Source organism: Listeria sp. ILCC796 (genome assembly GCF_900186175.1).
Classification (GTDB): Bacteria; Bacillota; Bacilli; order Lactobacillales; family Listeriaceae; genus Listeria; species Listeria goaensis.
Genome location: NZ_FYBV01000001.1, coordinates 230,686 through 288,356 on the forward strand (window position 1 = coordinate 230,686; position 57,671 = coordinate 288,356).

The window sequence follows — 57,671 nt, forward strand, 5'->3', positions numbered from 1 at the left end:
ATCAATGCAAACACAAAAATGATTGGCATTCAGCGCTCAAAAGGGTATGCAAATCGCGATTCATTTAAGGTTCAAGAAATTGAAGTAATGATTCAATTTGTCAAAAAAATAAAACCAGATGTCATTGTATTTGTCGATAATTGCTATGGCGAATTTGTTGAGCTAAGAGAACCGACCGATGTTGGCGCAGACCTAATTGCCGGCTCATTAATTAAAAACCCAGGTGGTGGCCTTGCTAAAATTGGCGGCTATATTGCTGGGAAAACCGAACTTGTCGAATTATGTGGCTACCGACTAACAACGCCTGGAATTGGTTTGGAAGCTGGTGCTTCGCTTTATAGCCTGCTTGAAATGTATCAAGGCTTCTTTTTGGCGCCGCACGTCGTGGCACAAGCCATTAAAGGTGCGCGCTTTACAGCAGCCATGTTATCGTTATGCGGTATCGAAACTAGCCCAGCATGGGATGCAAAACGGACTGATTTAATTCAAAGTATTTCTTTTCATGATTCAGAAAAAATGGTGTTGTTTGCGCAAGCGATTCAAGCAGCCTCGCCAGTAAACGCTCATGTGAAACCAATTGGTGCCTATATGCCCGGTTATGCGGATGACGTCATTATGGCAGCCGGAACGTTCATTCAAGGAGCGAGCCTAGAACTTACGGCAGATGGGCCGATACGTCCGCCTTATGAGCTTTACGTGCAGGGTGGACTAACTTATGAGCATGTGAAAGTCGCTGTCATTGGAGCAGTTCAAGCGCTTTTAGAAAAGGGTGCGTTAAATTTACAAAACTAACATATCAATTGTAAAAAAAATAAATTTTTTTGACGCAGTTTTAATTTCTGCGTCTTTTTAATTGTCAAAACGCTTCTGCCACAATACTTTTAACAAGATGTTAGATTATCTGACATAAATTTGACAAATGATTTAACGTACATTATAATGCTACTATCATAAAAAAATAGTGAGGGGGAAAAAGCCGTGAGTGAGAAAGAAATTCGACGATCGATGCCTCTTTTTCCAATTGGTCCCGTGATGAAGTTGACAGATTTAACGGCAAGGCAGATTCGTTATTACGAAGACCAAGGTCTGATTAGTCCAGCTCGAAATCAAGGGAACCACAGGCACTACTCACTTCAAGATATTGACACACTCCTTGAAATTAAAGACTACTTAAATGATGGTTTAAACATTGCTGGTATAAAAAAAATGTACCAAATGCAAGATCAAGAAAAGAAAAATCCACTTACGGATGAAGATGTTCGCAAAATTCTCCGTAAAGAAATGCAGCAAGCTGGGCGCTTCGTTAAAGGTGATGATTTATCCAAAAATCAATATCCGAAATTGTAACAAAATTCGAAATAGGTATTAACTTTTAAGAAGTTTATATAAATTGAGTATTGGGAGGATTTTAAATTATGTCAAATTATACTAAAGAAGATATTTTCCGCTTCGCAGATGAACAAAATGTTAAATTTATTCGCTTACAGTTCACGGATATTCTTGGAATCATTAAAAATGTGGAAATTCCAGTAAGTCAGTTGGCAAAAGCGCTCGACAATAAGATGATGTTTGACGGATCGTCTATCGAAGGTTTTGTTCGCATTGAAGAATCGGATATGTACCTTTTCCCAGATTTAGATACATGGGTTGTGTTCCCGTGGACGGCTGAAAAAGGAAAAGTAGCGCGTATGATTTGCGACATTTATAATCCTGATATGACACCGTTTCTTGGTGATCCGCGCGCGAACTTAAAACGCGTGCTCGCAGAAATGCACGAACTAGGTTTCACCGACTTTAACTTAGGACCTGAACCCGAATTCTTCCTGTTTAAACTCGATGAAAACCGTAAGCCGACACTGGAACTAAATGACTCCGGCGGTTATTTCGATTTAGCCCCTACAGATTTAGGTGAAAACTGTCGCCGTGATATCGTGCTTGAACTTGAAGAAATGGGCTTCGAAATTGAAGCTTCCCACCATGAAGTGGCACCCGGACAACATGAAATTGATTTCAAATACGAAGATGCCATTACGGCATGCGACAATATCCAAACGTTCAAATTGGTTGTTAAAACAATTGCGCGTAAACATGGTCTTCATGCAACGTTTATGCCAAAACCACTTTTCGGTGTTAATGGTTCTGGCATGCACTTTAATATGTCACTGTTCAAAGACGGCGAAAATGCCTTCTACGATGAAAGCGGTGAATTGCAACTAAGCGAAACAGCCTACCAATTCTTGGCGGGGATGTTAAAACATGCGCGTGGCTACACAGCTGTTACGAACCCAACCATCAACTCTTACAAGCGTTTAGTTCCAGGTTACGAGGCACCTTGTTACATTGCGTGGAGTGGTAAAAACCGTAGTCCACTTGTCCGCGTTCCAAGTTCGCGTGGACTTAGTACCCGCCTTGAACTTCGTAGCGTTGACCCATCGGCGAATCCATATCTTGCGATGGCAGTACTTTTAAAAGCTGGTCTTGATGGCGTGAAAAACAAACTCACTCCGCCAGCACCAGTTGACCGTAACATTTATGGAATGGACGAGGAGGAGCGTCACGAGGCAGGTATTTATGATCTTCCAGAAAGCTTAGCGCACGGTTTAATTGAGCTCTCAAAAGATGATGCGGTTCGTGAAGGTCTAGGTGACCACATTTATGAACACTTCATTGAAGCGAAACAAATTGAATGTGACATGTTTAGAACAGCCGTTCATCCGTGGGAACGCGATCAATATTTGGAAATTTATTAAGCAAGCGAAAACCCCCGAAAGCAATCTGCTTTCGGGGGTTTGTTTTAATAGTTGAGCGCTTCTTTTAATGCGTCTAAATTGTCGTTCATGATGGAAATGTAATCGCGTTTCGCTTTCACATCACTTGGCATTAAAGTTTCGAGGTTATGCAATTTAAGCGCCTTTGTATCGGTTTCTTGTTGAATCACTTCTGCAATTTTAGAATTGGTATTTTGTTCGAGCATAATGTATGGAATGTTTTCTTTTTCAATGGTGCTCACAATGCTTTGTAATTTCTTTTGCGATGGCTCATCGCTCGTTGAAACGCCGGCAATTGGGATTTGGTGTAATCCGTAGGCTGTTTCCCAGTACGTATAAGCGGCATGTGCGGTCACGAAATCTTTGTGTTTGGCAGTGGCTGCCATATCCTTGTAAGATTCGTCAAGCGTTTTTAGCTTGGATACAGTTTTTTCATAGTTTTCTTCAAAAGTGGCTTTTTTCTCTGGCATTTCTTTAATTAGTTGATCTTTAACGGTCGCAGCCATTTCTTCCATGTAAACAGGGTAGAGCCAGACGTGAGGGTTGTAGTCGCCGTGTTCTTCGTGCTCTTCTTCGCCTTCATGGTCTTCTTCCTCTTCTTCGTGTTTACCAGCGTCAGGGTCTTTCGGCAAGTCTAATTTTTCAGCTAAAGGAACGAATTTTACATTTTCGTCTTTAAGTGATGATTTTGCTTTATCGACAAAACTTTCAAGGTTTAACCCAACATAAAAGAGTAAGTCGCTATCGGCAATTTTCATCATATCTTTTTGCGTAGGTTCGAAGCTATGCGCATCAGAACCCGCTGGATATACGCTTGTGACTTCCACGTTGTCACCGCCAATTTGTTCCGCTAAGTAAGAAAGGGGATAGACGGTTGTGTACACTTTTACTTTATCGTTATCTTGAGAGGCAGTTCCGCTTCCACAAGCTGCAAGTGTAAGTATGAGAGCTAAAACTGGAGTTATAAGTAATAATTTTTTAAACATTTTTCCACTCCTTTATTTTAAATCAAAATGATTCCGTTTTACACCTCGTAAAAATAAATCGTACTGATTACGATTTGAGGGACGATATTGATAATACATTATTTTTTTGAAAAAAGCAAGTGTTAATTAAAACTGCTAATCAAAATTAGCAGTTTTCGCTTTGTATGAAATGTGCTATATTAATGATGATGATGGTGGGAGCATTCTGTTTCTTTTTTAGGAGGGACTAAATCCACGCCGCCTTTATGGAAAGGATGGCATTTTAAAATGCGTCTAATCGCGAGGTAGCTTCCTTTAAAGGCGCCATGCGTTTCAATGGCTTCCATTCCGTACTGAGAGCAGGTTGGATAAAAGCGGCAAGATGCTGGTGTAAGAGGGGAAATGACTTTGCGATAAAAGCGTATGCCACCAAGTAAAAAGCGTTTTAACATGTTTTCACCTTCTATTAATTTGCTAGTTATAGCTTATCATATTTTTTGAAAAAAGAAAGGGGTACGTAAATGTTTTCTTATTTAGATGCTGTAGGATCAAAAGTCGCGATTTCGTTTGAACAGCGCGAAGAACAGTCAGACGATTGCCTGATTATCCCGTTTTATGAAGGAAAATGGCTTTTTACACACCACAAGAAACGAGGCATTGAATTCCCGGGTGGAAAAGGTGAGCATGGTGAAACGCCAATTGAAGCCGCGGCACGCGAATTGATGGAGGAGACGGGCGCTTATACGGACGATTTTCAGTTTGTCGCCGATTATTTCGTGGAATCAGCGGAAAGAACTTTCTCGAAACGCGTTTTTTTCGCACAAATCAAAGGGTTCCATGTTCAAGCCGACTACATGGAAACAGACGGCCCAGTGCTCATGAAAGGAAACATTCGTGAAATCGTGCAGCAACCGGAATTCAGTTTTTTTATGCGTGATGCGGGTATGCAGGAAATTTTACGAAATTTAGAGGAGAAACTAGCCAAAGAAAAGCCTTTTCTGCTATGATAAATAAGAAATGGAGGGATTCAGATGGGCATGCCACTTGAAGTTAATACGATGGTCGTAACGAAAGGCCGCGAGAAAAGAATTACAGAAAACTTTTTTGAATTAAAAAAAGACGGGTACCGCATTTATCCGATTGATGTACCCATTGAGCTCCGCAAAACGAAAGACGGAGAAGTGAATGGACTTGTTATCCCTAGAAAACTCATTTGGGAAAGCGATGCGACCATCATTACATATGAACTTGTTTCGTTAAATTCGAGTAATTAAAAAGAGACTGGGAATTTTCCCAATCTCTTTTTAATTTAGTATACGGCTGATTCTAGTAGGGTAAATGTTTTTTCTGCGGGATTTAGTTCGGCGATACGGCCGTATGGAAGCGTGATTTTTGGCTCGTTATGGCCGAAGCTTGCGTTTGCGAAAACTGGTATATCTTCAAGATGAAATTCGCGGAGCACTTTAAGCGCGAGTTCGCGGTACTCCTCTTGGTAGGCGCCTTCTTTTGGCTTGCCAAAAACTATGCCATTTACGCGTGATAAAACGCCCATGATACCGTAATTTCGCAGCTGATCTTCAAACCACCACGGGTTCGCCTTCACCTCTGAGGTTTCCAAAAATAAAATGGCATCGTCGAAAGCGGCAAGCTCTGGAAACAAAGCTGTGCCTTTAGCCATTTCAAGAACTTCCATGCAACCGCCGATAAGCGGATCAGACGCGCGGTTTGTTCCTTGAATGATGTCATAGCTGTCATTTGGCATGAATTTGCGCGGTTTCTCACTGTTTTCAGGGAGCCATGGCAGGAATTCACCCGTTATTTCAGGGGCTGTTTCAAACCGAAGAGCTTGACTTGGATGGAAAGCAAGTTGTTCGAACGCGTTTTTGGTGAACGTAGGAAGTGCCACGTTTTCTGCAAAGTCACTCAAAATTGCCGGCCCGTAAAAACTGGATATGCCTGCTTTTAGGCACATTAAATGCGTGATGGTCGAATCGGAATAGCCGATAAAAATTTTAGGATTCTGTTGAATGATTGCAAAATCGATATACGGCAACATACGGATGCTGTCATTACCGCCAATGCAGGCGAAAATCGCTTTGATATCTGGGTTTTGGAAGGCGGCCATCAAGTCTGCGGCGCGCTTTTCAGGGTGGTGGTATATAAAATCAGAGCCGGCGAGCGTATGCGGCATTTCGATGACCTTTAAGCCAAAATGTTCTTGTAATCGTTTTTTGCCGACTTCATAGCGTCCGAGTAGTTCTGGGTCACCGGCAGCGCCAGATGATAAACTAATTGTTGCGACTGTATCTCCCTTTTTAAGCCGAGGGAGCTTTTGTAGGTTTAACATAAATTTCCCCTCCTTACTTTTTTTCTATTTTAGCATATTTCTGGTTGACAGGGGGCTTTGATTTCGGTACAATGATAAACCCTGATGGCTTCATTCAGGTAATAAAACTAGGGGGTATGACATGACACAAGAATACATCGAAATTAAAGGTGCTAGGGAAAATAATTTGAAAAATGTTTCTGTGAGAATTCCGAAACGTCAAATTACTATCTTCACAGGAGTCTCTGGTTCCGGGAAATCATCTATTGTTTTTGGAACCGTTGCCACAGAATCACAACGTCAGTTAAACGAAACGCACAGTGCTTTTGTTCGCGGCTTTTTACCAAAATATCGCGAGCCGGATACGGACGGCATTCGTGGTTTAGGTGCCTCTATTATTATTGATCAAAAACGGATTGGCGGTAACTCGCGCTCAACGCTCGGCACGATTACGGATATCAATCCTCTTTTTCGCGTTCTTTTTTCCAGAATTGGACAGCCAGAAGCTGGACCAGCAAGCTCATTTTCGTTTAATGATCCGTCAGGCATGTGCCCGGATTGTCAAGGCGTCGGTCGAAAAATTACGCTAAACTTAGAAAAGTTTCTTGATTACTCAAAATCATTAAATGAAGGAGCCATCCAATTTCCGAATTTCTCAGTTGGTTCGTGGTATTGGAACATTTATGCTTTATCTGGTTATTTTGACCTCGATAAAAAATTGGAAGATTATTCTGCGGAAGAAATGGAAAAATTACTAAATGGTAAGACAGAAAAGTTTGTACTTGAAACGGCAGGCGGCCCAATTAATTCAACTTATGAGGGTTTAATCCAAAAATTCGATCGCTTATATTTGAAAAAAGAAGGTGAAATGGGTGAGCGGACGAAAAAACAAGTCGATGCTTTTACAACCGAAGTGGCTTGTGATGCTTGTGGGGGCGCTAGACTTTCTAAAAAAGTGCTTGATTGTCGGATTAACGGCTTAAATATTGCGGATTACATGGCGATGCAACTTGATGAAGTGGTGGAGAATATCGCTAAAATTGATAATCCTTACGCGGAAGCGATGAAAGCGAGTATCGACGAGCGCGTGTCACATTTGATTGATATTGGTCTTGATTATGTCACACTTGACCGTGAAACGAGCACGCTTTCTGGCGGAGAATCACAACGCGTGAAAATGGTGCGTCATTTAAATAGTAGTTTAACGGATATGATTTACATTTTTGATGAACCAAGTATTGGGCTTCACCCGCGTGATGTCCACCGCTTAAACGAACTTTTGGAGAAGCTGCGCGATAAAGGGAACACCGTACTTGTCGTTGAGCATGATCCAGACGTCATTCGCATTGCGGATTACATCATTGATATTGGGCCAAAAGCCGGCAAACACGGCGGTGAAGTCACCTTCCACGGTACTTACGAGGAGCTTCTAAAAAGCGATACGCTCACCGGAAACTTCATGGGACACCACGAAAGTTTAAAAAGTGAAGTGCGAACCCCGCGAAGCTTTTTACCTGTGAAAAAAACCAACCTTCATAATGTGCGTGACCTTGACTTAGAAATTCCGACAGGCGTTTTGAACGTCATAACTGGGGTGGCGGGTTCTGGTAAGAGTACGATTATTAATGGGATTTTCAGAAAACAATATCCCGACGCAATTGTGATTGACCAATCCGCTGCTCATGCTAATTCCAGATCAAACCCCGCAACGTATTCGGGGATTATGGATAGCATTCGAAAACTATTCGGAACGGCGAATGATGTCAGTCCATCGCTTTTCAGCTACAATTCAAAAGGCGCCTGCCCAGAATGTAAAGGTCTCGGCTACATTGCGATGGATATGGCTTTCATGGATGCGATTCGCACACCTTGCGAAGCTTGTTCTGGCAAGCGTTTTAAAGAAGAAGTGTTGCAATACAAATTAAATGGACAAACGATTAGTGACTGCCTCGAAATGACGGTCACTGATGCGTTGCAGTTTTTTGAACTGAAAAAAATCACAAAGCAACTTCAGGCGATGGAGGACGTTGGAATTGGCTACTTGACACTTGGCCAAGCTTTAAGCACACTATCAGGTGGTGAGTGCCAGCGCTTGAAACTCGCGACAGAACTTCATAAAAAAGGCAGCGTCTATATTATGGACGAGCCAACGACAGGGCTTCACATGTCGGATACGAAGCATATTGTCGAAATCATGAACCGACTGGTCGATGCTGGCAACACAGTAATTGTTATCGAGCACAATCTCGATATTATTCGCCAAGCCGACTGGATTATCGATGTCGGCCCAGAAGGCGGAAGCAAAGGCGGAAGAATTCTTTTTGGAGGAAAACCAGCCGATTTGAAAGCCGTCCCAGATTCGATTACAGCAAAATTCATTTAACCCAAAATAGCGCGAAGCTAAAACTTCGCGCTATTTTTCTGTCGACCGGAGATAATGTGAAAAACCAAGGGGACGACAGATTTTTGTGAAACTTTAGGGGAGAAGGGAAACGTGTAAATATGACTGATTTCGAGATGTGAAAATCACACCCAAAAACCAAATAATGAAAAGGTCGATAGAAATGCCCATTTGAGCTATTATAGGAGTAGGGCTGAAATAGGTGCCTGTTTTAATCTCTGTATTGTGAAATGTAAATCCCGTTTTCAGCAATTAATCAAGTATGCACTATAAAAGGTAATAAGTTACTTACTTTTAGTCTACACGCCACCCCCTCAAGCTCTGCTGCATCATAAAATTCAATTCCGTTCCTAAAATTGGTATAATCTAAATAGAGCGGGGATTCACTTGCTGCTTAACTTCCAACACGAAAGGACGAAGACTATGACAAAATATGAATGGCGCAAAGCTGAAAAGGGGCTTTATTTACCCAAAAATAAACCAATGAAACTCGATGTGCCGGCGATGAACTATATTACGATTACGGGAAAAGGGGATCCGAACGAAGGAGCTTTTAGCGAGCGTGTTGGGGCACTTTATGCGGCAGCTTATACGATTCGGATGCTTCCTAAAAAAGGCGTGACGCCGGACGGATATTTTGAATACACAGTTTATCCGCTTGAAGGGGAATGGACGACGAGCCAGCGCGATAATGGTCCGCTTGACAAGAGCTTATTTGAGTATCGTATTATGATTCGCCAACCTGATTTTGTAACAGCTGCGCTATTTGAAGAATTGAAGCCGCGATTCGCTGAAAAAATTCCTGCGAAGCTTTTGGCCGAGCTGCGCTTTGAAACGATTGAGGAAGGGCCAAGCGTGCAGATGCTCCACAAAGGGCCTTACGACACAGAACCCGCTTCTTTTGAACAAATGGAGGAATTCTGTTTGGAAAATGATTGGGTGCGGCTGTCAAAGGACCATAAGGAAATTTATTTGTCAGATCCACGAAAAACAGCGCCTGAAAAAATGAAAACGGTGCTTCGTTTTAAAATTAAAAGTTAAACTGCAGTTTTTCGCTGCGGTTTTTTTTGAAATTAGACAAATGTGCTTGGAAAAGGTATTCTTAAAGGGTGAAAACATTCTGTGAGGAGAATTTTTATGGAACCTTTAGTAAGCGTTATCGTTCCAGTTTATAATGTGGAAAACTATTTGGAGCGGTGTGCGGAAAGTATTTTTAAGCAAACGTACGCGCATTTAGAAATTATTTTTGTTGACGATGGCTCAACGGATAGTTCAGGTGCGATGCTAGAAACGTTTTCTGACCCTAGAATTCGCGTAATTAAACAAGAAAATGGTGGTCAGGCGGCGGCGCGCAATGCGGGGCTTGATCAGATGACAGGCGACTACGTCATCATGGTGGATAGCGACGACTATATAGCGCCGAATTTAGTCGAAAAATGTTTGAAAACGGTCACGCAAACAGAGGCGGACCTCGTGATGTTTACTTCTTATAATGTGAATCAAAGCGGCGACATGCAGTACATACCGCGAAATAGCGGGCATCTTTTGACAGATGCAGGAAGTGTCCCGTGGAATAAATTTTATACGGCTTCTTTATGGGAAAAGCTCCGTTTTCCGACCGGCTATTGGTATGAGGATCTCGGCGTGGTGCCAGCTGTCGTTTTGCGCGCTGAAAAGCCAGTGAAACTTGACAATGCGCTTTATTTTTACATAACGGACCGAGCGGATTCGCAGTCGAATTTGCAAAATGATACGAAATTTTTAGATGTCATTCCAATGCTTGAAAATGTCACAAACGAATTGAAAGCACTTGATATTTTCGAGGCATCCAAGGCGGAAGTGGAAACACTTTATATGGAACATTTAGTGTACCGGACTGTACTTCGGAAAATCATTTATTTGGAGGGGACAAAAAAGCGTAAAGAAGTGCTTAAAATTGTACGAGAAACGATGAACTCGCATTTTCCAAAGTGGGAGAAAAATGGGTACCGCTCTGGTAGCGGCTTGACCGCGAAGTTGAAATATTTGGCTGTTCGCCTGTATTTGCAAGGTTTTGTGCATTTAGGTGATTTAGTTTGGAAAGTACCGTTTGAAAAAAGAAGACAGCAAACGGGTTTTTAAAAGGAGAGAAAAATGAAGGTAAGTGTGATTATTCCGGCGTATAATGTCGGGGAGTATATTGAGGCGTGTTTGGATTCGGTGATGAATCAGTCTTATGAAAAGTTAGAAGTTATTGTAATTAATGATGGTTCGACGGATGACACGGGGGAAAAGTTGGCGCTCTTACAAGAGAAATATCCGACGATGCAAGTGATTACAAAAGAAAATGGCGGTTTATCTGCAGCGCGAAATGATGGCGTAAGGCTTGCGACTGGCGATTTTATTGCCTTTGTCGACAGCGATGATGTGATTGACCGCGACATGTATAAAAAAATGATGGCATCTGTAGAAATTTCCTGTGCGGATATCGTCACGATTGGCGTGGCACGTCTTGCGGGGGAAGATGTTTACCGCTCAGCATTGCATGAGCGTTTTATGCAAACGGATAAGTTTGATACGACGATTTTTGAAACACCAGAACTTTTATACGATACAACGAGCTGGAATAAAATTTATCGTGCTTCTTTTTGGAACGAGGCAAAACTGGAATTTCCAGTCGGTAAAACGTATGAAGATATTCCCGTTGTCATTCCCGCTTACTTAAAAGCCGAGCATGTCAACATCTTGAAAAATGTAGGCTATTACTGGCGTCACAGAGTTTCTGGCGATAAATCTATCACCCAGCAAAAAAATAACTTGCGTATGACACGCGACCGCTTAGATGCGCTACATGTTTGCGACGAGGCTTTTTCCACGATTCAAGACAACACACTGCGCTACAAAAAAGAGCAGAAATATCTTGAAATCGATCTTTTCTCAATGATTGAATGGCTTTTCTTAGTTAAAAAGGAGGATTACCGCACCGTTCAAAAATGGGTGTCCGACTACATGAAAGAAAGTCTCCAAACGAACGCAATTGAAACGCTCCCAAAAACTAAGCAAAAAATGTTCCGCCAACTTTTAAAAAACGCGCACCTGCGCTTCCGAATTGCAAGCCTGGAATGGTTCATGCTAAAGGCTATCAAACGTTTTACAGGAAAAAGCTCATAAAACTAATCTTTTGTTTCATATAAGTTTATCGCTAAAAAGGATGCTGTATGCGTCCTTTTTTTGTTGACAAAAAAACGTTTTGTAACTATAATGGTTACAAAGAGGTGAGGAAATGGCCATTTCAACACGTTTTAGTGTCGCTGTGCATATTTTGACACTCGTTTATTTAAATCGCGACAAACAAATTACGTCAGATTTTATTGCAGAAAGCGTTGGTACGAACCCAGTAGTCATTAGAAGAATTATGAGCCGCTTAAAAAAAGCCGGTTTACTACATTCAAAACCTGGTATTGGCGGCACCTATTTAGCGCGAGAACCGGATGATATGACTCTTTATGAAATTTATGAGGCAGCTTTAGGCTCGCAAACGATTTTTGACATCCATCAAAACCCTAATCCAAATTGTTTTGTCGGGGCAAATATTCAAGATACGTTAAATGAAACCTTTCAAACAGCTCAACAAAAAATGGAAAATGAGTTGAAACAAGTTACCTTAGCCAATATCATTGCCGAAATGACAACAAAGGCAAGCCAAAACTAAAGGCTTGCCCTAAAAATAAAACAAATTGTAACTAAGTCAGTTACGAAATAGGAGGAATACAAATGAAAGTAGCTATTATTGCAGCAAGTGGGAAAGCTGGAAACCAAATTTTAGAAGAAGCGGTGCGCCGCGGCATGGAAGTTACAGCAATTGTGCGGCATAAAGAAAAAATAACGAATCCAAATGTGCAAGTTTTAGAAAAAGATTTATTTGACTTAACTTTCGAAGATATTCAAGATCAAGATGTTGTCATTGATGCGTTCAATGCTCCGCATGGCCAAGAAGAGCTTCACCAAACATCATTAAAACATGTAACCTCGCTTTTAAAAGGAAAAACAAATCGTCTACTTGTCGTCGGTGGAGCAGGAAGTTTATATGTCGATGAAGCAGAATCGTTACGTTTAATGGACACACCCGATTTCCCCGCTGCCTTTTTACCAACTGCAAGCCATATGGGAAAAGCGCTCGATGCGCTAAAACAAGAAGCGGAAGTAAACTGGACTTATATGAGCCCATCAGCTTTCTTTAATCCAGAAGGAGCGGGAACAGGTACTTATATTTTAGGAGAAAATCAACTTTTAGTAGATGAAACGGGACAAAGTGAAGTGAGCTATGCAAACTTTGCAAAAGCGATGCTTGACGAAATTGAAGAACCAAAACATGTTAAAGAACGTTTCACCGTTCGAAATAAATAAAACGAGTTTCTTCTATATAATAGCTGTTGGCGAATTGCCGACAGCTTATTTTGCTTTTATCCTCTTTTTAAGAAAAGTTAAATTAGGCTAGAGGAGGATTGCATTTCGCTACAAATTGACGTATTGTGTAGACAGGGACTGGGAACAGAAAGGTGTGACACACAATTGCGGAAAAAAATGAAACGAAAAAAGAAGCGTCAGTTATTTATGACGTTAGGTATATTTATCGGCCTCATTCTAGTTGGTGTCATTGCGTCTTTTATACGGGAAGCTTATTTAGATTTAACAGCGCCAGAACCTGCTTTTAATACAAAAGAAGAGAAATTTATCAATCAGCTTTCAAAGCATGCACAGGAAATTCAGAAAGAGCATCAAATTTTGACGAGCGTGACGCTTGCGCAGGCGATTTTAGAGTCGAACTGGGGTGAGAGCGAGCTTGCGAGTCAGGCGAATAATTTATTTGGTGTGAAAGGTAGGGCGGGGCAGCCAGTCGTGAACATGACGACAAAAGAGTTTTCAGACGGGCAATGGATTGAGATTCAAGCTAATTTCCGTAAATATGCCAATTGGAATGAATCGCTTGATGATCATGCAAATTTATTTTTGAATGGAACATCTTGGTCAAAAACGAAGTATCACGGCGTTCTTTCTGCCAAAACTTACCAAGCGGCTGCAGAGGAAATAATGAAAGCAGGCTACGCAACTGACCCAGACTATGCGAGTAAATTGGTGAGTATCGTTGAAAAATATGATTTGCATCTCTACGATAATATTCAAGATCAACTTTTGTCCAATAAGAAAATTTCGCAAGTAGCTGATGTAAGTACGAAAGAGCATGCAACGGTTTGGACGGTACCTTACGGGCTTGTTGGTGCGCAGAAAGTAGAAGATATTCAGTATTATAGTCGCGATTATTTACAACTTGTGCAAGTTGCACAGACAAGTAGCGGAAAATGGTATCAATTTGCTGTAGATGACAAAGTAATAGGTTGGATAAAAGCGGATTATGTTGCTCTAAAATAGAAAAAAACAACGTAAAAGGGTCTAAAAAACTTGTCTTATTAGTAGGTTTTTAGACCTATATGTATCCTTTTTTTCACTACAAAAGAAAAATTTTTGAAGAAGTAAAGCACTTAACGCCTAAGTGTTTTATTTTTTTGTTATTTTTGTTACTTAAAAGAAATATATATTACATAAAAGTTTTGTTAGAATGAAATGGTTGCTAAGAAAGAACACACGTTTTGATAATTCAAAAAGACAAGGATGTGCAAAATTCATTATGCTACATATTGCAAAGAAGCACTTGCTTAAAGTGGGTTTAATCAGTTTGTCAATTACTGTAATGGCTCTTCCTATGCAAGTAAAGGCTAATTCTAGCCTCGCTACTTCCTCGCAACAAGCGTTTATTAATGAGATTGCGCCGCATGCAGAGATCGTACAGAAGGAAAACGGGATTCTGGCAAGTATTACAATTTCTCAAGCTATTCTCGAATCAAATTGGGGGAAAAGCGAGCTTGCGCAAAAAGGGAAGAATTTATTCGGAATTAAAGGTTCCTACAATGGGAACTCCATTGTGATGGGGACAAGGGAACATAATGGTTCTTCTTATGTTGGAACAAGTGCAGGATTTAAAGCCTATCCAACATGGTTTGAATCATTAAATGACCACGCGACCTTATTTGTGAATGGTCCAAGCTGGAATAAAGATTTATACAGCAGTTTAATTAATCAAACGGATTATCGTCTTGCGGCTAAGGCGTTAGATCACACGGGTTATTCGACTGATCCAAACTATTCCAAAAAATTAATTGAGGTCATTGAAAAATTTAATTTAGATAAGTATGATGTGGCGAATGCCGCTTATGCAGAAAAAACATCTGATAAGATTTTTCATGCAGTAGGACAAGTTAAAGCTGGTAAAACAGTGGATATTTGGACCAATCCAGCAGGGACAAAAGATGCGGTATTAATTGCCAAACTTTCAAATGGTGTGAGCCCTAAAATTGAGATTAAACGCGAAGCTAAAATCGCGAACAATCAAATTTGGTATCAAGTAGAGCTTTCTGACTTTGTAAGTGGCTGGATTGAAAGTGATAAAGTCGAAGTATTATACAGTTCAGAAAGTCATTCGCCATTGCGATATAAAACGGTATTTTTATTTGATCATTCATCAAGTGAAACTGCACTCGCGTCAAATCAAATGTTAAATCCGTCAGAAATCGCCATGACATCTGAAAAAGAACGGCATTATCATGTTATTAGTATGATACCGCTATTAAGAAAAGAAACATTTGCAAACGCGCTATAAAAATTAAAAGCTGAAAATTAGGAAAACTACTTCACTCCTAATTTTCGGCTTTTGTGCTTTTCTCTGCGCCTTTTCCTTATTTTTCTGCTATAATACGGAATGGAAAGTATTGATGGAGGAGGGGTTTTTTTGGACGAGCAATTAAAGATGTTAAAAGACTTAACGGATGCAAAAGGCATTCCGGGAAATGAGCGTGAGGTTCGACGTGTGTTCGAACAATATATCTCACCTGTTGCTGATGAAATCACGCATGATGGATTAGGAAGTAGTATTGCGATTCAGAAAGGTTCAGAAGATGGACCAAAAATTATGATTACAGGACATCTGGATGAAGTCGGGTTTATGGTGACGCAAATTGATGCAAACGGCTTTATCAAGTTTCAACCAACAGGTGGCTGGGTGCCACACGTGATGCTTTCGCAAAAAGTAACCATTGTAACACGTGAGGGGGAAGAAATTGTCGGTGTCATTGGTTCAAAACCGCCTCATCTAATGACGGCTGCTGAACGTCAAAAATCATTTGATATTAAAGAGATGTTTATTGATGTTGGTGCGAAAGATAAAGCAGAGGCAGAAAGCTTTGGGATTACACCAGGCGACATGATTGTACCTGCTTTTGATTTTACAGTAATGAAAAATGAAAAATATCTTTTAGCTAAAGCTTGGGATAATCGGATTGGCTTAGCGATTGCGATTGAAGTTTTAAAAAATTTAAGAAAAGAGCAGCATGCGAATACAGTTTATGGTGTTGGTTCGGTTCAGGAGGAAGTTGGAACAAGAGGCGCGAAAACGTCTGCACATTTGATTCAACCGGATATTGGTTTTGCCGTTGATGTTGGCATTGCTGGTGATACACCGGGTATTAAACCGACTGAAGCACAAAGTAAAATGGGTGACGGACCACAAATTATCATCTATGATGCAACGCTTGTCAGCCATGCTGGTTTACGGAACTTTGTGACAGATGTTGCTGATGAACTCGGTATACCGTACCAATTTGAGGCTATTCCAGGTGGTGGTACTGATGCGGGGCCGATGCATTTAACAGGAAATGGTGTTCCTTCCTTGCCGATTACCATTGCAACGCGATATATTCATTCGCATTCTTCTATATTACATCGTGATGATTTTGATGCGGCAGTTAAACTTATTACAGAAGTTGTCAAACGGCTTGATGCAGACAAAGTAAAAGAAATAACGTATCAAAACTAAGTGATACAAAATGGACAAAAGGAAGGTAGCATGGCGTTTGGCTGAATATGGTCGTGAGTCTTTTGGACTATTAGCTTAAAAGAGTGCATACTTTGTTTATTTAGTAAAACCACTTTTATGTTACGAGAATGTTACGAGGAGCGTTATATGGATACAATACGGTCGACGAAAAACGAACGCGTTAAAAATTGGAAGAAATTGTTTACGACTAAGGGGCGACAAAAGTCGGGTACGTACATGGTGGAAGGATTTCATTTGGTAGAGGAAGCGCTACGGCAAGATGGGCTTGTACGGGAGTTGATCCTATCGGAGGAAGTTTATTCGCCACTTGAATTGCCAGAGGACATTGAAACGTTTTATGTGTCAAAAGAGGTGAGTCATTTTCTTAGTGAAACTAAAACGGAGCAAGGAATCTTTGCTGTCATTAACATGACGGAGGCGGACATTCTCCTTTTATACGGGAAAAAGCTTTTATTAGTGGACCGTGTGCAGGATCCAGGAAATGTGGGGACGCTTATTCGGACGGCGGATGCTGCGGGGTATGATGCGGTTGTGCTTGGAAGAGGAAGTGCGGATTTATATAATCCAAAAGTGATTCGTAGTGCGCAAGGGAGCCATTTTCATATTCCGGTTATTCAAGCGCCTTTACTCGAATGGATTGGTCGCTTGGAAGAGGAAGGGGTCCCAGTTTTTGGCGCTTTCCTCGATGAACAGGCAAAAGTTTACGACACCATTCCACGTCAAGAAACACTAGCTCTTATTGTTGGAAATGAGGGTAGCGGTATTTCAAATGATGTCGCGGAACGTATTCATGAGAAAGTATACATTCCGATTTTCGGACAAAGTGAGTCCTTAAACGTGGCCATTGCGGCGGGGATTTTAATGTATCATTTCCGGAAATAATGCCAAATAGACGTGCCCAATTAAATTTAGTTGGGCACGTCTATTTTTGTTTCGCTAATGAGAACTGGGGAGAGTGCTTTTTTGACGCTCTTGATGTAGTTGTTTGCTGCGCCCCAATCGAAATTGAAGATTAAATTGTCCGAACTTCCAGTTGAAATGGCTGTCACTTCTGAATCGCCATGGAAATTATGAATCGTAATAAAAAGGGCAGCACGATTACTTGCCCGAAAAAAGTATCTTTCATAAGCTAGAGTGGCAAGTTTTTTTCCGTCACCAAATGTGCGGATTTCATCAAAAATGGGAGTGCTTGTGGATTGCGAAAGTTTAATCATATCCATAGTTTCTTCGACAGAGCTTTTAACAACATAGCGATGACTTGGCATATGCGTTCATCCTTTCACCTTGATTACTTTTATTGTATGCCCAAAAATCATTTTTTTCAATGTTGAAGTAAAACTTACTAAAAATAAGTAAATTGATATTAATTAGTTACTTTCTGAACGGTTTTGTGTTACAATATGTGAGAGGTGAGAGTTATGAATGAAGCACATAAAGTTTGTCCGAAATTTGAGTCTGCGTTCCAACTTCTTGGTAAACGCTGGACAGGACTAATCATCAATGTCTTGCTTACTGGTCCGAAGCGCTTTAAACAAGTAGCAGGTGAGATTCCACAAATGAGCGATCGTGTTCTTGCAGAACGCTTAAAAGAACTGGAAGAAATGGAAATCGTGACGCGTCACGTTTATCCTGAAACCCCTGTTCGGATTGAATATGATTTAACAGATAAAGGTCGAGATCTTAAAGAAGTCATGGAACAAGTCCAGTGCTGGGCAGATAAGTGGATTGCACTTGAGAAAGTGGAAAGCTAATGCGATAATGAAAGACGTAACGATGGTTATGTCTCAGAGTGATGACAAACGGCCATCTTCGTCGTTAAAACCTCCGTCCCGCTCCTCACGTACTCAAGTACGCTCCGGTGCGGTACTCGGTTTTGCCTAGAATCTCGCCATTTGTCATCGCTCTGATTTTGTGTGGTGCGTTTTGTTTTGTGTTTTCTACAAGCCTAAGACGTAACGATGGTTATGTCTTTTATTTTGGTTAAAAAAGGAGAAAGAAAATGAGAAGAGGGATTTTCTTTGCGTTGTCGGCAATTTTGGTTCTGATACTCGTCGCCTGTTCGGACGGCGAAACAACAACGAAAAGTGCGGATACAATTTCGGTTTCGCTACATGTGACTCGAAATAATGGACAGGGCGAAGTGGGCGCAAAAAAGGTGAAGGTGGCATCTGGCAGTACCGTGTATGAGGCTATGAACAAGAACTTTAAACTAAAAGATACAGATGGTTTTATTACGAGTATCGAGGGCATTTCACAAGACGAGTCGAAAGGGCTTTACTGGATGTACGAGGTGAACGGGGAGATGGCGGCTAAAGGTGCCAAGGAACTGAAACTTAAAAATGGTGACGAAGTGAGTTTTGATTTGCATGAAGCTAAATAATGAGTTTGAGAAATTGCGGCTTACAAATGTTAAAGTGATTACGCTAATGGCGATTTTAGTGGCGCTTACGGTTTCGGGGCGGCTTTTATTTGCTTTTATTCCTAATGTTCAACCGGTGACGACGCTTGTCATTTTGGTGACGCTTTTAACTGGCTTTCGCTACGGTGCGATTTTTGCGACGCTTGTTATGCTTAGCTCTAACTTGATTTTAGGTATGGGCATATGGACGATTGGGCAAATTGCTGGTTATCTTTGCATCGCGGCTTTGACGGCTTTTGTTATTCGTCCGCGGTTTGACAAAATGCCGTTTTGGTTGATGATTTTATACGCTTCGTTTACAGGTTTTTTGTACGGTTTTATTCAGGCGTTATTCATTGCACCGCTTTATGGTTTTCATTATTTTCTCGTTTATTATGTTGCGGGCTTGTCGTTTGATTTCCTTCATGCGCTTGGGAATGCGGCGTTTTACGCGGTTCTTGCGCCAGTCCTTTTGCCGCTACTTGATAAGTGGCTTATAAAATATACTTGAATTCATGCTAAGTTCCCTCTATAATAGAAAGTAATTAAATAAGACAAAGACAATGACGGAGACAAGTAGCTTTGTTTTACTGGACAGGGAGAAATGGTCAAAGACTGAAAGCCATTTCGCATGTAAGCATAGTGAAAATTTCAGCTCCACGAGTCGCTGCCGGGATTAAATTTGAAAGGCAGATCGGTGTTTAAGCCGTTATTCAAATGAAGGTGGAAATGTTTTGGCATTTCTATTAGGGTGGTACCGCGAGCAAAATCTCGTCCCTTTGTGGATAGAGGTTTTTTATTTTTGTCTAAAAACGAAAAGGAGTGTTTTTAAATGCTGGAACAACTGCAAGCTTTGGAAAAAGAAGCCGTTTTGGCTGTAGGTGCGGCGGCTGATTTGAAAGAATTAAATGAGCTGCGCGTCAAATATCTCGGTAAAAAAGGACCGATGACTGAAATCATGAAACAAATGGGAAAGCTGTCAAATGAAGAGCGCCCGCTTGTTGGGGCGAAAGCCAATGAAGTGCGCACAGCAATTAGCGAGAAAATTCAAGTGAAACAAACACTTCTAGAAGAGGCGGCGCAAGCTGTGCAACTTGAAAATGAAACGATTGATGTGACGCTTCCAGGTACAAAAGTGTCGCTTGGCAAAGCGCATTTGCTTTCGCAAGTTATTCGCGAGCTGGAAGATATGTTTATTGGCATGGGCTATAAAATTGCCGAAGGGCCAGAAGTTGAACTCGATTATTACAATTTCGAAGCGCTGAATCTTCCGAAAGGGCACCCGGCGCGTGATATGCAAGATAGTTTTTACATTACGGAGAATACGCTTTTGCGGACACAAACGTCGCCCGTTCAAGCGCGGACGATGGAAAAACATGATTTTAAAAATGGGCCCATCAAAATTATTTGCCCAGGAAAAGTTTACCGTCGCGATAACGACGACGCCACGCATTCGCACCAGTTTACTCAAATCGAAGGGCTTGTTGTAGGGGAAAAAATTACGTTTGCGGACTTAAAAGGAACGCTGACGATTTTGGCTAAACGAATGTTTGGTGAGGAACGCGAAATTCGTTTGCGCCCAAGCTTCTTCCCGTTCACAGAACCGTCTGTTGAGATGGATATTTCCTGTTTTGCGTGCGGTGGTGAGGGTTGTCGTGTTTGTAAGGGCACGGGTTGGATTGAAATTTTAGGCGCTGGTATGGTACACCCGCGCGTCTTGGAAATGTCTGGCATTGATTCGACACGCTACAGCGGTTTTGCATTTGGGCTTGGTCCTGAACGTGTGGCGATGTTGAAATACGCGGTGGACGATATTCGCCATCTTTATACGAACGATTTACGGTTTACGAATCAATTTGTTGCGAAGGAAATGGGGGAATAAAAATGCTAGTTTCTTATAATTGGGTGAAGGAATTTTTCCCGAATTTAACTTTAAATGCGGCTGATTTGGCGGAGGCGATTACACGTACCGGCATTGAAATTGAAGGCGTTGACTATTTAGATGCGGATCTAAAAAATATTGTTGTTGGGGAAGTTAAAACGTGTGAGAAGCATCCGAGTGCGGATAAGCTAAATAAAACGACTGTTTTAGTGGACGGCGGCGAAACGGTGCAAATCATTTGCGGGGCGCCGAATGTGGCAGCTGGTCAGAAAGTTGTTGTGGCACGTGTTGGGGCGCGCTTACCAGGCGGGCTGAAAATTAAACGCGCGAAGCTTCGCGGTGAAGTTTCGGAAGGTATGATTTGTTCGCTGCAAGAATTGGGCTTTGAGAATAGTGTTGTCCCTAAAGCTTATCAAGACGGCATTTTTGTTTTGCCTGATGATGTGGTTGTTGGGGCTAACGCGGTGGAACTTCTCGGCCTAAATGACGCGATTCTTGATATGGCGATTACGCCAAATCGGGCCGACGCTTTAAGCATGACAGGGGTAGCGCATGAAATCGGTGCGATTGTGCACGAGAAACCGGCGCTTCCGGAACAACCTGATGTGTCTGAAACGGGTTCGATTGAAGGACGCATTTCAGTTGCGATTCAAGATGCGCAAACGACGCCTTATTATGCAGTGCGAATGGTGGAAGATATCGAAATTAAAGATTCGCCACTTTGGCTTCAAGTAATGCTTATGAAAGCCGGGATTCGCCCACATAGCAACGTTGTCGATGTTACAAACTATATTAATTTGCTTTACGGGCAACCGTTACATGCTTTTGATTATGAGAAAATCGGGAGTAGTGAAATTGTCGTGCGTCTAGCGACTCCGGGCGAGGAAATCACGACGCTTGATGGGCAAAAAAGAACTCTAAATGATGGGCATACGGTCATTACGAATGGAAAAGAGCCAATTGCAATTGCCGGCATTATGGGCGGTGAGAGTTCAGAAGTGTCCAGTGTGACAAAAACCGTTTTACTAGAAGGTGCGATTTTTGCAAGTGAGTATATTGGTCAAGCGTCACGCGAACTAGGCATTCGTACGGAAGCGAGTATTCGTTACGACAAGGGGAGCGACGCGTTCAAGGTGGAACAGGCTCTTGCGCACGGCGCCGCATTAATTGCGCTTCTGAGCGGTGGGAAGATGCTTGCTGGTTCTGTCGAGGAAGACAACCGGGATGCGTACAAAAATGTTGTGACAACCACACTGACACGTGTGAATCGCTTGCTAGGTACGGCCATTTCAAGCGAGGAAGTCGAAGTTATTTTTGATCGTCTAGGATTTGAAGCGACGATTTTAGCTGATCAAATTGAAGTGCGCGTGCCGTCACGCCGCTGGGATATTACCATTGAGGCGGATATTTTGGAAGAAATCGCACGAATTTATGGCTATGATAAAATTCCTGTGACGCTACCAGAAACGGCGACGGCAGGTGGCTTAACGCCAGCTCAAACGCTGAAGCGCGAACTGCATGACGCACTCCAGGGGGCCGGCTTAAATCAAGCGCTCACCTATTCTTTAACTTCAGAGAAAGAGGCTACAAGGCTCGCTTTATCTAAAGAAAGGGTTGTGAGTCTTGCGATGCCGATGAGTGAGGAGCGGAGTAAGCTTAGAACGAGCATTATTCCAGGGCTTCTGCACGCGGCTAGCTATAATGTAGCCCGCAAAAATACAGATGTGGCATTTTATGAAGTGGGAAGTGTGTTTTATGGCACGGAAGGCGACGCGCTACCGGTCGAGGAAGAGCACCTCGCTTGCCTTATGACGGGGAACCGTGTGCTTCCTGACTGGCAAAAAGAAACAAAAACAGTCGATTTCTTTGTGCTAAAAGGCATACTGGAAATGTTGCACGAGCGTTTAGGTCTACAAGCGCCATTTCGTTTTGAGAAGTTGGTCAAAGAAGATATGCACCCAGGGCGCACAGCGCAAGTATTTTTAGGCGATGCGTCCATCGGCTTTATCGGCCAAGTTCATCCGGCGCTTCAAAAAGAATATGATCTAAAAGAAACATACGTATTTGAGTTAAACCTACAAGCAATTGTTGCCGCGGAGAAGAAGACGGTTGTTTACCAAACGATTCCGCGCTACCCTGAAATGACGCGCGATGTGGCGCTACTTGTTTCAAAAGACACGACACAAAGTGCCATTTTAGATGTGATTCAGGAAAATGGTGGTAAATTGCTTCACGCCGTGCAATTATTCGATATTTTCGAAGGCGAAAGTATTGGCGAAGGCAAAAAATCAATGGCGTATACGCTAACTTATTTGGATCCAGAACGAACACTTGTCGAGGAGGAAGTTACGGCAGTCAATCAAAAAGTGATGGCGGCTCTGACAGAAAAACTAGGCGCGGTTATTCGTTAAACATGAAAAGTTGCAGGAAGTTTTCCTGCAACTTTTTTGTATGAAATTTCACATTGTTCGGCTATAATAGAACAAGGAACTTCAAAAGAAATGAGGATAGAATATGGCATTTGTGGAGCTAAAAGATGTGTATAAGCGTTATGAAATGGGGGAAACGACGGTTGTCGCGAACGATGGCATTAATTTTCAAATTCAAAAAGGTGAATTTGTCATTATTGTTGGGCCATCAGGCGCGGGGAAATCGACGGTTTTAAATATACTAGGCGGTATGGATTCGGCAGACGAGGGGGCCATCATTGTGGACGGGACGGACATTGGCGCATACTCGGCGAAGAAATTGACGGGTTACCGAAGAACGGACGTCGGTTTTGTTTTCCAGTTTTACAATTTGGTGCCAAACTTAACGGCAAAGGAAAATGTGGAGCTTGCGGCGCAAATTGTACCCGATGCTTTAGACGCAGAAAAGGTTTTAAATGATGTTGGCTTGGCGCATCGTTTGGACAATTTTCCAGCACAGCTTTCTGGTGGTGAGCAGCAGCGTGTGGCGATTGCGCGTGCGCTTGCGAAGGCGCCAAAACTACTTTTATGCGATGAGCCGACGGGGGCGCTCGATTATGAAACAGGAAAATCGGTGTTAAAACTTTTACAAGATACGTGTCGTGAAACGAAAACGACGGTCATTGTCATTACGCATAACTCTGCGATAACGCCAATTGCTGACCGCGTTATTGAAATTAATAATGCGAAGGTGCGGGATATTCGAGAAAACAAAAATCCAGTATCGATTGACAGCATAGAGTGGTAGAGGAGGATTTTTGTGAATAAAAAAGCTTTATGGAAAGATATTTGGCGCGAAGTTTGGCAGACGAAAAGTCGCTTCTTCTCGATTTTAGCTTTAATTATGCTCGGCGTTGCTTTTTTCGCAGGTTTAAAAGCGACGGGTCCCAATATGTTATTAACGGCGAATCAATATTATACGGATTACGGTTTGACTGATAACGTCGTGCAATCGACTTATGGATTAGACGAAACGGACGAAGCGGCACTAAAAAAAACGCCGGGCGTGAAACGCGTTGAAATGCAATATACGGCTGACTTGCTCTTAAAGCAAAATAAAGCGGTCATGCGCTTATATTCTTACACGGAAACGCAAAAAGTAAACCAATATCAAGTTGAATCTGGTCACCTCCCCGAAAAGTCAGGAGAAGTCGCACTTGACGCCACGGAGGCGATGAAAAAAGATTTTAAAATCGGAGACAAGGTCACTTTTGTTAAAAATAATGGCGCCAAGCCGAGCGATACGCTGAAGCGTGATACATACACTGTGGTCGGTTTTGTGAACAGTCCGATGTTCATTGAAACGAACGGTCGCGGGACGAGTTCCATTGGAAAAGGAAAAACAGATGCGATTGCTGTTGTGCCAAAGCAAGATTTCGATATGTCGGTCTATACGCAAGCCAATTTGACATTTACGAATACGGCAGGCGAAGCGGCTTTTTCAGATGCTTACAATGAGGCGGCGGACGCAAATGAAAAGCAAATTGAAAAAGTCCTCGACAAGCAAGCGGATAAACGGTTCACCAAAATTCAAAATGACGCAAAAGCTAAAATTGCTGACGGCGAACAGAAATGGCAAGATGGCCGTGCTGAACTGGCGGAAAACCAAGCCAAATTAGATGCGGCGAAGCAGGAACTGGATAGTGGCTTTGCGAAATATAAGACTTCGAAGGCAGAATTTGATGCGCAGATGCAAACGAGCGAGGCCGAACTCGCGACAGGGCGTGAAAAATTGCGTGTCGCACAGCAAAACATGACGGACGCGAAGGCAAAAATTGCAACGGGTGAGCAGGAAATCAAACAGGCGAAAGAGCAATTGGCAGCCGGAAGAGCCGATTTAGACGCGGCACAAGCCGAACTTGATGCGAAACGTGCGGCGCTTGTTCAAATGGAAGGGGCGGCGAAGGCACAGCTTGAAGCGGCAAATCAAAAACTGGCGGCGGAGCGTGCAAAATTAGATGCGGCAGAAAAAACGCTTGCGACGAAGCAGGCTGAACTAGATGCGGCGAAAGCAAAACTGGTGGCTGGTGAAAAGGAATATGCAGCAGGTGTCGCTGAATTAAACGCGGGCGAGGAAAAACTTCGTTCTGGCCGTTCAAAGGGTGAACGTGAACTAAATGCGGCGCTTGCCAAATTGAATGCTGGTCAAGCTGCATATGAGGCAAACTTGGCGACGTTTAATACGGAAAAGAAAAAAGCGGAAGCTGAACTGGCTGATGCGGAACAAGACTTGCAAATTGCGAAGGAAAAACTGGCGGATATGGAAAAACCGAAATATTACGTGCTAGACCGTTCGAGTTACCCGGGATACAATGAGTATAACGAAAATACGGAGCGCCTCACGTCACTTTCGACGGCCTTTCCAGCTTTCTTCTTCTTAATTGCAGCACTTGTTTGTTTGACGACCATGACGCGCATGGTGGAAGAACAGCGAACGTTTATCGGTACTTACAAAGCGCTCGGCTACAACAACACGGATATTATGAAGAAGTTTTTAGTTTACGGATCGCTTGCTAGTTTGGTGGGAACTGTTCTTGGACTCCTCGTTGGTTTTCAACTGTTCCCAAATGTCATTTTCAATGCATACGGGACGATGTATAAAATGCCACCAATTGAAATCGCCTTTTATCCAAGCTACAGCATTATTGGGCTTATTGTGGCGCTCGTCTGTACGACTGTAACGGCGTTTGTCGCTTGCTACGCAGAACTAAAAGCAAGTGCGGCAACACTAATGCGACCGAAAGCACCTAAAAAAGGGAAGCGCATTTTACTTGAGCGAGTCACACCGATATGGAAGCGAATGCGTTTTTCTGAAAAAGTAACCGCACGCAATATTTTCCGCTATAAACAGCGTATGCTAATGACGGTTATTGGGGTTGCGGGGTGTACAGCGCTGATTCTAACTGGTTTTGGTTTGCGCGATTCGATTAGCGATATTGCAACGCTCCAATATGGTAATATTATGAAATATGATGCACTTGTTTCGCGCGATACTACTGCAACGAAAACGCAAAATACAGAATATGAGAAATTGATGCAAGATATTAATATTACCGCACGCAAATCGGCTTCGCTAAATGCAATGGACGCGATTCAAACAGGGAAAAATCAAAGCGTTAACGTGACCGCATTTGAGTCGACAGCTGACTTAAACGACTTTATTGTATTACGCGATCGGAAAACTCACGCCGCTGTGCCACTTTCAAATAATGGCGTCGTCATCACCGAGAAACTCGCCGATTTATTTGATTTACAAGCAGGTGATGCGCTAACCGTGCGGGATGCGAATAACGAAGAGCACCAGCTAAAAGTGACGGGAATTGCCGAAAACTACGCCGGGCACTATGCTTATATGACGAAATCCTACTACACGAAAATCTTTCATGAGGCACCAAAATATAACACTGATTTACTAAATCTCAAAGATACCTCGCAAAAAACCGAGAATCGTTTTGCAGAAAAACTCATTGATGACGGGGCTGCTCTTCAAGTCACCTATTCAAACACGATTAGTTCGCTGTTGACAGATACACTGGATAGCTTAAATGTCGTGATGATTGTATTAATTGTTTCGGCGGCTATTTTAGCCTTTATTGTGCTTTACAATTTGACGAATATAAATGTTTCCGAACGAATCCGTGAATTATCAACGATTAAAGTGCTAGGCTTCTATCCAAAAGAAGTGACGCTGTACGTGTACCGTGAGAATATTATTTTAAGTATGATGGGAATTTTAGGCGGCTTTGTGTTAGGATTTTTCCTGCACCAGTATGTGATTACAACGGCGGAAATTGATAACATGATGTTTAGTCCAATGATTAGATGGCCAAGCTATTTATACTCAGCCATCTTGACCCTTGTTTTTTCCACGATTGTGATGCTCGTCATGCATGTTAAACTTAAACGGATTGATATGATTGAAGCGCTGAAATCAGTGGAATAAAGAGTAGCTACGTCTAAAAAGACGTGGCTATTCTTTTTGTTTTACTTTTTCAAGTGAGTAGCGTATATTAAATTTAGTTCAGGGGGTGAATCATTATGAATGAGAAGCAAATTAATCGTTTTGTAAACAGCTACATGCGCACATATATTTTTGCTTTTAAAGAAGTGAATCAAGCCATTGAAAATGTTCAATTTGAGCAAAAAAAGATTTCGGTCGAACAGTTTTTTTTGTTACGCGAGCTAACGCAAAATGGGAGCATGAGTGCAACAGAGCTCTCGAATTCATTGAACGTAAACAAAAGTGCGATTTCTGCTAAAATTCACAATTTGGAAGAAAAAGGCTTACTTGTGCGTACTGAAAATCCTACCGATAGACGTGCAATTATGCTTCATATTTCAGAAAGTGGGAATAGTATTTTTAAACTGTGCGAAATGGAAATGAAAAATCTTGTTCATAAATGGTTGCAACAACTTGGCGATGAAGATGCGGATTTGTTTATGAATTTATATGATAAAGTCATGGATTCGGTTGTGGAGACGCACGCAAGAGGAGGAAATAAAGTATGATGAATTGGGTCATGAAACTAAGGTGGGGAATCTTGGTAGCATGGATTGCAGCAGCGGCAGTCCTGATGTTAGTCGCACCAAGCATGCCTGATCTTGTTCGCGAAAAAGGGGAATTAAAGTTGCCGGACGGCTATCCATCAACTATGGCAACAGACCTCCAGAAAAAACATAATCCAGATAGTAAAGGTGAAGCTTACATCGCGGTTTATACGTCTGACACAAAACTTACGAACAAAGACTTTGACAATATTGAAAAATCACTGGATTCGATTAAAAAGGATAAAGAACAACTACACGTCACGGAAGTACTCGATAGCTTTGACACGCCTGAATTGAAGGATCAGTTTTTATCGAAGGATGGCAAGACGCTTGTCGCGAGTTTGACGGTCGACGCAGGCGACACACCGGTAAAAGAAATTCGTGCTGATTTAGACAAAAAAATGAATGTTCAAGGTGTTGACACGTATTTAACGGGTAACGCGCTCATTCAAGAGGACGTTGTGCAAGGCTCAGAGGACGGTTTACATAAAACAGAAGGCATTACGGTAGCGTTCATTCTCGTTGTGCTATTTCTTGTGTTCCGTTCGGTCATCGCACCGTTTATCCCACTTGTCACGGTTGGGATTAGTTATTTAGCGGCGCAAAGTATTGTCGCGTTTCTTGTGCAATATTTAAACTTCCCGGTTTCCACCTACACACAAATTTTCATGGTTTGTATCATGTTTGGCATCGGGACCGACTATTGTATTTTACTGATGAGTCGGTTTAAAGAGGAGGTTGGCAGTGGGCTTTCTGTGCGCGAAGCTGTGATAGAAACTTATCGTACAGCTGGGCGAACAGTCATTTATAGTGCAATCGCAGTCCTTGTCGCATTTCTTTCGCTTTATTTTGTACAATTCGACTTATACCGCTCTGCAGTTGCAGTCGGTGTAGGCATCGTGGTGCTCATGCTTTCGATTTACACGCTAGTACCATTTTTCATGGCAACACTCGGTCGGCATCTTTTCTGGCCGCTCAGTAAAAATATTGCGCATAAAGAAAATAAATTGTGGGGCGCTGCTGGAACACTCGCTTTCCTACGTCCGTTTGTTGCGCTCCTCATCGTTGGGCTCATTACGATACCGCCAATTATTTTGCATACGGGTGAAGAAAGCTTTAACTCACTCGATGAAATTAGTGATAAATATCCATCGAAAAAAGGTTTTGAAATCGTATCAGATAGCTTCGGGGCAGGTCAAGTAGCGCCAACACAAGTTTATCTTGAAAATGACGACAACATGAAAACGAGCGAATATATCGCACTGATTGAAAACATCTCGGCAGACCTTGCAAATTTAAAAGGAGTCGACATGGTGATGAGCGCCTCACGGCCAGCTGGAAAACGGCTTGATGATTTATATGTAAAAAATCAGGCTGACGCACTAAATCAAGGTGTCGGTAAAGCGAACAGTGGCGTTGGTGAAATTAAAAACGGACTTGATGAGGCGAACTCCGAAATAAGTAAATCGGGGCCGGCATTAAATTCAGCCATTTCAGGCGTTGATGCGCTTCAGTCGGGGACAAGCGAAACAAAGTCGGGCGTTTCACAGCTTGAAGCGGCTCTAAAACAAATTCAAACAGGGATTGAAAGCGGCGCAAGTGGAGCTGGTGAACTAGAAGAGGGCGTTAAAACGGCTCGTGCAGAGCTCACCAAACTGCAAAATGGGCAAACGCAGCTTTTAGACGGCTACAAGGAAGTTCAGGCGAATTTGCAGAAAATCTCCAATCAGCTTTCTAGCATGCAAAATGCGGACGGATCTGCGATTGATACTTCTGCGCTTACCAATCAAATTAAAAAAGTAGGGGCTTCACTTCAAACGTTTGCAGCGGCGCATCCGCAGGCTGCTCAAAACCCGGAGTTTAATCAACTAGTTCAAGATGTAGAGGGACTAGAAACGGCTGGAACACAGTTTAAATCGGAAATTGGCAAGCAGATGGCGCAAATTAAAACGCAAATGGAACAATTGAATGCGGGTATTGCTGCACTATCAGATGCGATGCAGCAACTGAATGCGCAGTCGGAGCAAATTTCAAGCGGGCTTAGCCAGTTTAACACTGGTTTAGCGGCGATTGAAACGGGCTTGTCCAGCCTCGAATCTGGTTTGAATCAAGCGGCAGCAGGGCAAAAACAAGTTGTGAGTCAGATGCCGCAAATCGAATCAGCGCTCACCCAAATTGAACAGGGCCAAGGAAGCTTGAAAGACGGTTTTTCCCAAATGAGTGGCCAAATTGGTCAACTTTCGACAGGACTACAAGCAAGCGTTGACGGGCTGGGACAAGTTCAAGACGGGCTCACGAGTGCGAGCGGTTTAGTCGGAGAGTGGGCGAAGGCGCCGTACTCCGAGTCTGGTGTGTTTGTGCCAGATGCGCTTCTTCAGGATGAAACGTATAATAAGGCGCTCAGCCAATATATTTCAAGCGACGGGAAGCTTGCGACGATTAATGTCGTGTTAACGAAAAACCCGTATTCCAATGCGGCGATGAATTCCATCGATGACATTAACGCGCAATTAGATGCAAGCTTAAAAGGCACAAAACTGGAAAACGCGAATGTTGGTATCGGTGGTATGACAAGTACAAACTACGATACGCGTGATATGTCCACATCGGATTATCACTTAGTCGTCATCTTAGTTCTCGTCAGTGTCTTTGTGACATTAGTCATCTTACTTCGTTCGCTTGTGATGCCACTCTACCTTGTTGGCTCGATTGTGCTAACATATTATGCGGCGCTTGGCTTTGCGGAAATTATTTTCACAAGGATTTTGGATTACAGCGGGCTAACGTGGGCGACGCCGTTCTTCGGGTTTGTTGTACTCGTTGCACTCGGAATCGATTATTCCATCTTCCTCATGAGCCGTTTCAACGAATATACAGGCATGGCAATTAAGGATCGAATGATTTTGACGATGAAAAATATGGGCGGCGTTATTTTCTCTGCGGTTCTCATTCTAGGCGGAACTTTTGCGGCGATGATGCCAGCTGGCGTGCTTTCGCTTCTTGAAATTGCGACAGTCGTCTTAATCGGCCTTATCCTATACGCCTTTGTCGTCTTACCACTATTTGTTCCAGTCATGGTTAAACTATTTGGCAGAAGCAATTGGTGGCCGTTCGTTCCAACAAAAGGTGAACGACACGAAGAACGTTAAGCAACAGCAAAAATCAAGCGAAGCCGTGTTAAAATGGCATTTTCGCTTGATTTTTGCTTTTTAATTTGGCATCAGTTCCATATTTTCGCTATAATAAAATTATGAAACAGACAGATGGAGGCACAAAACATGATTCAACTTGGAAATGATTGGGACGAACTTTTAGCAGCAGAATTTGAAAAAGACTATTACTTGAAACTTCGTGAATTTTTAAAATATGAGTATGGTTCGCGGCAAATCTATCCGGATATGTATTCGATTTTTAATGCGCTGAAATATACATCGTATGCTGATACCAAAGTCGTTATTTTAGGACAAGACCCGTATCACGGAGCAAATCAAGCGCATGGACTTTCGTTTTCCGTGCAAAAAGGAATTCCGGCTCCGCCGTCTTTGCAAAATATTTATTTAGAGTTGCAACAGGATTTAGGTTGCGCGCTTCCGAATAATGGCTATTTAAAACCGTGGACAGACCAAGGCGTATTGCTACTAAATACCGTGTTAACTGTTCAGGCAGGGCGCGCGAATTCGCATCATAATCGTGGTTGGGAAGGGCTGACAGATAAAATTATTGCGCTTTTAAACGAAAAAGAAGAGCCCGTCGTGTTTATATTGTGGGGCAAAAATGCCAAACAAAAACAAGCCGTGCTCACGAATCCCAATCACCTCACGTTAACCAGTTCCCACCCAAGCCCGTATTCCGCAAACTACGGATTCTTTGGGTCTAAACCGTTTTCCAAGACGAACATGTACCTCACCCAAAATGGTGTAACGCCAATAAACTGGCAAATTCCGAACTTATAAAAAATCCCCGAACAAAAAACTGTTCGGGGATTCGCTTATAATCGTGCCAAACGCTTTGCTTTTTCCGTGTTGGCAAAATGTTTTTTCGTATATTTTTCCAAAGTAGCTTCTCCGTAGGTTTTGATAATTTGAGCGGCAACTTGGTCGACTTTTGCTCCAGCGCCTTTTGTGAGCGGCATGTGAAGTTCTTGCTCCATTTCTGAAAAGGCTTCAACAAACTTATAGCGCGCGATGATGGAAGCGGCCGCAACCGATAAATGAAGTCCTTCTGCCTTGGTGGCAAAATAAACATGTTCGCGAACAACATCACTTTCTTTAGCTAAATAGCGATAATAGGTGTTCTTTTCCGCGAATTGATCGATTAAAATCGCTTCTGGTTGGGCAGGCCACATACGTCGTAAAACATTGCCGAGTGCGCGGTTATGGAGCATTGCTTTCATTTGTCCTTGATTCATTCCCTCATCGACAAGTTCATTGTATTTGGGATTTGGACAAAGCAAAACGCTGTGCGGAATAATCGGCATAATTTTTTCAGCAATGCGGCAAATTTCAGGATCTTTCATCGCTTTGGAATCTTTGACGCCAAGCGAAGTGAGTAGCGGCATTTGTTCTTTCGCGACATAAGCGGCACAAACGGTAATCGGACCGAAAAAGTCACCCGTGCCAACTTCATCAGAACCTAAAACATCTTTTCTGGCAAAGCCTTCTGGCAAGCTATTTGTTGCTACTTTAGGCGCTTGCTTCGGAAGCATTTGCCCCCATTTGGCTGCTTCGACTTCACCGCCGTTCCCTTGAAACATCACTTTCCCAGATTTATAGGCCGTTATCGAAACACTACCTTTTTTGGCAGAAAAAATAGCGCCTGGTGGGAGCTTCGGGTTCAGAAAATTCGCATATGCCTGCTTCATCTCCCCCAATTGATTGGTTGCTACTTGTATTACGGTATTTGCGATAAGTCCTCTTCCTCTCACGATTGGTCAATCGTATTGTATCACAATTTTAAGGACGCCAAAACAGTTTTAAGTCCAGAGGCTGATTATTTAGAATTTAAATGCTATATCTTTTCATAAAAAGCTTTTCGTGATAATATGAATTTACGAGAGCGATTCAAAAATGCGAGGTAAGGAGGGGAACAGAGTGGCAGAAAATGAAAGAAATAGAATTACAACATCCATTTATGGGCGTGATTATACGATTGTAGGCTCTGAACCGACCGAGCATTTACAGCATGTTGCGCATTTAGTAGACACTAAAATGCATGAAATTAGTGCTCAAAATCGTGCATTAGACAGTGGACGTCTTGCTGTCTTGACAGCAGTTAATGCAACACACGATTATGTGTTGTTAGAAGAAAAATATAATGCGCTAAAAAATGAATTAGCGAGATATAAAGGAAGAGACGTATGATTGTAGATATTATCATTATTATTTTACTTATAGGCGGTTTTTTTACCGGCTACCGAAATGGCTTTATTAGACAGCTTGTCGTGACATTAGGTTATTTTTTATCTTTCTTCGTGGCTTATCATTATTTTTCAGATTTAGCACCGCACTTAAGCTTTATCCCGTATCCGGGTGCTGATGCAACAGATTCAGTCTACAAACTGCTTGAAGTGTTGCATACAGAGGAAGCTTACTATAATGCCATTGCATTTATTCTTATCTTTTTAGCAGCAATTATCATCGTTCATATGATAAGCTCACTAATTGGAAATCGTACAAAAATTCCTGTTATTAGCCAAGTCAATGGTTTGATTGGTGGTATTTTAGGCGTCATTGCGATTTATTTATTTATCTTTGTCGTCCTATACTTAACAGCGATTTTCCCAGCTGAATGGGCAGAGAATCTGATTCAAGGCTCAAGTATTTCGGAATGGATACTCGAAAACACACCTATTCTTTCCGAACGCTTTTACGACTGGATGACTGGCGTTTTACCTGAATAACCTCAATACCAGCTTTTTAAGCTGGTTTCAGACTGATGATAAATGGCAATCTTCGGAGTTCTTGCCGCCGTTCCGGTCTTCACGTATACAAATACGCTCCAGTACGGTACTCGGCAATGCATGATTTAGCATCAGTATGATTGTGCGTGGTACGTTTTGTTTGACTTAAGTTTAAAGTTTGTGAAATAAGACCAGCTTAAAAAGCTGGTCTTATTTAAGGAAAAGGTAGTTACAAAGAGGTGAAGGTGATGGTGAAAAGTAAGAAAGATATTATTCGCTTACTTGAAGAAATTGCATTATATATGGAGTTAAAAGGGGAAAATGCCTTTAAAATTTCAGCGTTTCGAAAAGCAGCGCAAAGTATTGAATTAGATGACCGAAGTTTAAGCGAAATGGACGATATTACGAAGCTTTCTGGTATTGGGAAAACAACAGGAAGTATTATTACGCATTTTTTAGCGACCGGGGAATCGCCTGAACTTGATACACTGAAAAAAGAGGTGCCAGCTGGTCTTGTGCCGCTTCTTGATGTGCAAGGACTCGGTGGTAAAAAGATTGCACGTTTATATCAAGAACTGGGCGTTACGGATAAAGAATCGCTTTTAGTAGCGGCCGAGGAAGGGAAGATTACGGCGCTAGCTGGTTTTGGGCAAAAATCGGTCGATAAAATGGTGGAAGGTGTAAAGGCGTTAGGCGACCGCCCCGAGCGTTATCCAATTAAAGAAGTGCTGCCTGTTGCGAAACAAGTGGCGCAATTTTTAAATGGCATCGCTGAAATTGAAACGTACCAGGAAGCCGGAAGTTTGCGGCGGTTACGGGAAACCATTAAGGATTTGGATTTTGTCATTGCCACAACAGAAATCGAAAAAGTCCGCGAGAAATTGCTTTCCTTCGAGCTGATTGATGAAGTGATTGGCGCGGGGGATACGAAGGTTTCGGCAGAGCTTGATGCGGGAATTAAAATCTCGATTGATTTTCGCTTGGTGGAACCAAAATTTTTCGCAACGACACTGCACCATTTCACGGGCTCAAAAGAACATAATATTAAAATGCGCCAAATTGCGAAGGCGCGTTCGGAAAAAATTAGTGAATACGGCGTTGAGGATAATTCAGGCGAAAACCTCGTATTTGAATCGGAAACGGCATTTTTCAAGCATTTTGATTTGCCATTTATTCCACCAGAAGTAAGACGTGATGGCACGGAAGTGAGTCGAATTGCAAAGGAAAATTCATTTGTCCAGCTAGCGGATATTCGTGGTGATTTGCATATGCATACGACTTGGTCAGACGGGGCATACTCGATTGCGGAAATGGTTCAGGCATGTATTCAAAAAGGTTATGAATACATGGTGATTACCGACCATGGTAAATTTTTGCGGGTTGCAAATGGCTTAAACGAAGAGCGGCTCAAAAAGCAGATGGAGGAAATCCAAAAGGCGGCATCGCAATATCCGGAAATTGACATTTATCACGGCGTAGAAATGGATATTTTAACGGATGCAACGCTTGATTTTTCTGACGAGATTTTGAGCGAGCTCGATTTTGTCATTGCATCGATTCATTCGGGATTTTCAGGGTCGGAAAAAGAAATCATGCAGCGGCTTTCGGTAGCTGTAGAAAACCCGTATGTTCGTTTGATTGCGCACCCGACTGGACGCGTGATTGGCAGGCGAAATCCGTATTTAGTCAATATGGAAGAATTGGTTAAAATGGCGCAAGGAACTAAAACGGCACTTGAACTTAATGCGAATCCGGAGCGCCTTGATTTAAACGCAGAGCATTTACAGCTTGCGAAAGAAAATCATGTAAAAATTGCAATTAATACAGATGCACATGATACGCGTCATTTGGATTTTATGGAACTTGGCGTGCGTGCGGCTACAAAAGGCTGGCTTTCAAAAGAGGATTTCATCAACACGATGTCGAAAGAGGCTTTCAAGCAGTTTTTGCAGAAGAAATAAAGGAATGAAAAAATATGGAGAAAAAAGTCGAGCATGTTTTAGAGTTTGATAAAATAAAAAAATTACTGGAACCCTTCGCCGTTTCTACGCTTGGTGTGGAGGCCATTCGCAGCTTAGAGCCCGAAACCTCGCTTGCTACGGTTCAAAAAATGCAAAGCGAAACAGAGGAAGGCGCCAAAATCATTCGTTTGAAGGGAAGTGCGCCGATTACTGGCTTGAGCGATGTAGCTCAGCACCTGAAGCGTTTAGAAATTGGTGGGGATTTAAACGGCCTTGAAGTCTACCAAGTGGGAAGTAACTTGCGTGTCAGTCGGCTGATGAAAAACTTCATGGACGATTTAGAAGAAATTGGCGTTGAACTGCCGCTGTTATTTGAGCTGGCTAGAGAGATTTTAGTCCTCCGTGATGTAGAAGAAGAAATTAATTTAACGGTTGATGAGGCCGGATATATTTTGGACACGGCGAGCGAAACGCTCCGTTCTGTGCGCTCCTCGCTAACTCGCACGGAAGGTCGTGTGCGCGAAAAATTGGAAAGCTTACTGCGCGATCGAAATGCGGCTACGATGTTAAGCGACGCGATTATTACGATTCGAAATGATCGTTATGTTATTCCCGTGAAGCAGGAATATCGCAGTCATTACGGCGGCGTCATTCACGATCAGTCGGCTTCTGGCCAAACGCTCTTCGTTGAGCCGCAAAGCGTTGTTGATTTAAATAACGAACGCCGCGCTCTTCAAGCGAAGGAAAATCAAGAAATGGAGCGCATTCTCGCTGAAATGTCCGCGAAATTGGCGGAATTCATTCAAGAAATCCATCATAATTCGTACATTTTAGGACGTTTTGACTTTATTTTGGCTAAAGCAAGGTTTGGGAAGTCACTAAAAGCGGTTACGCCACATTTGAATGAAGAAGGCATTACCAAATTGTTTGCGGCTAGACACCCCCTTTTAGACCAAGAGCATGTGGTTTCAAATGATATTCTGCTAGGTGATGGGTATTCTGCGATTGTGATTACAGGGCCGAACACAGGTGGGAAGACGATTACGCTGAAAACGCTTGGACTTTTGACGATTATGACGCAAGCGGGGCTGCAAATTCCGGCACAAGAAGAATCAGTTGTTGCGATTTATGATGATGTTTTTGCAGATATTGGTGATGAACAGTCGATAGAGCAAAGTTTGAGTACATTTTCTTCGCATATGACAAACATTGTTTCGATTTTGCAGAAAATGAATCATCGTTCGCTCGTCCTTTTTGATGAGCTTGGCGCGGGAACGGACCCGCAAGAAGGGGCGGCGCTTGCAATTGCTATTTTAGATGAGGTCGCGAAACGCGGGGCGAGTGTCGTGGCGACAACGCATTATCCAGAATTAAAAGCCTACGGGTACAATCGTGCTTTTGCGACAAATGCATCGGTTGAATTTAATGTGGAAACGCTAAGTCCGACATATAAATTGCTAATTGGTATTCCGGGGCGAAGCAATGCGTTTGAAATTTCGCGCCGTTTAGGGCTTAACAATGCTGTTATTGAAGGAGCTAGGGCGCTTGTTGATACGGAAAGTGCCGATTTAAACGAGATGATTTCGAGCTTGGAAGAAAAACGCAATTTGGCCGAAAAAGAATACGAGGAAGCGGCGGAACTTGCAGGGGATGCCGAAAAACTTTTGAAGGATTTACAAAAGGAAATTCAAACGTATTATGCGCAAAAAGAGAAGTTACTCGAACGCGCAAATGAAAAGGCAAGTGAAGTTGTGGAAGCGGCGGAAGTGGAGGCGGAGTCAATCATTCGGGAGTTGCGCGAACTGCAACTTCGCGGGGCATCAGGCGTCAAGGAACATGAGTTGATTGATGCAAAATCGCGTCTAGCGGGCGCAAAACCGAAAACCATTCAAAAAAATGTTGTTCATCCTGTCAAAAAAGTGGCACATAAATATCAGGAAGGTGACGCCGTTCGGGTGCTCTCTTTAGGTCAAAAAGGCGTGCTTTTAGACAAAGTGAGCGAAAAAGAATGGAACGTCCAAATTGGGATTATTAAAATGAAAATAAAAGAAACTGATTTGGAATACATTCAGCCTGAAAAGCCGAAAAAACAACGCGTAATTACAAATGTTCGAAATACGGAACCAGTGCGCGCAGAACTTGATCTCCGCGGCATGCGTTACGAAGACGCACTTTTTGAAGTCGATAAATATATTGATGAAGCGCTACTTGCCGGCTATCCGCGTGTGGCGATTATTCACGGAAAAGGAACTGGCGCGCTTAGAACGGGCGTCACGGAGTTTTTGAAAAACCACCGCATGGTAAAAAGTATTCGTTTTGGCGATGCAGCTGAAGGCGGAAATGGCATCACAATTGCTGAATTGAAGTAGTGAGCAAAAAGATGGCTCTATGCGTCTAGCTGGTGCTATACTAAGTATACAAATTGTGTTAGGAGTTGAAACAAGCATGGCTAATATACTTGAAATTACCGATGCAAATTTTGAACAAGAAACAAAAGAAGGTTTAGTGCTTACAGATTTCTGGGCAACGTGGTGTGGTCCTTGCCGCATGGTTGCGCCAGTTTTAGAAGAAATTGCGAATGAACGTGGCGAAAGCTTAAAAATCGTCAAAATGGACGTAGATGAAAATCAAGAAACACCAAGCAAATTTGGCGTTATGAGTATCCCAACTCTGCTTATTAAAAAAGATGGCGAAGTAGTGGATACAATCATTGGCTATCGTCCAAAAGAAGAGCTCGACGAAGTCATTAATAAATATGTATAATGCTACCAAATTATGGTAAAATAAAGACATCGCAAATTTTTGCGATGTCTTTTGTATGATGATAAGGAGTTGATCAAATGGTATCCGCACACTTGCAAAATAAATTAGCACTTCTACCTGATCAGCCAGGTTGTTACTTAATGAAAGATAAGCAAGGCACCATCATTTATGTGGGGAAAGCCAAGATACTTAAAAATCGTGTGCGTTCTTACTTTACTGGCGCCCACGACATTAAAACGCAGCGTTTAGTCCAAGAAATAGAGGATTTTGAATATATTGTAACGAGCTCGGACGTGGAGGCGCTCCTCCTCGAGATTAACTTGATTAAAAAGCATGATCCGCGCTTTAATATTCGTTTAAAAGATGATAAAACCTATCCTTTTATTAAAATTACGAATGAAAGGCACCCGCGTCTGATTATCACAAGACAAGTCAAAAGAGACAAAGGGAAGTACTTTGGACCGTATCCGAATGTATACGCCGCAAATGAAGTGAAAAAAATATTAGACAGGCTGTATCCACTTCGCAAATGCACTACCTTGCCGAACAAAGTCTGTTTATATTACCATCTAGGCCAGTGTTTGGCGCCGTGCGTTTTTGAAGTGGACCAATCCACCTATAAAAAAATGTCGGACGAAATCGTCAGCTTCTTAAACGGCGGGTACAAAGATGTCAAAAAGGAATTGATTGTCAAAATGGATGCGGCCGCAACCGATATGCAGTTCGAAAAAGCAGCCGAATTCCGCGACCAAATTACGGCGATTGAAACGACAATGGAAAAACAAAAAATGACGATGAACGATTTTGTTGACCGTGACGTATTTGGTTACGCCATTGATAAAGGCTGGATGTGCGTCCAAGTTTTCTTCATTCGCCAAGGAAAGCTCATCGAACGCGATGTGTCACAATTTCCGTTTTATACAGAAGCAGAAGAAGATTTCTTGACGTTCATTGGCCAGTTTTATCAAAAAGCAAACCATATCCCGCCTAAAGAAATTTACTTGCCAGATGACATCGACCATGAAGCAGTGCAAGCTCTTTTACCAGATACAAAAATCATCGTTCCGAAACGTGGGAATAAAAAAGACCTAGTGAAGCTAGCCTATAAAAACGCCAAAATTGCGCTCAATGAGAAATTTATGTTACTTGAGCGGAATGAAGAGCGAACAGTCGGTGCTGTTGAAAAACTGGGGGAACAAATGGGCATTCCAACACCTTCGCGCATTGAAGCTTTCGATAATTCCAACATTTATGGAACTGATCCAGTTTCTGCTATGGTCACCTTTTTGGACGGTAAGCCAAGTAAAAATGATTATCGTAAATATAAAATTAAGACGGTTGAAGGGCCAGATGATTACGCTACAATGCGTGAAGTTGTACGAAGACGCTACTGGCGCGTATTAAAAGAAGGCTTGCCATTACCCGACTTAATTTTAATCGACGGAGGAAAAGGCCAAATTGATAGCGCAAAAGATGTTTTAATCAATGAGTTAGGGCTTGATATTCCCGTTGCAGGACTTGCAAAAGATGATAAGCATCGCACGAGTCAGCTTCTGTTCGGGGACCCACTTGAAATCGTTCCGCTTGGAAGAAATAGCCAAGAATTTTACTTGTTGCAACGCATTCAAGATGAAGTCCACCGCTTTGCCATCACTTTTCATCGGCAACTGCGCAGTAAATCTGGCTTCCAGTCCATTTTAGATGGCATTCCTGGTGTCGGACCGGGACGTAAGAAGAAAATTTTAAGCCATTTTGGCTCCATGAAAAAAATTAAAGCGGCATCGGTTGAAGAACTTGCTGAAAGCGGTATTCCAAAACAAGTCGCAGAAGCCGTCTATCAAAAAGTCCGCGAAGTGAATGCAAAATTAGCTGAAAAAGAAGAATAGAGGGGAACGAAATGGGTCTAGTCGTTTTAAAATTTGGTGGAACTTCGGTAAGTTCCGTTGCTAAAATTCAAAAAACAGCAGAACAGGCAATCCGTGAATCTGAAAAAGGGCATCAAGTTATTGTCGTCGTATCTGCTATGGGAAAATCTACAGATAAGCTGGTGCAAATGGCAGAAGAAATCTCCAAAACGCCTAGCAAACGCGAAATGGATATGTTGCTTTCAACAGGCGAACAAGTGACGATTGCACTTCTTTCCATCGCACTTCAAGAAATGGGGCAGGAGGCTGTTTCCTTTACAGGCTGGCAAGCGGGCATTGAAACCGAAGAGGTGCATGGTAACGCCCGAATTTTAGACATCGAAAGAGAAAAAATTACGGCGGCACTTCAGGCGGGCAAAATTGTCATTGTTGCGGGCTTCCAAGGCGTGACGCAAAGCGGAGAAATTACAACGCTTGGTCGCGGCGGCTCCGATACAACAGCGGTTGCCCTTGCAGCCGAATTTGCAGCCGAAAAATGTGCGATATGTACAGATGTGGACGGCGTATATACAACTGATCCGAGGTTTATTAAAAAAGCAAAAAAACTGGCGCAATTAACGTATGATGAAATGTTGGAGCTTGCGAATTTAGGAGCCGGCGTTTTACATCCGCGTTCTGTGGAATATGCGAAGAATTTTAAAATCCCGCTTGAAGTGCGTTTAAGCCATGGGGTGGAAAATGGGACGATGATTGAGGAGGAGATTTATGTGGAGAGTGCAAAAGTAGTTCGCGGCATCGCGTTTGAGGACCAAATTACGCGCGTGACGATTCATTGGAGCGAAAAAGAAAATATGCGTGTCTCAAAAGTGTTTTCGGAACTTGCGAAAAATAATATTGACGTGGACATTATTATTCAAGGCATTACGGGACTTGGCCATGGCAATCTTTCCTTCACAATTAAATCGGCGGCGCTCTTAAACACGCTTGCTGTTCTTGAAAATAAAAAAGCAGAAATCCAATATGAAAAACTTGAATCTGAACAACATTTAGCCAAAGTTTCCATTGTTGGTTCTGGTATGGTATCGAACCCTGGTGTGGCGGCGCGGATGTTTGAGGCGCTCACTGAAAATGACGTAGCAATCAAAATGATTAGCACGTCAGAGATTAAAGTTTCTACCGTCGTGCCAGATCGAAAAATGATTGAAGCAGCCCAAGTTTTGCATGATACCTTTGAATTAGAAGACTAGAAAGTGACTTTTTGTCGCACACCTTCAATCTATGGATTGAAGGTGTGTTTATTTTTGCTATAAAACGGTAGACTTTCCCAATTTAAAAACCCGCCTGAATGAGGCGAGTTAAAAGGTGTGTCTATTAACGAATATCACGGAATAAACCAATGACTTTCCCTAAAATCGATACTTGGTTTAAAATAATGGGTTCCATAGTGTCATTTTCGGGTTGTAAGCGGAAATGATTCGCTTCTTTAAAGAAACGTTTACAAGTTGCTTCGTCTTCATCTGTCATTGCAACTACAATTTCTCCGTTTGTTGCATTACTTTGTTTTCGAACAATAACTTTGTCTCCGTCTAAGATGCCGGCATTAATCATGCTTTCACCATCAATTTCTAACATAAAAATATCTTTTTCACCGGCAGCCATGCTCTCAGGCAGCGGGAAGTATTCATCAATGTTTTCAATCGCAGTAATGGGCATTCCAGCCGTCACTTTCCCAATTAAGGGGATATTCACAACAGCAGGAGTAGGAACATCATCTTCCATCGACAAGATTTCAATGGCACGAGGTTTTGTCGGGTCACGTCTAATAAGTCCTTTTGTTTCCAAACGAGCAAGATGGCCATGGACAGTTGAACTTGAAGCTAAACCTACAGCTTCGCCAATTTCACGAACAGAGGGCGGATAGCCTTTGTCCTTAACTTCAGATTTTATAAATTCATATATATCTTGTTGTCGCTTTGATAATTTCATGGTTTTCACCCCGTTATTTTAATTAGTTGTTACCAATAGTATAGCAAATGTTTTTTGGATATGCAAACAAAGGTTCGATTTTTTTGTTGACAAAAACGAACGAACGTTCTATAATAATAAAAAAGCGAACATATATTCCGTTGGAGGGGATTAAGATGACTTTGAAATTATTTTGGGATAAATACTATATTGCGATTATCTTTGTTGTTGCTTCTGTACTTATGGGATTAACATTACTATTTTATGCGAGTGCAACAAATGAAAATAAATATTCAACGATTGACGTAGCATCTGGAGATTCATTATGGGTTCTTGCGAATGAACATGCCGAAAAAGCGAACATGGATAAAATGACTTTTATTAAGTGGGTTGAAAAAGAAAATCATTTAAATAACAGCACATTAAAAGCGGGAGATGAAATTGTTATTCCGATTAAGAAAAATGAGATGAACCGCGACTCAACAATTCAATTAGCAAATGAGTAATTTTGTACAGTAATACGTTTTAAATAAAGAGTACGAACTAAAAATATATTCAGCAGCAATCGGTCGCAACGAACTGGTTTTACATTTTATGCTATAATAAAAGAAACACATTGATGAATAGGATGAAATTTATGTTGGAAAAAGCTAAAATTAATCGAATTAATGAACTTTCTCGTAAGAAAAAATCAGAAGGCTTAACAGCTGATGAAAAAATAGAGCAAGAAGAATTGCGGAAAGAATATTTAAAATCATTTCGGACACATATGAAAGGAACCATTGAGAATACAACAATCTTAGATCCGAATGGAAAGGATATCACCCCTTCAAAGGTGAAACAAATGCGCAAAAAAAGAAAATAAATAGCTGAAATGAGCATAAATGAACAAACGAACAAAAAGTTTGATCATTTATGCTTTTTTGGTTGTGTAATTTAAGTTTTAGGAATAAAATGGAGGTAGTTAAAATTTTAAATTAAGAGAGGATGTTTCATTTGTTCGATAAAACTGATCAATTAGCGATTAACACGATTCGCACACTTTCAATGGATGCCATTCAAAAAGCAAATTCAGGTCATCCAGGTTTACCTATGGGTGCGGCACCTATGGCGTATACATTATGGTCTAAAGTTTTAAATGCTAACCCAGCAAATTCACGCTGGTTTAACCGTGACCGTTTCGTATTATCTGCTGGACATGGTTCTATGCTTTTATACAGTCTGCTTCATTTAAGTGGTTACAAATTAAGCCTCGATGATTTGAAAAACTTCCGCCAATGGGACAGCAAAACGCCTGGACACCCTGAATACCACCATACTGACGGTGTTGATGCTACTACAGGTCCACTTGGTCAAGGCATTGCGATGGCTGTTGGAATGGCTATGGCAGAACGTCATTTAGAAGCAATGTACAATCGTGATACGTTTAAAGTTGTAGATCATTATACATATGCGTTATGTGGCGATGGTGACTTAATGGAAGGTGTTTCTGCCGAAGCAGCGAGTCTTGCTGGTCATCAACAACTAGGTCGTCTTATTGTGCTGTATGATTCAAATGATATTTCCTTAGATGGCGATTTAGATAAGTCGTTCTCTGAAAGTGTGAAAGCTCGCTTTGAAAGCTACGGATGGGAACATTTACTTGTGAAAGACGGCAATGATACAGCTGAAATTTTAGCGGCCATTGAAAAAGCGAAACAAAATACATCGCAACCTACGATGATTGAAGTGAAAACTGTAATCGGTTTTGGTGCTCCTAATGCCGGCACTAGTAAAGTTCACGGCGCTCCTCTAGGCGCTGACGGTGTGAAAGCAGCAAAAGCAGCTTATGGCTGGGATTACGAAGAAGATTTTTATGTGCCGAATGAAGTTTATGAACGCTTTGGTAGCACAATCGCGAGCCGCGGAGCACAAGCTGAAAAAGCATGGTCTGATATGTTTGTTGCTTACAAAGAAAAATATCCAGAGCTTGCGAAACAATTGGAGTATAGCTTAGATGGCAAATTGCCAGAAGGATTTTCCGATAAATTACCAAAATATGAAGTTGGCGATAAAGCTCTTGCAAGTCGGGCGACAAGCGGTGAAGCTATTAATGTGCTTGCTGAAACATTGCCGCAATTATTTGGTGGCTCAGCCGACTTAGCTGGTTCAAATAATACGACGATTAAAACAGATGGTGAATTTACAAAGGATACACCACAAGATCGCAATATTTGGTTTGGTGTTCGTGAATTTGCGATGGGAGCTGCTTTAAATGGTATGGCTCTTCATGAGGGCTTGAAGGTTTACGGCGGAACATTCTTCGTATTTTCGGATTATTTACGCGCATCCATTCGCCTTGCAGCTATCCAACATCTACCAGTAACCTACGTTTTAACTCATGATAGTATTGCTGTTGGGGAAGATGGACCGACGCATGAACCCGTTGAACAATTAGCGTCGCTACGTGCAATGCCAGGTTTATCGATTCTTCGCCCAGCTGACGGGAACGAAGTGAATGTGGCTTGGAAATTAGCCGTAGAATCAACTAACAAACCACATGCGTTAGTGTTAACACGCCAAGGGTTGCCTGTACTTCCAAATACGAGTGAAATTGCTGAAGAAGGCGTACGCAAAGGCGCTTACGTTCTGTCTAAAGCGAAAAAAGATGTGCCTGATGCGATTTTACTTGCAAGCGGATCTGAGGTGCACTTAGTTGTTCAAGCACAAGAAGAACTAGCTAAAAAAGGCGTTGATGTTTCTGTCGTTTCAGTGCCATCATTTGACCTTTTTGAAACACAATCTGCTGACTATAAAGAAAGTGTCTTACCAAATGCTGTACGTAAACGTGTAGCCGTTGAAATGGGCGCGAGCTTTGGTTGGGAGAGATACACCGGGCTTGATGGTAAAGTCATTGGTATTGACAAATTTGGCGCTTCAGCACCAGGTGAGACGATTATTGAAAACTATGGTTTTACAGTCGAAAACATTGTAAAAACAGTCGAAAGTTTATAATTTTCAAGGCGGATATTTGTGATTTGAATGTCCGTCTTTTTCTTTTGTAAAAAAGAGTTGTTTGTGAGGCGTAAATCAAGTACAATAAAGAAGGTATATTCGTTCAAGGAGGAGAAAGAAACTATGTGGATTTACATTCTTGTTGGTCTTGTATGCTTACTTGCAGGACTAGCTGGTGGCTTCTTTATCGCAAGACGCTACATGATGAGCTATTTGAAAAACAACCCGCCTATCAATGAGCAAATGCTCCAAATGATGATGGCGCAAATGGGACAAAAGCCGTCTCAAAAGAAAATCAATCAAATGATGAGCGCGATGAATAAACAAACAGAAAAAGAAACAGGGAAGAAGAAAAAATAATTTTCTGTTAGCGAATTTCATTTTTTGAGAATATAAAGATCGTCCTTTTGTTTAAAAGGGCGTTTTTATATGGGAAAAGGAGGAGAGAATATGGAACAGGCGAAGGCAGCATTAATTTTAGAGCGCAGTTTGTACCGGCTGGAATCAGAAGTAGAGCAAACTTTATCGGGCTATGTGACACCATTTTTAGGGGATAATTCGGGGAATCGGCTGAAAATTGGTTATGCGTTGCTATTTTCGACGCGGTTTCAGCATGACGCGAGGAAGAATGGTGTGATTCGGCTACTTTTAGATGAGGAGCTGGAACATGGTGCGGAAGCGAAGGTGCTTGCTCTTTTGGGGCGGCAGTTTGTGGTGGAAAATGCGGCGGATGAAGGGAGAATGGTACTTGCACAGCAAGCGATGGATCTCGTTTTCATTCCAGAGGATTTATCCGGGTGTTCACTTCGTGAGCTGCATCGACTTGCGCTTGATTTACAGCTATTTGTTGTGGCGGAAAAGCTATATGACGAAAAATTTTGAAAAAAGGTGTTGTAATTTTTTTCAAGATATTGTAAAATGTAAGCGTTGCATAAAAAAATTTAAAGGAGGTATGCGAGATGCGTAAATATGTAGGAAAATCATTATTGCTTAAAATTTCATTATTTGTGTCGCTCCGTACCGATTCTTTAAGTATAAAGGGGATTTATTGACCTCTCGCATGCTTTGCTTTGTGCGCGGAAAATAGACGGCAAATAATACTTTTTAAGTAATAATGGGCAGAAGTGATGTCCATTATTTTTTGTTGTCTAAAAAGGGAAAAGGAGGGGTTGCCATGTGAAGATTTTTAAGGATTTAGGCTGGTTTTTTAAAGAACGAAAAAAGCAGTATACTTTTGGGGTTTCGATTTTATTCATCATTGCGCTTTTGCAGCTTATACCGCCGTTTGTCATAGGGAAAGTTGTTGATGCGATAGCGGATTCGACTTTGACAAAAGAGACGTTAATAAAATGGATTGTGATTTTGATTGTTGTTGCGGTTTTGACTTATCTCGGACGTTACGTTTGGCGCTTGATGATTTTTGGTTCGGATAATAAATTGCAACGAACTTTGCGGTTACGGCTATTTGAACATTTGACGAAGATGTCACCGTTTTTCTTTCAGAGGTACCGGACTGGCGATTTAATGGCGCATGCGACAAATGACATTGCAGCCGTTCAACAAGTTGCTGGCATTGGGGTGCTGACACTTGCCGATTCATTTTTAACAGGTAGCACGGTTATTTTAATGATGGCGATTAGTATTGATTGGCGGTTGACGCTCATTGCGCTCATTCCAATGCCGATTATGATTTTTGGGTCATCGATTTTAGGGAAAAAACTACATGAACGCTTTCACGGCGCACAAAGAGCTTTCTCAAAACTAAATGATAAGACACAGGAGAGTATTTCAGGCATTAAAGTGACACGCACGTTTGGACAGGAAAAAGAAGATATTGCGGATTTTGCCAAACAAACGAGTGCTGTCGTGAAGAAGAACGTTGCCGTAGCCCGCGTCGATGCCATGTTTGACCCGATGATTTCGATTGTTGTAAGCATTTCTTTTGTGCTCGCAATAGGATTTGGTTCGAAATTTGTCATTGAAGGTTCGCTCACAATTGGGCAAGTCATTGCGTTTGTCAATTACTTATTTCTACTCATTTGGCCAATGCTCGCATTTGGGTTTTTGTACAACATTATTCAACGCGGAAGTGCCTCATATGACCGCATCACCAAACTTTTAAACGAAAGAGAAGATATTGTCGACCACGAAGACGCGCGCGCAGAAACGCCTAGCGGAGCTCTCGCCACTCATATCAGCCGATTTTCTTATCCGGATGAAAAAGAGCCAGTGTTGGAAAATATTGACTTCACGATAAATGCAGGTGAAACACTGGGAATTGTTGGGCGAACAGGTTCAGGGAAGACGACGCTTTTAAAACTTTTGCTTCGTGAATACGATGACTATGCAGGCACGATTTCGTTCGGCGGAGTCAAAATCCAAGATTATCAGACAAATGCGCTTCGGAAAGCAATTGGCTATGTGCCGCAAGACCAGTTCTTATTTTCGACGACTGTTTTAGATAATATTCGCTTTGGGGTGCCAGAAGCGGCGCCTGAAGATGTGAGGAAGATTGCGAAAACCGTGGCGGTGCATGATGATATTGAAGGTTTTGCAGATGGGTATCAAACGGTTGTGGGCGAACGTGGTGTGTCGCTTTCGGGTGGTCAAAAACAACGCCTTGCGATTGCGCGTGCTTTAATTATGGATCCGGAATTGCTCATTTTAGATGATGCGTTATCGGCAGTTGATGCCAAGACGGAAGAGCGCATCTTGGAAAACTTAAAGGCGAGCCGAGCGGATAAAACGACCATCATTAGTGCGCATCGCCTGAGTTCCGTCGAACATGCCAACCTCATTATCGTCATGGATAACGGGCGGGTCATTGAACGTGGCACACACCAAGAATTGCTTAGAGAAAATGGTTGGTATGCGGAGATATACCGGGAGCAACAATTAGCGGAACATTTGAAAGGTGGTGAGGAACGTGAATGAGCAAATGAATGATGATTTATTAACGATGACAGGAAAAGAACATCGACAAGTTTTAAAACGTCTGATGCGCTACACACGTTTCCATATTCCACTATTAATTTTAACTGGTTTTCTCGTGTTGTTTGTGACGATAATTGATGTTGTGTCGCCACTCATCATTCGGAAGTTTTTAGATGATTATTTGACACCGATGAACTTTGCAGTAGAGGCGATTACAATTCTTGTGGCGGGATACCTTGGACTTGCGCTAGCAAAGGTTATCATTTGGTATTTCCAACTCTTTTTCTTTCAAAAAATTGCCTTTCAGATTGTGGAACGCATTCGCATTGATATATTTTCGAAGTTGCATACGCTTGGCATGCGCTATTTTGATAAAACCCCTGCGGGTAGTATTGTGTCGCGTGTGACAAACGATACGGAAGCGATTAAAGACATGTTTATTAATGTGCTTTCCACTGCGATTCAAAGTTTATTCATGCTAATTGGTATGTACGTAGCGATGTTTGCTCTTGATGCGCAACTTGCGCTGTATTGTTTGGCACTATTTCCGCTCATCGCTTTTATTATTATCGTTTACCGGAAGAAAAGTTCAAAATTTTACCGGGCGAAGCGCGAAAAATTAAGTCAACTAAACGCCAATATTAGCGAGTCGATTTCAGGAATGTCGATTGTCCAACAATTTAATCAGGAAAGACGTCTAGCTCGCGAATTTGAAGTCATCAACAAAGATTACTACGATGTTGGGATAAAAAATATTAAATTTAATGCGCTGTTACTAGGTCCAGCCATTGATTTCATTTATGCGATTGCGGTCGTAATTATCCTTGGCTTTTTCGGAGCAGAATCGCTCATCGGTCCAGTGGCCATTGGTACGATTTATGCTTTCGTCAGCTATTTTGATCGCTTTTTAGAAGCCATTTATAATGTGATGGAGCGTCTTGCGATGTATCAGGAAGCGATTACTGCGGCAGCGCGCGTTTTCCGCATCATGGACGAAACAGAAGAAGTGCCCGCTCAGAAAAATGATGCGCAAGCTAAAATTGAAAGCGCAAAAATTGAGTTTAAAGATGTATCCTTTGCTTATGACGGGGAGCATGATGTTTTGAAAAATATTAGCTTTACGGCAGAATCTGGGCAGACGATTGCGCTCGTCGGGCATACAGGAAGCGGAAAAAGTTCGATTATTAATTTGATGATGCGCTTTTATGAATTTGAACGCGGCGAAATTTTAATTGATGGAAAATCGATTAAAGATTATAAAACGAGTGAGTTGCGTAAAAAAACGGGTCTTGTCCTGCAAGATAGTTTTATGTTTTACGGTAATATTCGGGACAATATTCGGCTGTACAACCAGGAAATTTCCGATCAGGAAGTGGAAGAGGCGGCCAAATTTGTACAGGCAGACAATTTTATTCAAACGTTAGATGGGACTTACGACCATAAGGTCATTGAACGCGGAGCATCATTTTCAAGTGGACAGCGGCAACTCATTTCCTTTGCACGTACGGTTGTGACGAATCCGCAAATTCTTGTTTTAGATGAAGCGACAGCGAACATCGATACGGAAACGGAAAGTTTAATTCAAACGGGCTTAAAACGCATGCGCACAGGTCGGACAACGATTGCGATTGCGCATCGACTTTCGACAATTAAAGATGCTGACTTGATTTTAGTTTTAAGCAAAGGCGAGATTATTGAACGCGGTACACACGACGAACTTTTACAAACGGGTGGAGTTTATCATTCGATGTACCAACTGCAAAATAGTGGCATGGAATTGTAAACATTTTGGTTTCTTTTCTTTAAAATAAGCGCTATAATGGCTAACGAAGCTTTGTAGGAGGAATCAGATATGTCACTTATTTTATCTATTATTGTTACACTCATTTTTGGTTCAATGATTATTTTAATTCGCATGAAAGCATCAAAACGACCAGCGTCTATAAAAGGCATTATTTTACCGCCAGTGATGATGTCGACTGGTGCGCTCATGTTTGTTGTCCCGTATTTCCGCGTTTCGGGACTTGATATTATCGAAGCCATTTTAATGGGGCTAGTATTTTCTGTCATTCTCATTTGGACGACGAAATTTGAAATTAAAAAGGATTTTGTGTTTATTAAACGTACAAAGGCATTTCCGGTCATTTTGATGTCACTGTTACTTATTCGAATTTTAATCAAATATTTAATTAGTGGTAGCCTTGAAGTTGGGGAATTATCAGGAATGTTTTGGATTATGGCGTTCGCGATGATTGTTCCGTGGCGTGTTGCGATGTATTTTCAATATAAAAACGTCGCTAAAAACCTTCAACCTGCTAAAGAAATGGCAGAATGAGGCGATTTATTCGTAAAAATACTTGTGTAAGATTTATGTAAAAGTTATAATGAGGAAGGTCACATTTATGTGATAAAAAGGAGGAAATATTTTGAAGAAAACGTTAATTGCATTACTTATGTTTGTTTTAGCTTTCACGCTTGCAGCTTGTTCATCTTCAAGCAACAATGATACAGACAAAAAAGAAGAATCGAAGAAAACATCAAGCGAAGATGTACTAAATTATTATATGGATTTAGTTTCGACTATTAGTGATAAAAACGCGGATTACAGTGCCTATCTAAGCGCTTCGACTGCTGATCCTAAGCCTTCTGAAGCTGAACTTGCGGAGCTTGCTAAAAAAGCATCGACTTCTGCACAAGCGGTTTCCGATGCTTTAGCGGCTGAAAAAGTTCCGGATTTAGGGAAATCTACAGACGACTTTAAAAAGGCAGTTTCGGATTTAAGTGCTGCTTATGCCGATGAAGCAACAGCTTTAAACGCAACACCTGTTGACACAACAAGTGCTGATGAGAAGCTTCAAAAAGCATCTGCTGATATCTCAAAAATCTTAGAAGATAATGGCTTAGCTGGTTCGGATATTTTAACAGATACAATGTAATAAAAAGCATTTTGGGAATCCCAAAATGCTTCAGACTGATGACAAACGGCAATCTTCGTCGTTAAAACCTGCGTTCCGCTCCTCACGTACTCGAGTACGCTCCGGTGCAGTACTCGGCAATGCGTGAGAATCTCACCATTTGTCATCAGTCTGATTGTGCGTAGTACGTTTTGTTTGGCTTAAGTTTAGAGGTTTTCTACAAACTAAAGCATTTTGGGTAATCCCAAAATGCTTTTTTTAAATTTATTTTTTCTTCGTAGCTTGAATTTCTTGTTCCAGTCTTTCGAATGTTGCCATAAGTTCAAGTGATTTTTCTTCTAAAACTTCTTTTTGTTCTTTATCCGTATCATTTAAATGTATCGGATCACCGAAACGAATGATAACTTTTTTTCTTTTTAAAATTTCTTTGAAGTTTTTCGGGCCATCATAAAAGGCTGGTAACATCGGGACTTTTCCTTTAAAAGCAATGGTTACAGCACCGCGTTTTAAATGCAAGTTCGTCTGTTTACGCGTGCCACTTGGGAAAATACCGACGACTTTGCCTTGTTTTAATAAACGAATCGGCGCTTTAATAGCGCTAGGACCAGGGTTGTCACGGTTAACTGGGAAGGCGTTTAAATGCGTCATCAACCAATTAAGGAATTTCCCTTTAAATAACTCTTGTTTCGCCATATAATGAACAGATACAGGATAGACGGCAAAGCCAAGATAAATAATTTCAATCCATGAAGTATGCGGCGAGACAACAACATAAGGAGCCGCAGGTATTTTTTCTTTGTTTTGTACTTGAAATCGTCCACCAATGATGATTAAAATAATATGGACGACAGTTTTCGCAAATTTATAAAACAACTTCTTCACTCCCTAAAAGACATCAACTAGTATAAGTATACTCAAAAATGCAGATTTTTGCATTAAAAAAATAAAGCAGTAGAAAAGAGGCCATGATGAAACTTTTACATACAGCAGATCTTCACCTTGGAAAAATCGTATCCGGTGTTTCGATGCTTGAGGATCAAACATATATTTTAGAACAAATAACCGAAATTATTAAACGGGAAAAAGTAGATGGCATCATTATCGCAGGGGATCTCTATGACCGTTCGGTTCCACCAGCGAGCGCGGTTGACGTTTTAAACGATATTTTCTACGAGTGGAACGTGACGCTTGGCTTGCCGATTTTTGCGATTAGCGGCAATCATGATAGTGCAGAGCGGCTGCAATTTGGCGCTGCATGGTATGAAAAAACGGCACTTTATCTTGCTGGGAAAATCACTGACCCAGTACAAAAAGTAGCCTTTCAAAATGCTGAAATTTGGCTTGTCCCGTTTCATGAGCCTGGAATTGTGCGCGAAAAATTTAATGATAGCGACATTCGAACTTACGAAGATGCGATGCAAAAAATAACCGATTCCATTCGGGCGCGTGCTGATAAAACGAAAAAGCAAATTTTAGTTGGACACGCCTTTGTTGCTGGCGGCATTTCAAGTGACTCTGAACGTCAACTTGCTGTCGGGAATGTAGACCGTGTTTCTACAAACTGCTTCGCTGGTTTTGATTATGTTGCACTTGGCCATCTGCACCACCCGCACGCCATCACGCACCCCACCATCCATTATAGCGGTTCGCCGTTAAAATATTCTTTTTCAGAAAGCAAGGATAAAAAAAGTGTGCGCATCGTTACACTCGAAGAAACGCTCGACGTACGTGAAGTATTCTTGCAACCAATACGCGATATGCGAATTGTGAGCGGAAGCTTAAGCGAACTTACGACCAATATTTTAGACAAGAAAGAAGATTACTTGCAAGTGAAGTTAGAAGACGCAGGTGCGCTTCTTGATCCGATGGGGCAACTTCGTAAGTTCTATCCGAATATTTTGCATTTAGAGCGAATGCGGCACCAGATGGAAGACAAGCTTGAATTGAAGTTTGATGAGCTGATGAAAAAGGATGATGTGGCATTGTTTGATCAGTTTTTTGAATTTGCTGAAGGTAAAAGTATGACAACGGCGCAAAAAGAACTGATGACGGAAATTTTTAAAGAAGCGCGTGAGGGAGGTAAAGAATGAAGCCGTTAAAGTTAACGATGGAGGCATTTGGTGCCTATAAAAAACTGGAGACAATCGATTTTACTGAACTTGGGACAGAACGTATTTTTGTTATTTCTGGAAAAACGGGTGCGGGCAAGTCCACGATTTTTGATGCAATTAGTTTTGCCATTTTTGGCGTTACAAATTTAGCTGACCGGGAAGGCGCATCAATGCGAAGTGACTTTGCGGCGGATTCAGATTTAACGGAAGTGACACTCACTTTCATGTTGCGCGAAAAAACGTACTTCATTAAACGAATGCCGCAGCAGGAAGTGAAAAAGGCGCGCGGCGACGGCATGCGCTCTTTAAATCAAAAAGCCGAGTTGTTTGAAATAATGGACGATGGCGAAAAATTGCTAGCTAGCTCCGTGCGCGATGTAAAAGTAAAAATGGAAGAATTAATTCAACTGAATGTCGACCAGTTTCGGCAAATTTTAATGATTCCCCAAGGCGAGTTTCGTGAATTGCTCATTTCAGAAAGCAAGGAAAAGGAAGTCATTTTACAACGGTTGGCGCATACGGATTTTTACAAATATGTCGAAAATCTTTTATTTGAAAAGCAAAAAGAGTTACAGCTTTTGGCAGAAAATACGCGAACCGAACTTTGGAAAGTGATTGTAGCGGAATTCGCTGATGAAACGCTAACCATTGCCGAAATCGAAGAACAATTTCAAACGAAAATGGCGGAGCAGAAAAAGCACATGGCAAGTTTGCAAGATGAGCTAACAACACTTGAGAAGGTGAGCATCGCGGCAGCTCAAAGCGTTGCGGTGGCGGAAAATATCGAAGCGGACTTTGTACAGCTTGAGAAGCAATTGGAGGAGCTCGAACTATTATACGGTGAACGGGAGAAAATGCAGGAGTTGAAGCGGGAGCTAACGAAAATGAAGGCGGCGAAAGAGTTGCAAGCTGCGTTTATGCAGCGGGAGCGAACGAATGAAAAAATACGCACGGTGCAGCTAGAAAAGGAGCAACTTGAAAATCAGACGGAAGATGCGCGCACGGAGCTTTTAAAATGGGAAGAGGGGCAGCGGGAACTTTTAGAGATGGCAAATCGTGTAGCAAAATGGCGTCGCAATCAAATTGAATTTGAGAAAATGGCGCCGAAGATGAGGCAGCTTACGGAAAACTTAACACAATTGGAGTTTAAAAAGGCTGCTTTTATTACAAAAGAAGAAGCTTTTAAAAGATTTGAAGTGGATTTCGAGATACTTGCGCATGATGTGAGTTCGCTTGAGGACCGTATTGCGGCGCTTGAGAACCTTGAGCAAGAACGTTTCCAGCTGTTGGAGAACATGAACGAACTAGAGGGCGAGCGGAAACAAGTGGCAGAAAATGTTGAGAAAACGAGCCAGCTTTTGCAAATAGAAGAGCAGCTTGCGGTTTTGCGGCAAGAACAAAAGGCGCAGACGACAGTTGTAAAAGCGCTTCAAAAAGAGGAAGCGGAACTCCTTGCTGCTTCGAAACAGGAGCAGGCCGCGCTCTTAGCGGCACACCTTCATAACGGTGAGCCATGCCCAGTTTGCGGCGCGACGGAACACCCGCAAATGGCTACGTTTTCTGGAACTTTGGATATTGGGAAGCTAGAGGAACTTTCAAAAGAGCTGGAAACTAAAACGCTTGGATTAAAGCAAGTTGAGGAAAAAATCGCCCGTTTGAAATGGCAGACTGAGCAGTGGGGAGACGTAAGCGGAAATGATTTTGCTGTGTTTGATGAGCAGCTAGCAAAATTGACCGCTACGATTGAAACTGCCAAACAAAAACAAGCGAAGCTAAATGAACAGCTGGAACTACGAAACAAACTCAAAGCGCAACTAAACGAACAGCAAACTGCGAAACAGAATTTGACGCATCAAATGACTGAAGCGCAAATTGAAAAAGATAAGTTGCAGCGCGAATTGGACCTTTTGGAGACGGAAATCAATTGGCTTTACACAGATATTCCGGAAAATTTGCGCGAACCAGAAGCTTTCAAGCGTTTGCAAAACCAAATTGCGGCATCGCTGTTAGAATTTGAAAAACGCGAACAGGAAGTTTCAAAAGGTGTTACGGCGCAAAAAGAGCTTGTCAGCAACATGGAAACGCGCTTAAAAGGCACAGAAAAACAACTCGCGGAACTTTCAAACGAATGGCAAGCCGATCAGACACTTTTTGAAGAAAAACGAGTCAACCTTGGATTCCAAGATGAGGCGACTTTTAAGTCCTATTTGGCGCGCGAAAATGAAATCCCCACGACCGAAACGACACTTTCGAGCTATGAAAAAGCGCTTTTTGTGGCGGAAGATCGAAAACAGGTGCTAGCAGAAAAACTAAAAAACGTCGAGAAGAAAGACGTCAGCAAATTGCAAGCAGAACTAGATGCGGCGAAAGCTATTCAAAGTGAGGCCGAACAAAAAATGCTAGTTGTGCGCGAACGTGGAAGTGAAACGTCCAGTCGCTATACGCTTTTTAATTCCAAAAAAGCAGAATTGCTTAAATTTGAAGCGGAATACGCAGATTTGGGTCTGCTTGCGGATACTGCGCGCGGGAAAAATGATTTGCGGATTACGTTTGAGCGGTACGTGCTCGCGACTTTCCTCGACACAATTGTTCAGCATGCTAACGTGCGTTTACTGAAGATGACAAATGGGCGTTTTGAGCTTAGCCGAAAACGCGATAAAGCGAAAGGCAACGCGCAGAGCGGGCTTGAGCTTGAGGTGTATGACGAATATACGGGCTTAACGCGCCATGTGAAAACGTTATCGGGTGGTGAAAGTTTTAAAACGTCACTTGCGCTAGCGCTGGCTTTAGCTGAGGTGGTGCAGGAGATGGCTGGCGGCATTTCGCTTGATACGATGTTTATCGATGAAGGTTTCGGTACGCTTGATCCGGAATCTTTGGAAACGGCGATTGAATGTTTGCTGGAAACGCAGGAAAACGGACGACTTGTGGGCATCATTTCGCATGTACCAGAGCTTAAAGAGCGCATTCCGGCTCGGCTTGAAGTGACAGCGACGAACCAAGGAAGCAAGACGGAGTTCGTGTTACACACATAAAAGGGCTCGCGGCGAAGAGAAGTCGCGAGTCTCTTTTTGTATTTCATAAACAGATTGGTGTTCAGTTTATAACAGCCGTTTTTCACCAGATGATTTTGGCGATGTTAAAGTAAAGAAAACTTATTAAAAAACTTAAAAAAAGCGTGAGGTGTATATAAACAAGCCTCACGCCTTTTTTTATGTTAAAATAAAGGTTTAGAGGACTCTTAAAGCGAGGGATAATGATGAAACGGCAAATCAACATTCAAGATGAAATGGTGCCTTATCAAACGAAACAAGATGCCAAAGGACTTATAAAAAGTGAAGCCTTATATAAAATAGATGAAGAAAACGAGCAGACCAATTTTTACTTTTCTGACGGGGAAGTTGTCACGGAAACGGAACCAGATGTACTGGACTGCACGTGCGACAGCCACCTTTACGGGGAACGCGTCTGTAAACATATGTATGCCACTTATTTGAAAAAAGTAGAGTTGCTGCACGAAAAGAAAAAAATCAGTTTGAAAGAACGCATTTTAGAACAAGAATCCGTCACGCTTTTAGCACTTTTTCAAGAAAGTTTAGCGGACCAATTTGAGGTGCCTGTTTTAGATGCAAAGAAAACACTACAAATTGTTTACAATGTTTCATTAAAAACAGAAAACGAAGAGCGACAAATTGTGCTGGAACTAAAAGTCGGCGCCGAGCGGACGTATGTTGTAAAAAACATTCAAGCCTTTCTTGATGCCGTGCGCTACAACCAGTTGCTCGTTTTTACAAAAAATTTCAGCTTTGATCCAAATGAACATACTTTTTCAGAAAAAGACTCCGCCATTCTCGAACTGCTCACGCAAATTTGCGATATCCAGAAGATGTATGAACTGTCCGACAGCTATTTTTCAAGAAGTTACGAAGACGACAAAACGCTTATCGTGACGCCGTATTTGGCAGAAGAGTTACTTCAAAAACTCACAGGGGAAAACGCGAGTTTACAAATAATGAACGAAAAAAATGAAATTTTAATGCGCTATCCCGCTATTAAGATGGTCAAAGGGGAACTGGATTTCAACTATATTTTCAGAAGCACGTCAAACGGGAAATACCAAATTGAACTCGAATCGCTGCAACAAGCTGTTTTTTTAGAAAAATATCAACTCATCTTTTTAGACGGCACTTTCCATCACTTAGAACGAAAAGAATGGCTAAGCATAATGCCACTTTTCGAATTCCAAAAAGTAACGAAAAGTGATGTTGTACAGTTCAACGAAGCTAGATTAAGCGAAATGGTGTCTTACGTTTTGCCAGCACTACAAAAAAGTGGCACAGTCGATGTGGACGAGACCATTCAAAATCGCATCATCAATTTTCCACTTGAGGCAAAGCTTTTTATTTCAATGACAGAAGACGCCAAACATGAGCTGCGCCTGCAATATGAGTATGCAGATTGGATTTTTGAACCTTTTCACACGGGGGAAAACGGAGCGAGCGCCGAGCGAATTGTTATCCGTGACATTGAAACAGAAACAAAAATTATGCAGCTTATTGAAAATGCCCCCATTTTATTTTC

At 42.0% G+C, this 57,671-nt stretch carries 51 protein-coding genes, 1 pseudogene and 1 other annotated feature (2 of these 53 only partly in view); of the genes and pseudogenes, 45 read left to right on the forward strand and 7 right to left on the reverse strand.

What is annotated here, in order from left to right; all coding sequences use genetic code 11:
* The 3 genes from CFS04_RS01145 to glnA form a co-directional block, all read left to right on the forward strand.
* Positions 1-792: the 3' portion of a methionine gamma-lyase family protein gene (locus tag CFS04_RS01145; RefSeq protein WP_088808768.1), read on the forward strand. It extends 462 nt beyond the left edge of the window; the window shows 792 of its 1,254 coding nt (coding positions 463-1,254); the start codon falls outside the window, past its left edge; it ends in the stop codon at positions 790-792.
* Positions 793-978: 186 nt separating this feature from the next.
* Positions 979-1,347, forward strand: a complete 369-nt coding sequence (locus CFS04_RS01150; RefSeq protein ID WP_088808769.1) for a MerR family transcriptional regulator — start codon at positions 979-981, stop codon at positions 1,345-1,347.
* 68 nt (positions 1,348-1,415) lie between these two features.
* On the forward strand, positions 1,416-2,750 hold the full coding sequence (glnA, locus tag CFS04_RS01155) for a type I glutamate--ammonia ligase (protein WP_088808770.1): 1,335 nt from the start codon (positions 1,416-1,418) through the stop codon (positions 2,748-2,750).
* Positions 2,751-2,794: 44 nt separating this feature from the next.
* Here the strand turns inward: glnA and CFS04_RS01160 are convergent, their stop codons facing one another.
* Positions 2,795-3,754, reverse strand: a complete 960-nt coding sequence (locus CFS04_RS01160; protein WP_088808771.1) for a metal ABC transporter solute-binding protein, Zn/Mn family — start codon at positions 3,752-3,754, stop codon at positions 2,795-2,797.
* A 179-nt stretch (positions 3,755-3,933) separates the two neighbouring features.
* Entirely contained in the window at positions 3,934-4,185 is a 252-nt protein-coding gene (gene yidD / locus CFS04_RS01165; RefSeq protein WP_088808772.1) for a membrane protein insertion efficiency factor YidD, read from the reverse strand.
* 69 nt (positions 4,186-4,254) lie between these two features.
* Between yidD and ytkD the strand changes: the two genes are divergently transcribed.
* Complete coding sequence (gene ytkD / locus CFS04_RS01170; RefSeq protein WP_088808773.1) at positions 4,255-4,740, forward strand: RNA deprotection pyrophosphohydrolase; 486 nt, start codon at positions 4,255-4,257, stop codon at positions 4,738-4,740.
* A gap of 24 nt (positions 4,741-4,764) precedes the next feature.
* Positions 4,765-5,007, forward strand: a complete 243-nt coding sequence (locus CFS04_RS01175) for a DUF2584 domain-containing protein (RefSeq protein ID WP_088808774.1) — start codon at positions 4,765-4,767, stop codon at positions 5,005-5,007.
* A gap of 35 nt (positions 5,008-5,042) precedes the next feature.
* Here the strand turns inward: CFS04_RS01175 and CFS04_RS01180 are convergent, their stop codons facing one another.
* Positions 5,043-6,080, reverse strand: a complete 1,038-nt coding sequence (locus tag CFS04_RS01180; RefSeq protein ID WP_088808775.1) for a S66 peptidase family protein — start codon at positions 6,078-6,080, stop codon at positions 5,043-5,045.
* A 121-nt stretch (positions 6,081-6,201) separates the two neighbouring features.
* Here CFS04_RS01180 and CFS04_RS01185 point away from each other — a divergent pair, with 121 nt between their 5' ends.
* The 10 genes from CFS04_RS01185 (at position 6,202) to CFS04_RS01230 (ending at position 17,269) form a co-directional block, all read left to right on the forward strand.
* Positions 6,202-8,442, forward strand: a complete 2,241-nt coding sequence (locus tag CFS04_RS01185; protein ID WP_088808776.1) for an excinuclease ABC subunit UvrA — start codon at positions 6,202-6,204, stop codon at positions 8,440-8,442.
* Between the two features lie 441 nt (positions 8,443-8,883).
* A complete protein-coding gene (locus CFS04_RS01190; protein ID WP_088808777.1) occupies positions 8,884-9,501 on the forward strand; it encodes a GyrI-like domain-containing protein in 618 nt (205 codons plus the stop codon).
* A 96-nt stretch (positions 9,502-9,597) separates the two neighbouring features.
* Positions 9,598-10,581 (forward strand): glycosyltransferase family 2 protein, encoded by a 984-nt coding sequence (locus tag CFS04_RS01195; RefSeq protein WP_088808778.1) that lies wholly within the window; start codon positions 9,598-9,600, stop codon positions 10,579-10,581.
* A 12-nt stretch (positions 10,582-10,593) separates the two neighbouring features.
* A complete protein-coding gene (locus CFS04_RS01200; protein WP_088808779.1) occupies positions 10,594-11,610 on the forward strand; it encodes a glycosyltransferase in 1,017 nt (338 codons plus the stop codon).
* Between the two features lie 112 nt (positions 11,611-11,722).
* Positions 11,723-12,151, forward strand: a complete 429-nt coding sequence (locus CFS04_RS01205; protein ID WP_088808780.1) for an Rrf2 family transcriptional regulator — start codon at positions 11,723-11,725, stop codon at positions 12,149-12,151.
* A gap of 62 nt (positions 12,152-12,213) precedes the next feature.
* Positions 12,214-12,846 (forward strand): NAD(P)-dependent oxidoreductase, encoded by a 633-nt coding sequence (locus tag CFS04_RS01210; RefSeq protein WP_088808781.1) that lies wholly within the window; start codon positions 12,214-12,216, stop codon positions 12,844-12,846.
* 207 nt (positions 12,847-13,053) lie between these two features.
* Positions 13,054-13,869 (forward strand): glucosaminidase domain-containing protein, encoded by an 816-nt coding sequence (locus tag CFS04_RS01215; RefSeq protein WP_179946364.1) that lies wholly within the window; start codon positions 13,054-13,056, stop codon positions 13,867-13,869.
* Between the two features lie 304 nt (positions 13,870-14,173).
* Entirely contained in the window at positions 14,174-15,154 is a 981-nt protein-coding gene (locus CFS04_RS01220) for a glucosaminidase domain-containing protein (RefSeq protein ID WP_255377761.1), read from the forward strand.
* A 129-nt stretch (positions 15,155-15,283) separates the two neighbouring features.
* Positions 15,284-16,366 (forward strand): M42 family metallopeptidase, encoded by a 1,083-nt coding sequence (locus CFS04_RS01225; RefSeq protein ID WP_088808784.1) that lies wholly within the window; start codon positions 15,284-15,286, stop codon positions 16,364-16,366.
* Between the two features lie 147 nt (positions 16,367-16,513).
* A complete protein-coding gene (locus CFS04_RS01230; protein WP_088808785.1) occupies positions 16,514-17,269 on the forward strand; it encodes an RNA methyltransferase in 756 nt (251 codons plus the stop codon).
* A gap of 26 nt (positions 17,270-17,295) precedes the next feature.
* Here CFS04_RS01230 and CFS04_RS01235 read toward each other — a convergent pair whose 3' ends face one another.
* Entirely contained in the window at positions 17,296-17,652 is a 357-nt protein-coding gene (locus CFS04_RS01235; RefSeq protein ID WP_088808786.1) for a DUF6054 family protein, read from the reverse strand.
* Between the two features lie 153 nt (positions 17,653-17,805).
* On the opposite strand from CFS04_RS01235, the gene CFS04_RS01240 reads away from it, so the two are divergent.
* The 10 genes from CFS04_RS01240 to CFS04_RS01285 all read left to right on the forward strand — a co-directional run bounded on the left by CFS04_RS01240 (position 17,806) and on the right by CFS04_RS01285 (position 31,636).
* On the forward strand, positions 17,806-18,138 hold the full coding sequence (locus tag CFS04_RS01240; RefSeq protein ID WP_088808787.1) for a helix-turn-helix domain-containing protein: 333 nt from the start codon (positions 17,806-17,808) through the stop codon (positions 18,136-18,138).
* Between the two features lie 248 nt (positions 18,139-18,386).
* Positions 18,387-18,767 carry a DUF4430 domain-containing protein gene (locus CFS04_RS01245; RefSeq protein ID WP_088808788.1) on the forward strand — a complete coding sequence of 127 codons (381 nt, stop codon included), beginning with the start codon at positions 18,387-18,389 and terminating at the stop codon, positions 18,765-18,767.
* Positions 18,754-19,296: an ECF transporter S component gene (locus CFS04_RS01250; RefSeq protein WP_088808789.1), complete on the forward strand. Its 543-nt coding sequence runs from the start codon at positions 18,754-18,756 to the stop codon at positions 19,294-19,296. The genes CFS04_RS01245 and CFS04_RS01250 overlap by 14 nt, the downstream gene beginning before the upstream one ends.
* 43 nt (positions 19,297-19,339) lie before the next feature.
* Positions 19,340-19,567, forward strand: a binding site (T-box leader).
* 50 nt (positions 19,568-19,617) lie between these two features.
* Entirely contained in the window at positions 19,618-20,667 is a 1,050-nt protein-coding gene (pheS, locus tag CFS04_RS01255; protein WP_088808790.1) for a phenylalanine--tRNA ligase subunit alpha, read from the forward strand.
* Positions 20,668-20,669: 2 nt separating this feature from the next.
* On the forward strand, positions 20,670-23,078 hold the full coding sequence (pheT, locus tag CFS04_RS01260; protein ID WP_088808791.1) for a phenylalanine--tRNA ligase subunit beta: 2,409 nt from the start codon (positions 20,670-20,672) through the stop codon (positions 23,076-23,078).
* Between the two features lie 103 nt (positions 23,079-23,181).
* The gene (locus CFS04_RS01265) at positions 23,182-23,883 is read left to right on the forward strand and encodes an ABC transporter ATP-binding protein (RefSeq protein WP_088808792.1); all 702 of its coding nucleotides are present in this window, start codon (positions 23,182-23,184) and stop codon (positions 23,881-23,883) included.
* A gap of 12 nt (positions 23,884-23,895) precedes the next feature.
* Positions 23,896-27,078 (forward strand): ABC transporter permease, encoded by a 3,183-nt coding sequence (locus CFS04_RS01270; RefSeq protein WP_088808793.1) that lies wholly within the window; start codon positions 23,896-23,898, stop codon positions 27,076-27,078.
* A 95-nt stretch (positions 27,079-27,173) separates the two neighbouring features.
* Complete coding sequence (locus tag CFS04_RS01275; protein ID WP_088808794.1) at positions 27,174-27,644, forward strand: MarR family winged helix-turn-helix transcriptional regulator; 471 nt, start codon at positions 27,174-27,176, stop codon at positions 27,642-27,644.
* Positions 27,644-30,832 (forward strand): MMPL family transporter, encoded by a 3,189-nt coding sequence (locus CFS04_RS01280; RefSeq protein ID WP_088809067.1) that lies wholly within the window; start codon positions 27,644-27,646, stop codon positions 30,830-30,832. Before CFS04_RS01275 ends, CFS04_RS01280 begins: the two co-directional genes overlap by 1 nt.
* 129 nt (positions 30,833-30,961) lie before the next feature.
* Positions 30,962-31,636 (forward strand): uracil-DNA glycosylase, encoded by a 675-nt coding sequence (locus CFS04_RS01285; protein WP_088808795.1) that lies wholly within the window; start codon positions 30,962-30,964, stop codon positions 31,634-31,636.
* A 35-nt stretch (positions 31,637-31,671) separates the two neighbouring features.
* Here CFS04_RS01285 and rnhC read toward each other — a convergent pair whose 3' ends face one another.
* Complete coding sequence (rnhC, locus tag CFS04_RS01290; protein ID WP_088809068.1) at positions 31,672-32,589, reverse strand: ribonuclease HIII; 918 nt, start codon at positions 32,587-32,589, stop codon at positions 31,672-31,674.
* A 160-nt stretch (positions 32,590-32,749) separates the two neighbouring features.
* Here rnhC and zapA point away from each other — a divergent pair, with 160 nt between their 5' ends.
* The 7 genes from zapA to CFS04_RS01325 all read left to right on the forward strand — a co-directional run bounded on the left by zapA (position 32,750) and on the right by CFS04_RS01325 (position 41,418).
* Positions 32,750-33,043 carry a cell division protein ZapA gene (gene zapA / locus CFS04_RS01295; protein ID WP_179946365.1) on the forward strand — a complete coding sequence of 98 codons (294 nt, stop codon included), beginning with the start codon at positions 32,750-32,752 and terminating at the stop codon, positions 33,041-33,043.
* Entirely contained in the window at positions 33,040-33,582 is a 543-nt protein-coding gene (locus tag CFS04_RS01300) for a CvpA family protein (protein ID WP_088808797.1), read from the forward strand. The genes zapA and CFS04_RS01300 overlap by 4 nt, the downstream gene beginning before the upstream one ends.
* A 248-nt stretch (positions 33,583-33,830) precedes the next feature.
* Positions 33,831-35,543, forward strand: a complete 1,713-nt coding sequence (gene polX, locus CFS04_RS01305; RefSeq protein ID WP_179946366.1) for a DNA polymerase/3'-5' exonuclease PolX — start codon at positions 33,831-33,833, stop codon at positions 35,541-35,543.
* A 14-nt stretch (positions 35,544-35,557) separates the two neighbouring features.
* Positions 35,558-37,912, forward strand: a complete 2,355-nt coding sequence (locus tag CFS04_RS01310; protein WP_088808798.1) for an endonuclease MutS2 — start codon at positions 35,558-35,560, stop codon at positions 37,910-37,912.
* 76 nt (positions 37,913-37,988) lie between these two features.
* Positions 37,989-38,306, forward strand: a complete 318-nt coding sequence (gene trxA / locus CFS04_RS01315; protein WP_088808799.1) for a thioredoxin — start codon at positions 37,989-37,991, stop codon at positions 38,304-38,306.
* A gap of 77 nt (positions 38,307-38,383) precedes the next feature.
* Entirely contained in the window at positions 38,384-40,192 is a 1,809-nt protein-coding gene (gene uvrC, locus CFS04_RS01320) for an excinuclease ABC subunit UvrC (RefSeq protein WP_088808800.1), read from the forward strand.
* Between the two features lie 11 nt (positions 40,193-40,203).
* A complete protein-coding gene (locus CFS04_RS01325) occupies positions 40,204-41,418 on the forward strand; it encodes an aspartate kinase (RefSeq protein WP_088808801.1) in 1,215 nt (404 codons plus the stop codon).
* 124 nt (positions 41,419-41,542) lie between these two features.
* On the opposite strand, the gene lexA is transcribed toward CFS04_RS01325, so the two are convergent.
* Positions 41,543-42,157: a transcriptional repressor LexA gene (gene lexA, locus CFS04_RS01330; protein ID WP_088808802.1), complete on the reverse strand. Its 615-nt coding sequence runs from the start codon at positions 42,155-42,157 to the stop codon at positions 41,543-41,545.
* Between the two features lie 155 nt (positions 42,158-42,312).
* On the opposite strand from lexA, the gene yneA reads away from it, so the two are divergent.
* The 9 genes from yneA to CFS04_RS01375 all read left to right on the forward strand — a co-directional run bounded on the left by yneA (position 42,313) and on the right by CFS04_RS01375 (position 51,000).
* On the forward strand, positions 42,313-42,642 hold the full coding sequence (gene yneA / locus CFS04_RS01335; RefSeq protein WP_088808803.1) for a cell division suppressor protein YneA: 330 nt from the start codon (positions 42,313-42,315) through the stop codon (positions 42,640-42,642).
* 131 nt (positions 42,643-42,773) lie between these two features.
* Positions 42,774-43,001, forward strand: coding sequence for a DUF896 domain-containing protein (locus tag CFS04_RS01340; protein ID WP_088808804.1), 228 nt, complete (start codon positions 42,774-42,776; stop codon positions 42,999-43,001).
* Between the two features lie 131 nt (positions 43,002-43,132).
* The gene (gene tkt / locus CFS04_RS01345) at positions 43,133-45,130 is read left to right on the forward strand and encodes a transketolase (protein ID WP_088809070.1); all 1,998 of its coding nucleotides are present in this window, start codon (positions 43,133-43,135) and stop codon (positions 45,128-45,130) included.
* Between the two features lie 123 nt (positions 45,131-45,253).
* Positions 45,254-45,490 carry a YneF family protein gene (locus CFS04_RS01350; protein WP_088808805.1) on the forward strand — a complete coding sequence of 79 codons (237 nt, stop codon included), beginning with the start codon at positions 45,254-45,256 and terminating at the stop codon, positions 45,488-45,490.
* 90 nt (positions 45,491-45,580) lie between these two features.
* Positions 45,581-46,012: a hypothetical protein gene (locus tag CFS04_RS01355; protein ID WP_088808806.1), complete on the forward strand. Its 432-nt coding sequence runs from the start codon at positions 45,581-45,583 to the stop codon at positions 46,010-46,012.
* Between the two features lie 294 nt (positions 46,013-46,306).
* The gene (locus tag CFS04_RS01360; RefSeq protein WP_088808807.1) at positions 46,307-48,064 is read left to right on the forward strand and encodes an ABC transporter ATP-binding protein; all 1,758 of its coding nucleotides are present in this window, start codon (positions 46,307-46,309) and stop codon (positions 48,062-48,064) included.
* Positions 48,048-49,847, forward strand: coding sequence for an ABC transporter ATP-binding protein (locus CFS04_RS01365; protein ID WP_088809071.1), 1,800 nt, complete (start codon positions 48,048-48,050; stop codon positions 49,845-49,847). Before CFS04_RS01360 ends, CFS04_RS01365 begins: the two co-directional genes overlap by 17 nt.
* A gap of 69 nt (positions 49,848-49,916) precedes the next feature.
* On the forward strand, positions 49,917-50,399 hold the full coding sequence (locus CFS04_RS01370) for a CcdC family protein (RefSeq protein WP_088808808.1): 483 nt from the start codon (positions 49,917-49,919) through the stop codon (positions 50,397-50,399).
* A gap of 91 nt (positions 50,400-50,490) precedes the next feature.
* Entirely contained in the window at positions 50,491-51,000 is a 510-nt protein-coding gene (locus tag CFS04_RS01375) for a hypothetical protein (RefSeq protein ID WP_088808809.1), read from the forward strand.
* Positions 51,001-51,243: 243 nt separating this feature from the next.
* Here the strand turns inward: CFS04_RS01375 and CFS04_RS01380 are convergent, their stop codons facing one another.
* The gene (locus CFS04_RS01380) at positions 51,244-51,852 is read right to left on the reverse strand and encodes a 1-acyl-sn-glycerol-3-phosphate acyltransferase (protein WP_088808810.1); all 609 of its coding nucleotides are present in this window, start codon (positions 51,850-51,852) and stop codon (positions 51,244-51,246) included.
* A 95-nt stretch (positions 51,853-51,947) separates the two neighbouring features.
* Between CFS04_RS01380 and CFS04_RS01385 the strand changes: the two genes are divergently transcribed.
* From CFS04_RS01385 to CFS04_RS01395, 4 genes and pseudogenes are all read left to right on the forward strand, one after another.
* Positions 51,948-53,069: an exonuclease SbcCD subunit D gene (locus tag CFS04_RS01385; protein ID WP_088808811.1), complete on the forward strand. Its 1,122-nt coding sequence runs from the start codon at positions 51,948-51,950 to the stop codon at positions 53,067-53,069.
* Positions 53,066-56,125, forward strand: coding sequence for an AAA family ATPase (locus tag CFS04_RS01390; protein WP_088808812.1), 3,060 nt, complete (start codon positions 53,066-53,068; stop codon positions 56,123-56,125). The genes CFS04_RS01385 and CFS04_RS01390 overlap by 4 nt, the downstream gene beginning before the upstream one ends.
* Before the next feature lie 55 nt (positions 56,126-56,180).
* Positions 56,181-56,252: pseudogene (locus tag CFS04_RS13170) on the forward strand (TipC family immunity protein); the annotation flags it as partial.
* 97 nt (positions 56,253-56,349) lie between these two features.
* Positions 56,350-57,671, forward strand: the start of a protein-coding gene (locus tag CFS04_RS01395; RefSeq protein ID WP_088808813.1) for a DEAD/DEAH box helicase. The gene runs 1,894 nt beyond the window's last position; the window shows 1,322 of its 3,216 coding nt (coding positions 1-1,322); its start codon is at positions 56,350-56,352; the stop codon falls past the right edge of the window.

What these genes read in the sequence shown, in the direction of transcription:
- glnA (WP_088808770.1), top strand. Translation starts at nt 1,416, where the DNA reads ATGTCAAATTATACTAAAGAAGATATTTTCCGCTTCGCAGATGAACAA.
- CFS04_RS01160 (WP_088808771.1), bottom strand. Translation starts at nt 3,754, where the DNA reads ATGTTTAAAAAATTATTACTTATAACTCCAGTTTTAGCTCTCATACTT.
- yidD (WP_088808772.1), bottom strand. Translation starts at nt 4,185, where the DNA reads ATGTTAAAACGCTTTTTACTTGGTGGCATACGCTTTTATCGCAAAGTC.
- ytkD (WP_088808773.1), top strand. Translation starts at nt 4,255, where the DNA reads ATGTTTTCTTATTTAGATGCTGTAGGATCAAAAGTCGCGATTTCGTTT.
- CFS04_RS01175 (WP_088808774.1), top strand. Translation starts at nt 4,765, where the DNA reads ATGGGCATGCCACTTGAAGTTAATACGATGGTCGTAACGAAAGGCCGC.
- CFS04_RS01180 (WP_088808775.1), bottom strand. Translation starts at nt 6,080, where the DNA reads ATGTTAAACCTACAAAAGCTCCCTCGGCTTAAAAAGGGAGATACAGTC.
- CFS04_RS01185 (WP_088808776.1), top strand. Translation starts at nt 6,202, where the DNA reads ATGACACAAGAATACATCGAAATTAAAGGTGCTAGGGAAAATAATTTG.
- CFS04_RS01190 (WP_088808777.1), top strand. Translation starts at nt 8,884, where the DNA reads ATGACAAAATATGAATGGCGCAAAGCTGAAAAGGGGCTTTATTTACCC.
- CFS04_RS01195 (WP_088808778.1), top strand. Translation starts at nt 9,598, where the DNA reads ATGGAACCTTTAGTAAGCGTTATCGTTCCAGTTTATAATGTGGAAAAC.
- CFS04_RS01200 (WP_088808779.1), top strand. Translation starts at nt 10,594, where the DNA reads ATGAAGGTAAGTGTGATTATTCCGGCGTATAATGTCGGGGAGTATATT.
- CFS04_RS01205 (WP_088808780.1), top strand. Translation starts at nt 11,723, where the DNA reads ATGGCCATTTCAACACGTTTTAGTGTCGCTGTGCATATTTTGACACTC.
- CFS04_RS01210 (WP_088808781.1), top strand. Translation starts at nt 12,214, where the DNA reads ATGAAAGTAGCTATTATTGCAGCAAGTGGGAAAGCTGGAAACCAAATT.
- CFS04_RS01215 (WP_179946364.1), top strand. Translation starts at nt 13,054, where the DNA reads ATGACGTTAGGTATATTTATCGGCCTCATTCTAGTTGGTGTCATTGCG.
- CFS04_RS01230 (WP_088808785.1), top strand. Translation starts at nt 16,514, where the DNA reads ATGGATACAATACGGTCGACGAAAAACGAACGCGTTAAAAATTGGAAG.
- CFS04_RS01235 (WP_088808786.1), bottom strand. Translation starts at nt 17,652, where the DNA reads ATGCCAAGTCATCGCTATGTTGTTAAAAGCTCTGTCGAAGAAACTATG.
- CFS04_RS01240 (WP_088808787.1), top strand. Translation starts at nt 17,806, where the DNA reads ATGAATGAAGCACATAAAGTTTGTCCGAAATTTGAGTCTGCGTTCCAA.
- CFS04_RS01245 (WP_088808788.1), top strand. Translation starts at nt 18,387, where the DNA reads ATGAGAAGAGGGATTTTCTTTGCGTTGTCGGCAATTTTGGTTCTGATA.
- CFS04_RS01250 (WP_088808789.1), top strand. Translation starts at nt 18,754, where the DNA reads ATGAAGCTAAATAATGAGTTTGAGAAATTGCGGCTTACAAATGTTAAA.
- pheS (WP_088808790.1), top strand. Translation starts at nt 19,618, where the DNA reads ATGCTGGAACAACTGCAAGCTTTGGAAAAAGAAGCCGTTTTGGCTGTA.
- pheT (WP_088808791.1), top strand. Translation starts at nt 20,670, where the DNA reads ATGCTAGTTTCTTATAATTGGGTGAAGGAATTTTTCCCGAATTTAACT.
- CFS04_RS01265 (WP_088808792.1), top strand. Translation starts at nt 23,182, where the DNA reads ATGGCATTTGTGGAGCTAAAAGATGTGTATAAGCGTTATGAAATGGGG.
- CFS04_RS01275 (WP_088808794.1), top strand. Translation starts at nt 27,174, where the DNA reads ATGAATGAGAAGCAAATTAATCGTTTTGTAAACAGCTACATGCGCACA.
- CFS04_RS01280 (WP_088809067.1), top strand. Translation starts at nt 27,644, where the DNA reads ATGAATTGGGTCATGAAACTAAGGTGGGGAATCTTGGTAGCATGGATT.
- CFS04_RS01285 (WP_088808795.1), top strand. Translation starts at nt 30,962, where the DNA reads ATGATTCAACTTGGAAATGATTGGGACGAACTTTTAGCAGCAGAATTT.
- zapA (WP_179946365.1), top strand. Translation starts at nt 32,750, where the DNA reads ATGCGAGGTAAGGAGGGGAACAGAGTGGCAGAAAATGAAAGAAATAGA.
- CFS04_RS01300 (WP_088808797.1), top strand. Translation starts at nt 33,040, where the DNA reads ATGATTGTAGATATTATCATTATTATTTTACTTATAGGCGGTTTTTTT.
- polX (WP_179946366.1), top strand. Translation starts at nt 33,831, where the DNA reads ATGGTGAAAAGTAAGAAAGATATTATTCGCTTACTTGAAGAAATTGCA.
- CFS04_RS01310 (WP_088808798.1), top strand. Translation starts at nt 35,558, where the DNA reads ATGGAGAAAAAAGTCGAGCATGTTTTAGAGTTTGATAAAATAAAAAAA.
- trxA (WP_088808799.1), top strand. Translation starts at nt 37,989, where the DNA reads ATGGCTAATATACTTGAAATTACCGATGCAAATTTTGAACAAGAAACA.
- uvrC (WP_088808800.1), top strand. Translation starts at nt 38,384, where the DNA reads ATGGTATCCGCACACTTGCAAAATAAATTAGCACTTCTACCTGATCAG.
- CFS04_RS01325 (WP_088808801.1), top strand. Translation starts at nt 40,204, where the DNA reads ATGGGTCTAGTCGTTTTAAAATTTGGTGGAACTTCGGTAAGTTCCGTT.
- lexA (WP_088808802.1), bottom strand. Translation starts at nt 42,157, where the DNA reads ATGAAATTATCAAAGCGACAACAAGATATATATGAATTTATAAAATCT.
- yneA (WP_088808803.1), top strand. Translation starts at nt 42,313, where the DNA reads ATGACTTTGAAATTATTTTGGGATAAATACTATATTGCGATTATCTTT.
- CFS04_RS01340 (WP_088808804.1), top strand. Translation starts at nt 42,774, where the DNA reads ATGTTGGAAAAAGCTAAAATTAATCGAATTAATGAACTTTCTCGTAAG.
- CFS04_RS01350 (WP_088808805.1), top strand. Translation starts at nt 45,254, where the DNA reads ATGTGGATTTACATTCTTGTTGGTCTTGTATGCTTACTTGCAGGACTA.
- CFS04_RS01355 (WP_088808806.1), top strand. Translation starts at nt 45,581, where the DNA reads ATGGAACAGGCGAAGGCAGCATTAATTTTAGAGCGCAGTTTGTACCGG.
- CFS04_RS01370 (WP_088808808.1), top strand. Translation starts at nt 49,917, where the DNA reads ATGTCACTTATTTTATCTATTATTGTTACACTCATTTTTGGTTCAATG.
- CFS04_RS01385 (WP_088808811.1), top strand. Translation starts at nt 51,948, where the DNA reads ATGAAACTTTTACATACAGCAGATCTTCACCTTGGAAAAATCGTATCC.
- CFS04_RS01390 (WP_088808812.1), top strand. Translation starts at nt 53,066, where the DNA reads ATGAAGCCGTTAAAGTTAACGATGGAGGCATTTGGTGCCTATAAAAAA.